Origin of the sequence: Sinimarinibacterium flocculans (assembly GCF_003201205.1) — a bacterium.
GTDB classification, from domain to species: domain Bacteria; phylum Pseudomonadota; class Gammaproteobacteria; order Nevskiales; family Nevskiaceae; genus Solimonas; species Solimonas flocculans.
Window position 1 is genome coordinate 229,431 of the sequence record NZ_QICN01000003.1, and the last position, 57,671, is coordinate 287,101.

The 57,671-nt window shown below is 68.4% G+C and carries 44 protein-coding genes and 1 tRNA gene (2 of these 45 cut by a window edge); 11 read left to right on the top strand and 34 right to left on the bottom strand.

Annotation, left to right across the window (positions count from 1 at the left end):
• From C8D93_RS07515 to C8D93_RS07540, 6 genes are all read right to left on the bottom strand, one after another.
• Positions 1–2,104: the 5' portion of a heme-binding protein gene (locus tag C8D93_RS07515; protein ID WP_110264551.1), read on the bottom strand. The gene continues 44 nt to the left of window position 1, outside the view; only the first 2,104 of its 2,148 coding nucleotides appear in the window; the start codon lies at positions 2,102–2,104; the stop codon falls past the left edge of the window.
• Positions 2,076–3,710, bottom strand: coding sequence for a cytochrome c3 family protein (locus C8D93_RS07520; RefSeq protein ID WP_110264552.1), 1,635 nt, complete (start codon positions 3,708–3,710; stop codon positions 2,076–2,078). Before C8D93_RS07520 ends, C8D93_RS07515 begins: the two co-directional genes overlap by 29 nt.
• A gap of 13 nt (positions 3,711–3,723) precedes the next feature.
• Positions 3,724–4,719 (bottom strand): hypothetical protein, encoded by a 996-nt coding sequence (locus tag C8D93_RS07525; RefSeq protein ID WP_110264553.1) that lies wholly within the window; start codon positions 4,717–4,719, stop codon positions 3,724–3,726.
• Positions 4,706–7,126: a cyclic nucleotide-binding domain-containing protein gene (locus C8D93_RS07530; RefSeq protein ID WP_110264554.1), complete on the bottom strand. Its 2,421-nt coding sequence runs from the start codon at positions 7,124–7,126 to the stop codon at positions 4,706–4,708. The genes C8D93_RS07525 and C8D93_RS07530 overlap by 14 nt, the downstream gene beginning before the upstream one ends.
• Before the next feature lie 116 nt (positions 7,127–7,242).
• Positions 7,243–7,719, bottom strand: coding sequence for a single-stranded DNA-binding protein (gene ssb, locus C8D93_RS07535; protein WP_110264555.1), 477 nt, complete (start codon positions 7,717–7,719; stop codon positions 7,243–7,245).
• A 19-nt stretch (positions 7,720–7,738) separates the two neighbouring features.
• Positions 7,739–8,935, bottom strand: a complete 1,197-nt coding sequence (locus C8D93_RS07540) for an MFS transporter (protein ID WP_110264556.1) — start codon at positions 8,933–8,935, stop codon at positions 7,739–7,741.
• A gap of 132 nt (positions 8,936–9,067) precedes the next feature.
• Here C8D93_RS07540 and uvrA point away from each other — a divergent pair, with 132 nt between their 5' ends.
• Positions 9,068–11,896: an excinuclease ABC subunit UvrA gene (uvrA, locus tag C8D93_RS07545; protein WP_110264557.1), complete on the top strand. Its 2,829-nt coding sequence runs from the start codon at positions 9,068–9,070 to the stop codon at positions 11,894–11,896.
• 48 nt (positions 11,897–11,944) lie between these two features.
• Here uvrA and C8D93_RS07550 read toward each other — a convergent pair whose 3' ends face one another.
• From C8D93_RS07550 to C8D93_RS07640, 19 genes are all read right to left on the bottom strand, one after another.
• On the bottom strand, positions 11,945–14,587 hold the full coding sequence (locus tag C8D93_RS07550) for a DUF1302 domain-containing protein (RefSeq protein WP_110264558.1): 2,643 nt from the start codon (positions 14,585–14,587) through the stop codon (positions 11,945–11,947).
• 143 nt (positions 14,588–14,730) lie between these two features.
• Positions 14,731–15,516 (bottom strand): ABC transporter ATP-binding protein, encoded by a 786-nt coding sequence (locus C8D93_RS07555; protein ID WP_110264559.1) that lies wholly within the window; start codon positions 15,514–15,516, stop codon positions 14,731–14,733.
• Positions 15,513–16,340 (bottom strand): ABC transporter permease, encoded by an 828-nt coding sequence (locus C8D93_RS07560; protein WP_110264560.1) that lies wholly within the window; start codon positions 16,338–16,340, stop codon positions 15,513–15,515. Before C8D93_RS07560 ends, C8D93_RS07555 begins: the two co-directional genes overlap by 4 nt.
• Positions 16,337–17,260 (bottom strand): ABC transporter permease subunit, encoded by a 924-nt coding sequence (locus C8D93_RS07565; RefSeq protein ID WP_110264561.1) that lies wholly within the window; start codon positions 17,258–17,260, stop codon positions 16,337–16,339. Before C8D93_RS07565 ends, C8D93_RS07560 begins: the two co-directional genes overlap by 4 nt.
• On the bottom strand, positions 17,260–18,849 hold the full coding sequence (locus tag C8D93_RS07570; protein ID WP_110264562.1) for a peptide ABC transporter substrate-binding protein: 1,590 nt from the start codon (positions 18,847–18,849) through the stop codon (positions 17,260–17,262). Before C8D93_RS07570 ends, C8D93_RS07565 begins: the two co-directional genes overlap by 1 nt.
• A 322-nt stretch (positions 18,850–19,171) precedes the next feature.
• Entirely contained in the window at positions 19,172–20,077 is a 906-nt protein-coding gene (locus tag C8D93_RS07575; protein WP_110264563.1) for an EamA family transporter, read from the bottom strand.
• A 13-nt stretch (positions 20,078–20,090) separates the two neighbouring features.
• Entirely contained in the window at positions 20,091–21,344 is a 1,254-nt protein-coding gene (locus C8D93_RS07580) for a tetratricopeptide repeat protein (RefSeq protein WP_170123946.1), read from the bottom strand.
• Positions 21,345–21,418: 74 nt separating this feature from the next.
• Positions 21,419–22,042, bottom strand: a complete 624-nt coding sequence (locus C8D93_RS07585; RefSeq protein ID WP_110264565.1) for an energy transducer TonB — start codon at positions 22,040–22,042, stop codon at positions 21,419–21,421.
• Positions 22,042–22,452, bottom strand: a complete 411-nt coding sequence (locus tag C8D93_RS07590) for an ExbD/TolR family protein (protein WP_110264566.1) — start codon at positions 22,450–22,452, stop codon at positions 22,042–22,044. The genes C8D93_RS07585 and C8D93_RS07590 overlap by 1 nt, the downstream gene beginning before the upstream one ends.
• A 10-nt stretch (positions 22,453–22,462) precedes the next feature.
• Positions 22,463–22,987, bottom strand: coding sequence for a MotA/TolQ/ExbB proton channel family protein (locus C8D93_RS07595; protein WP_110264567.1), 525 nt, complete (start codon positions 22,985–22,987; stop codon positions 22,463–22,465).
• The gene (locus C8D93_RS07600; protein WP_211307250.1) at positions 22,971–24,347 is read right to left on the bottom strand and encodes a MotA/TolQ/ExbB proton channel family protein; all 1,377 of its coding nucleotides are present in this window, start codon (positions 24,345–24,347) and stop codon (positions 22,971–22,973) included. The genes C8D93_RS07595 and C8D93_RS07600 overlap by 17 nt, the downstream gene beginning before the upstream one ends.
• A gap of 1 nt (position 24,348) precedes the next feature.
• Positions 24,349–25,140, bottom strand: coding sequence for a DUF3450 domain-containing protein (locus C8D93_RS07605; RefSeq protein WP_110264568.1), 792 nt, complete (start codon positions 25,138–25,140; stop codon positions 24,349–24,351).
• A 197-nt stretch (positions 25,141–25,337) separates the two neighbouring features.
• Complete coding sequence (locus tag C8D93_RS07610) at positions 25,338–25,607, bottom strand: ComEA family DNA-binding protein (protein WP_211307251.1); 270 nt, start codon at positions 25,605–25,607, stop codon at positions 25,338–25,340.
• A gap of 141 nt (positions 25,608–25,748) precedes the next feature.
• On the bottom strand, positions 25,749–27,710 hold the full coding sequence (locus C8D93_RS07615) for an alpha/beta hydrolase family protein (protein ID WP_110264569.1): 1,962 nt from the start codon (positions 27,708–27,710) through the stop codon (positions 25,749–25,751).
• A 116-nt stretch (positions 27,711–27,826) separates the two neighbouring features.
• Complete coding sequence (locus tag C8D93_RS07620) at positions 27,827–28,507, bottom strand: putative 2OG-Fe(II) oxygenase (RefSeq protein WP_110264570.1); 681 nt, start codon at positions 28,505–28,507, stop codon at positions 27,827–27,829.
• Positions 28,504–30,291, bottom strand: coding sequence for a tetratricopeptide repeat-containing sulfotransferase family protein (locus C8D93_RS07625; RefSeq protein ID WP_110264571.1), 1,788 nt, complete (start codon positions 30,289–30,291; stop codon positions 28,504–28,506). Before C8D93_RS07625 ends, C8D93_RS07620 begins: the two co-directional genes overlap by 4 nt.
• A gap of 24 nt (positions 30,292–30,315) precedes the next feature.
• Positions 30,316–31,311, bottom strand: a complete 996-nt coding sequence (locus C8D93_RS07630) for a class I SAM-dependent methyltransferase (RefSeq protein ID WP_170123947.1) — start codon at positions 31,309–31,311, stop codon at positions 30,316–30,318.
• 60 nt (positions 31,312–31,371) lie between these two features.
• Positions 31,372–34,029 carry a TonB-dependent receptor plug domain-containing protein gene (locus C8D93_RS07635; protein WP_170123948.1) on the bottom strand — a complete coding sequence of 886 codons (2,658 nt, stop codon included), beginning with the start codon at positions 34,027–34,029 and terminating at the stop codon, positions 31,372–31,374.
• Between the two features lie 284 nt (positions 34,030–34,313).
• A tRNA-Thr gene (locus tag C8D93_RS07640) sits at positions 34,314–34,389 on the bottom strand.
• Between the two features lie 99 nt (positions 34,390–34,488).
• Between C8D93_RS07640 and C8D93_RS07645 the strand changes: the two genes are divergently transcribed.
• Entirely contained in the window at positions 34,489–35,430 is a 942-nt protein-coding gene (locus C8D93_RS07645; RefSeq protein ID WP_110264574.1) for a methyltransferase domain-containing protein, read from the top strand.
• On the opposite strand, the gene C8D93_RS07650 is transcribed toward C8D93_RS07645, so the two are convergent.
• Positions 35,421–35,699 (bottom strand): YkgJ family cysteine cluster protein, encoded by a 279-nt coding sequence (locus tag C8D93_RS07650; RefSeq protein ID WP_110264793.1) that lies wholly within the window; start codon positions 35,697–35,699, stop codon positions 35,421–35,423. The genes C8D93_RS07645 and C8D93_RS07650 overlap by 10 nt on opposite strands.
• 87 nt (positions 35,700–35,786) lie before the next feature.
• On the opposite strand from C8D93_RS07650, the gene tesB reads away from it, so the two are divergent.
• Positions 35,787–36,674: an acyl-CoA thioesterase II gene (gene tesB, locus C8D93_RS07655; protein ID WP_110264575.1), complete on the top strand. Its 888-nt coding sequence runs from the start codon at positions 35,787–35,789 to the stop codon at positions 36,672–36,674.
• Here tesB and C8D93_RS07660 read toward each other — a convergent pair.
• A complete protein-coding gene (locus C8D93_RS07660; RefSeq protein WP_110264576.1) occupies positions 36,665–37,600 on the bottom strand; it encodes a sterol desaturase family protein in 936 nt (311 codons plus the stop codon). The two genes, tesB and C8D93_RS07660, sit on opposite strands and share 10 nt — an antisense overlap.
• 83 nt (positions 37,601–37,683) lie before the next feature.
• Between C8D93_RS07660 and C8D93_RS07665 the strand changes: the two genes are divergently transcribed.
• Entirely contained in the window at positions 37,684–38,700 is a 1,017-nt protein-coding gene (locus C8D93_RS07665; RefSeq protein ID WP_110264577.1) for an AraC family transcriptional regulator, read from the top strand.
• Between the two features lie 52 nt (positions 38,701–38,752).
• Here C8D93_RS07665 and C8D93_RS07670 read toward each other — a convergent pair whose 3' ends face one another.
• Both C8D93_RS07670 and qhpR read right to left on the bottom strand, forming a co-directional pair.
• On the bottom strand, positions 38,753–39,442 hold the full coding sequence (locus C8D93_RS07670; protein ID WP_110264578.1) for a hypothetical protein: 690 nt from the start codon (positions 39,440–39,442) through the stop codon (positions 38,753–38,755).
• Positions 39,443–39,527: 85 nt separating this feature from the next.
• A complete protein-coding gene (gene qhpR, locus C8D93_RS07675) occupies positions 39,528–40,550 on the bottom strand; it encodes an AraC-like transcriptional regulator QhpR (RefSeq protein WP_110264579.1) in 1,023 nt (340 codons plus the stop codon).
• Positions 40,551–40,697: 147 nt separating this feature from the next.
• Between qhpR and C8D93_RS07680 the strand changes: the two genes are divergently transcribed.
• The 7 genes from C8D93_RS07680 to C8D93_RS07710 all read left to right on the top strand — a co-directional run bounded on the left by C8D93_RS07680 (position 40,698) and on the right by C8D93_RS07710 (position 51,095).
• Positions 40,698–41,738, top strand: a complete 1,041-nt coding sequence (locus C8D93_RS07680; protein ID WP_110264580.1) for a fatty acid desaturase — start codon at positions 40,698–40,700, stop codon at positions 41,736–41,738.
• 89 nt (positions 41,739–41,827) lie between these two features.
• Positions 41,828–43,120: an esterase/lipase family protein gene (locus C8D93_RS07685; protein WP_110264581.1), complete on the top strand. Its 1,293-nt coding sequence runs from the start codon at positions 41,828–41,830 to the stop codon at positions 43,118–43,120.
• A gap of 102 nt (positions 43,121–43,222) precedes the next feature.
• Entirely contained in the window at positions 43,223–43,879 is a 657-nt protein-coding gene (locus C8D93_RS07690) for a TetR/AcrR family transcriptional regulator (RefSeq protein WP_110264582.1), read from the top strand.
• Complete coding sequence (locus C8D93_RS07695; protein WP_110264583.1) at positions 43,876–45,264, top strand: TolC family protein; 1,389 nt, start codon at positions 43,876–43,878, stop codon at positions 45,262–45,264. Before C8D93_RS07690 ends, C8D93_RS07695 begins: the two co-directional genes overlap by 4 nt.
• A 3-nt stretch (positions 45,265–45,267) precedes the next feature.
• Entirely contained in the window at positions 45,268–46,326 is a 1,059-nt protein-coding gene (locus tag C8D93_RS07700) for an efflux RND transporter periplasmic adaptor subunit (protein WP_110264584.1), read from the top strand.
• Between the two features lie 23 nt (positions 46,327–46,349).
• Complete coding sequence (locus C8D93_RS07705) at positions 46,350–49,433, top strand: efflux RND transporter permease subunit (protein ID WP_110264585.1); 3,084 nt, start codon at positions 46,350–46,352, stop codon at positions 49,431–49,433.
• 78 nt (positions 49,434–49,511) lie between these two features.
• Positions 49,512–51,095 carry an OpgD/OpgG family glucan biosynthesis protein gene (locus tag C8D93_RS07710; protein ID WP_110264586.1) on the top strand — a complete coding sequence of 528 codons (1,584 nt, stop codon included), beginning with the start codon at positions 49,512–49,514 and terminating at the stop codon, positions 51,093–51,095.
• 16 nt (positions 51,096–51,111) lie between these two features.
• On the opposite strand, the gene hutG is transcribed toward C8D93_RS07710, so the two are convergent.
• The 5 genes from hutG to hutU form a co-directional block, all read right to left on the bottom strand.
• Positions 51,112–51,876 carry an N-formylglutamate deformylase gene (gene hutG / locus C8D93_RS07715; RefSeq protein WP_110264794.1) on the bottom strand — a complete coding sequence of 255 codons (765 nt, stop codon included), beginning with the start codon at positions 51,874–51,876 and terminating at the stop codon, positions 51,112–51,114.
• A gap of 56 nt (positions 51,877–51,932) precedes the next feature.
• Entirely contained in the window at positions 51,933–53,153 is a 1,221-nt protein-coding gene (gene hutI / locus C8D93_RS07720; RefSeq protein WP_110264795.1) for an imidazolonepropionase, read from the bottom strand.
• A 93-nt stretch (positions 53,154–53,246) separates the two neighbouring features.
• Positions 53,247–54,605: a formimidoylglutamate deiminase gene (locus tag C8D93_RS07725; RefSeq protein WP_211307254.1), complete on the bottom strand. Its 1,359-nt coding sequence runs from the start codon at positions 54,603–54,605 to the stop codon at positions 53,247–53,249.
• A complete protein-coding gene (hutH, locus tag C8D93_RS07730; protein WP_245903850.1) occupies positions 54,602–56,140 on the bottom strand; it encodes a histidine ammonia-lyase in 1,539 nt (512 codons plus the stop codon). The genes C8D93_RS07725 and hutH overlap by 4 nt, the downstream gene beginning before the upstream one ends.
• A protein-coding gene (hutU, locus tag C8D93_RS07735) for a urocanate hydratase (RefSeq protein WP_110264588.1) crosses the window boundary here: on the bottom strand, positions 56,133–57,671 show its 3' portion. 183 nt of this gene lie beyond the right edge of the window; the window shows 1,539 of its 1,722 coding nt (coding positions 184–1,722); the start codon falls outside the window, past its right edge — the gene reads right to left on this strand; its stop codon occupies positions 56,133–56,135. Before hutU ends, hutH begins: the two co-directional genes overlap by 8 nt.

A 57,671-nucleotide genomic window follows, 5' to 3' on the forward strand; every position in this document is an offset into this window, starting at 1 on the left:
GGGTCTGCGGACAGATCACGTAGCGCAGGTTGACGCCGAAACCGGCGGGGGCGAGCTGGTCGGCCCGGACCGGGATCGGCGCATTGTTGATGCTGCCGGGCCCAAGCTCCTTGCCGACCTGGTCGATCGCGAGAAACGGCAGGAAGTCATCCTGTTCGAGACCGTCGCCCGACAGGCCGATGGCGCCGATCAGCTCACCACCGCGATAGATCGGGAAACCGCCGGCGAACAGCGTGATGCCGTTGCGCAGTTCCGGCACATCGTTCACCTGCTCCGGCGCACCGCCGAGGATGTCGCTGATCGGGTTGTACCCGGTGCAGCCGGTACCGACCGACGGATCGCCCGGATCGGCCGGCAGGTCGGTGGGCGCAGCGCCGAGCACGAAGGCGAGATGGCGGATGATCGCGTTGTAGACCAGATCCAGTTCGAGCCCGGTCGAGAAGATGCTCCATTCGCCCACCGGCTTGGACAGCGGCCCGGGCGGGTTGCCCTCGACGTCGTCCGGGTAGAACGGCCGGCCGATGTTGCCGATCGCGCGCGTCGAGAACGCGTTGTCGCCGAACTCGATGTCGAGGAAGTTGCGGAAGTTGTCCGCGTATTGACCGATGTCCTCGCGACGCAGCGTCGGCGGATCCGGCAGGACGCTGCCCGGCGCCGGCGGGCCGACGTTGACGTATTCGGCCGGCGGCAGCGCTGCGAGCTTCGCGGCACCGCCGGTCTTGGAGAAGAACAGGGCGCTGCGCGCCTTCTGCGCGTTGACGTCGATGGCGTCGACGAGCGCGTCGCGGGTGCGTGCGGCACCGACGATGTCGCCATTGACGTCGACGATGACCAGATGGATGCCCGCCGGCGAGCCCAGCGGCTTGCGGACTTGGCTGCGCGTGCGGTTGGCCAGCGCGACGGACTTCACCAGCAGCGCCTCGACCTCGGCCTGCGTGAGACCGTTGGCGCCGGCACCCGCCTGCGCCGGAAAGCGGTTCTGGTTGTTCTGATCGACGATCACGAAGCCGTCGACGGCGGCCAGCCCCGGCGCATCGGTGACGGTATCGGCGGCGCGGATGCCGGAGTCCGCCAGACCGAAGCGCGTGCCGGCAGCGACCTGTGCGTTGGCATACCCGCGAATGGCGATCAGGCCGTCGCCGTCGTCGAGCGGCGGCAGGGGGTCGAAGGCCGGCGTCTGCTGGCCCAGGAGCTGATCCAGCGTCAGCAGATCGTCGAAATCCACGTCGGCGAAGCGCAGCGTCTTGCCCTCGACGGTGATCACGTCGGCGCGCCGGTCGCGCGGCGCGGCATAACCGAAGGTGGCCGCGGTGGCGATGATCTCGTCGATGTTGCCGTTGGGGTCCGTGTCGAGATCGTTGTCGATGACGACCTTGTCGACGCCGTAGACGCCATCGGCGATCACGCCGACGGCACCGACGGTCACGCCGGCCTTGAACAGTGGCAGGCCGCCGGGATCGGCAGCGAAGCCGATCGCCGAACGATGCGGGCCCGGGTCGGGGCCGATGCCGTTGAAGCGACGCGAGATGTCCGAGCACGGCAGCTGGCTGATCTGCACACCGAACAGCGGGCCGCCGGGCGTGCTGCCCTCGCCCGGGTTGAAGTTCTCCTGGATGATCTGCCCGGCGGTACGCGAGGTGAACGCGTTGCCTTCGGAGGAGAAGTACATCGAGGTCAGCGCCTTGGCGAGCGCGCCGAGTTCCGACGGCACGATGCCGACGTTGTCGACACCGCCGCTGACGAGCGCACCGGTGCGACGATCGATGCCGGAAGTGATGTTGATCAGCGCCGGCGCACCGGGCATGCGGTAGGCGGCGAGGATGTTGCCGACGCGGTCGGTGACGACGAAGGTCGCCGGCCGGTTGCGCGCACCGGCCTCGGCGACGCCCTGCGCGATGATGCGCTGCACGTCCGCCACTTCGAGGCGTTGCGGATTGTCGGTCTGACAGAAACCGGTGCACGGCGCCTGCCCCGGCACCAGCCCGATGCCGGTGACGTTGTCAGGTCGATCTCCCCCGGAACAGCTCCCCAGTAACAACGCGGTGATGGCCCCCGCCAGCGCTGCCCCCGAAGACTTACTGCCCCATTTCCAGCGTCTGCCCATTTGCAAGTTCTCCCTTGAACTTGCTCATCGTCAGATCCACCGCCTGATGAAAGCGGTGGCAGTCGATGCAGGTGGATTGGATACTTGCGGACGAATCTACCCCGCCATGGCAGGCACGACAAGACTCGATCTGCGGTAACAACAGGTCATTTGAGTCCCCGCTCACACTTGCCGCGTGGCAACTGTCGCAGGCAACCCACTGATGCGGTTCGTGCGTGAAACGCGCTTTCGGCATCCACGTCTTGCGCAGCAGCGGCTCGCGCACGCGCGCGAACTGATTCTCTTTCGCCCTGTCGATCTCGTGGCACTTCGCGCAGACGCGCCGCTCGAATACTTCCTCGATCTGGTCCGGTGCACTGCCCGGTTCGCCGCGGTCGGCGCGCTCGCCTGGCCGGCGCCGGTCGGAGACCGGATCCGGCTCGGTTGCCGCCACCGGTGTCATGCCGACCGCGCTCTCGAGCAGCGTACGCACCGCATCGGTATCGCCATGCGGCAACCGGAACGGCAGCCCGCCGACGTCGACGTCGAGCTGGTGACAACGCTGGCAGTCGGTCTCGAAACGCATCGGCTCGAAGCCGACCGCACCCGGGCCGGGACGATGACAGTCGTCGCACTGCAGCACCTCCGGCCCGTCCGGACCACGCACGCCGCGGGCATCCAGGTGCAGGTCGTGCGGATAGATCAGGCCGGAGACGTCCTCGGTGCTCTCGTCGAGCAGGGCGCGCAGCGACTGCGGACCGGTTTCGGTCATCGTCGTCGCGGTGACGCGGAATGCCGGATGGCCGTCGGCGAAGTCGAAGACCGCAGGCGCGTCGCGCAGCGCGGCGAAATCCTGCGGCCGCTCGTGACAGTCCGCACACAGGGCCGGATGCTGCGGCAGCACGGCGTGGGTGTCGCCGTGCTCGAAGTGGCAGCTCGCGCAGGTCTGGCCGTCGAGACCCGAATCGTGCATCGACTGCGCGTCGTCGCCGTGATGGGTGACCGCGGCGTGGCACTGCAGGCAGGACTCGTCGCGCACACGCACGAACAGCCGATCGTGACAGGCGCCGCACTCGACACCGAACTGCAGATGCGCGTTGCTGATCTGCCCGGACGTCCACCAGCGGTCGCTCGGCATCCAGTCGCCGACCCAGGCGGGCGGCGACACCGCGCGCAGGATCAGCGGCACGACCAGGCACACGAGCAGCACCAGCACGGCGCCGATCACCGCCGGCCGCCGCTGACGCCAGCCCGCTTCGCCGAGCGTCGTCGTCGCATCGTCGCCGGCGCCGGCCTGGTCGGGATCGCGTTCGCGCACCTCGAGCATCAGGCCACCGCTTTCGGTGATCGAGACACGGACGCGGTGACCGCCGACCTGCAGTTCGTCCCCGGGCGCCAGCACCGCCGTGCGCTGCCCGACGAGACCGTTGACGATGACGTCGACGGTGCTCAGACAATCGAGCTGCAGCGTCAGGCTCGTCGCCGGCGTCAGGCGCAGGTGATGCAGCGCGACCAGCAGACCGGGAAGCTGGATCGTGTTGTCGGTCGCGCGGCCGATGGTGATGGCGCCGCTGACCGTCTGTTCCGTCTTCGCGCCGTCCGGCGCATGGCGTCTGACCAGAATCATGTCCGGTTCGCGCTCACCAGTAGAGGAAGACGGTCACGATGTGCACCAGCAGCGCCGCCAGCAGCGCGACGGTCAGCGGCACGTGCACGTACAGCCAGACGGCAAGGCGCGAACGCAACGTGATGTCGCGGTTGACCTTGTCGAGCAGCGCCTTGCGCTTGGCGATCGTCTGCAACAGTTTCTGCAGATTCTCGGAAGCCTTGTCGCCGCCCCGCGCCGCGCCGGCGGCGAAGATCTGATCGGCCACGAAGGCGATCGTCGCCTGGCGACCGCCGCGTTGCGGCATCGCGCCGGCGGCTGCCTGCGCCTGCAGCTGCGTGCGCTTGACCTTGAAGAACTGGTCCAGGCCACCGGCCTCTCCGGGGGACCGGTAGCGGCCGCTGAGCTGCTCCCATGCGCTGCCGCCGATGCGTACCTTGCCGACCGAGCGCGCGACCACCGCATGCGTCTCCGGATCGATGCGGTCGGCCAGCGACAGCGCGGACTCGTTGAGCTGGTGGATCTCCTGCAGCATCGCGCGGAATTCCATCTCGTTGCGGTTAGCGGTGACCTGCCGCGGCAGCACCGAGTACGCGAGAATGCCGTAGATGCCGCTGACGATGACCAGCATCATCAGCACCCAGGCCAGCGTATGGACGTTGAGCCCGAGCTGGAATCCGGTGTGCAGCGTGGCGACCACGATCAGCGACAGACCCAGGTACACGTGTGCCGACACCCAGGCCTGCACCGGCGCGCGGCCTTCGCGGAACTGGCGCTTGCGCACGCCGAACCAGGCCAGCCAGACGATCAGCGCCGCGCCCAGCGTGCCCAAGCCATAGCCGAGCCAGGTGCTGCCGCTGCTGCCTTCGATCGGGTCGTGCCAGGCATAGAGCACGAACGACAGCGCACACAACGCAACCGCCACCTTCAGGTAGAAGGCGTTGCGATAGACGAGAAAGGACTCGTGCCGTGCGGGACCGCTGCGCTCGCCGCCGCGCAGCCGGGCGAACCACGCGCTAACGCCCGCCACGCGACAGCACCTCGAAGAACTCCTCGGGGCCGACGCGGATCGCCGCACCGGTCGGGCAGGCCTGCACGCAGGCCGGGCCGGCCTCGCGCGGACCGCACATGTCGCACTTCACCGCCTTCTTGATCGCACCCTTGGGGTAGTCGTGGATGTCGCTGCCGGGCGCAGGACCCTTGCCGAACAGCAGCCAGCGCCACAGGCTCGGCGCCTCGGGCGACTGCACGCCCATCTGGATCACGCCGTAGGGACAGTTGCGCTCGCAGTTGCCGCAACCGATGCAGGTGTTCTGGATGAAGACCTCGCCGTTGGGCGAGCGGTGGATCGCATCGGGCGGGCAATCCTTCATGCAGTGCGGATGCTCGCAATGCCGGCACGAGGTCGGCACGTGCAGATTGTCGAAGGTCGCTCCGGCCTCGCGGTCGAGCCGCGAAACGTTGCCGTGCGTCGCCGCGCAGGCCTTCTCGCACTGGTCGCAGCGGATGCACAGCGCCTCGTCGATCAGCAGGGCATCCGTGGCTTCGCCGAGACCTTCGCCGAGCAGGAAGTGCATCCGCGCGCCGCGCTCGGGGTCGCGCTCCATCAGCAGGCGCTGCTCGATCTGGTCGCGGAAGCGCGCCTGCACCGTCGCCTTCATCTCCGGATTCTGCGCGAGCAGTTCGAGGAAGGGCTTGGCGTCGAGGCGGATCGTCTCGGTCTTGATCGCCGCGGTGGCGGTCTGGCTGCGCGACGAGCCGGCGATCACGTCGAGTTCGCCGAAGTACTGACCGGCAGCGTGGTACTGCAGCACCACGTCGCGCGTGCCCACGCGCGCCGACAGCGTCACCGATCCGCTACGGATCAGGTGGATGTGCTCGGACGCATCGCCCGGGTTGTAGATCGCTTCCTTGGCCTTGAACTGGCACAGCTGCGCCGTATCGACGATGGCCTTGAGCTGCGCGTCCTCGGCTCCGGGCACCAGATACCGCTCCAGCGCGCGCTGGGTGAACACGCGGTCGACGTACGCGCGGGCGCGGTCATTGGCGCTGATCAGCTTGAGCATCGCGCGACGCGGCACCTCGATCAGCACGCAGTCCTTGCCGGCGATGACCGCGGCCGAGCGCGGGCGCCCGGAGATCAGCGCCATCTCGCCGAAGATGCGGCCCGCCTTGATCGTGCGCAGCTTTGCCGGGTCGGCGGGATCGAGCTGCACGCCCACCTCGCCGGAGACGATGATGAACACCGAGTTGCCGTAGTCGCCCTCCTTGTACAGCGTCTCGCCGATCGGCGGCGAGAAGATGCGGCTCTCGAGCAGGAACTCGCGCAACTGCAGGCGGTTCATCGCCGCCAGCACCGGCGAGCGGCGGTTGAGCACGTCGAGGAAGGCCTCGACATCGGGGTTGGCGGAGAACGCCGAGAATTTCTCGCGCAGGATCGGCTCGTCCGCCGGGGCCACCGGGCGGCCGCAGATGAACTCGACGACCTCGTAGCCCTGGTTCATCGCCTGCTTGATCAGCGGGTAGCCCGCCAGCGCTCCGATGATGTAGAGCCCGGGCACGTTGGACTCGTAGGTCGGCGAGACCGCGGGCACCGCGGCCGGGTCCTGGTTCGGGAACTGGATGCCGCAGGACTCGACGAAGGCGCGCTGCGGCGTGGCGCCCAGGCGCGCGATGATGCGATCGCAGGGCACGTCGACCGCGCCCTCCTTGGAATTGAGCCGCAGCAGCATCGGCTTGCCGCTGGCGTGGTCCGCCTCGAGCTTCTCCACGACCTCCGGCGAGCTGTTGTAGTGACAGCGCACCTTGCCCTGCTCGATGGCGTTGAGAATCAGGCTGTTGTTGCCGTCCTTGGCGCGCGAGAACTCGTTCTTGCGGTTGACGATGTGCACCGTGTTGTTGCGCGCCAGCGCCACGGCATTCTCGATCGCGGCATCGCCGGCGCCGATGACGACGATGGTCTCGCCCTTGTATTCGTCCGGGTCGTCGAGCTGGTACTGGATGTTCGGCAGATCCTCGCCGGGCACACCCATCTTGCGCGGGTTGCCCTGCACGCCGATGCCGAGCACGACCTTCTCGGCGAGCACAGTGTCGCCGGACGCCATCGTCAGCGCGAAACCGGCGTCCTGCTTCTCGATCTTCACGACCTCCGCACGATGGCGGACGTTGACCTTCAGGCGGGCCGTGTCGGTGTTCCAGACGTCGAGAATCTTCTCGCGCGTACCGGCGTCGAAGCCGGTCGACGCGCGCAGCGGCAGCACGTTGGGCTCGGCCATGACGTGCTTGCCCTTCTGGTACCGGAAGATCGTGTTCGACAGGTGCGGCTGCGCCTCGAGCAGCACGTGCGAGTCGCCCATTTCCGCTGCACGGCATGCGGCCGAGAGTCCTCCCGGCCCGGAACCCACGATGGCGATACGGTAGCTTTCGGCTGTCGACATGCGCCCCCCGACGAAGGCCGACACCTTATCCGAAGGCGGTCATCCGATGCGAGCGTTGCGCACGTCGAACTGTTGACTGCGTCAAATTGCGCAACGCCGCCGCTGCACGGGGCCCGTCAGAACGGGATGTCGTCGTCCTCGAACGGCGCATCCATGCCCTGTGCCGGCGCGGCCGCCGGTGCGGCGCGCGATGCCGGCGCCGCCTGACGACGCGGCTCGTAGCCGCCGCCGTCGCCACCCATCGGCGCCGAACCGCCGCCACGCCCGTCGAGCATCTGCATGTCGTTGACCATGATCTCGGTGGTATAGCGGTCGATGCCGTCCTTCTCCCACTTGCGCGTGCGCAGGCTGCCCTCGACGTACACCTTCGCACCCTTCTTCAGGTACTGGCCGGCGATCTCGGCGAGCTTGCGGCGGAAGACGACGTTGTGCCACTCCGTCATCTCCTTCTTCTCGCCGGACTGCTTGTCGGTCCAGCTCTCGGTCGTCGCGAGCGTGACGTTGCAGACGGCATCGCCATTGGGGAAATAGCGCACCTCGGGATCCTTGCCGAGGTTGCCGATGAGAATGACCTTGTTGACTCCGCGCGCCATGGTGATCTCCGTGGTTCGTTCAGATGCGTATGCCGTTGTCGGCGCGCGCCGCGGGCGGCCGGGACGCATTCACCGGTCCCATGCCCGCCGCGACGGCAAGCCAGATTATCGGTAACAGGACTGCCGCTGCCAACGCGCCGCCGATCCCGCCGTACTGCAGGCCCAGACCGCCGAGCACGCCGCCGGCAAAGGCGCCGAGAAACTGGGCGCTGGAATAGACGCCCAGCGCCGCGCCCTTCTGCGCCACCGGCGCCAGACGCGAGATCATCGACGGCAGGGCGCCTTCGAGAAAGTTGAAGGCAATGAAATACAGCAGCAGGGCCGCCACCAGCACGGCGGCCACCCCGTGTCCGAGCGCGGCCAGCGCCAGCGCCCCGGCCAGCAGCGCGACCATGCCGACGAAGACCGCCTTGAGGCGGCTTGCACCCTCGGCATAGCGGATCAGCGGAAAGACCGGCACGAGGCTGAGCACCAGCACCGGCAGATACAGCTTCCAGTGCGCCGCGCTGGGCATGTCCATGGTCTGCACGATCGCCAGCGGCACGACCGTGAAAACCGCCGTCATGCAGGCGTGCAGCAGGAAGATGCCGACGTCGAGGCGCAGCAGCTGGCGGTCGGCGAGCACGGCCCGCAGGCTGCCACGCTGTGGCGGCTGCGGCGGCGGGGTCGGCACGCCCAGCAGCAGCACCGGCAGGCTCATCAGCGCCAGCACCGCGGTGAGCCGGAAGATGCCGTCCACGCCGATCCAGCCGGCCACCAGCGGGCCGAGCACCAGCGCGAGCACGAAGGCCAGGCCCATGCCGGCGCCGAGAATCGCCATCGCCATCGTGCGCACCGCATCGCGGGTGACGTCGGCGAGCAGCGCCGCGACCGCGGCCGACACGGCGCCGGCGCCCTGCAGCGCGCGTCCGGCGATGATCCAGCCGATCTCGTCGGTCGCGCCGGCCACCCAGCTGCCGGCGGCGAAGACCAGCATCCCGGCGACGATCACCGGCTTGCGCCCGAAACGGTCCGAAGCCATGCCCATCGGGATCTGCAGCAGGGCCTGGGTCAGGCCGTAGATGCCGATCGCCAGGCCAATCTGCCACGGCTGCGCGGGCACCGGCAGGTGTCCGGCGTACAGCGCGAACACCGGCAGGACCATGAACATGCCGAGCATGCGCAGTGCGTAAAGCGCACCCAGCGCGAAAACGGCGCGCCATTCCAGGGCATTCATGGAGGTGGATTCAGCAATGGTTCGGCTTGGGGGGACGGCCGCCCGCGGCGGCCCCGGTTGTGGCCAGTGCCGGTCACATCGTCGCCGGCGAGGACCGCTATATTAGCCGGTCCGCGATTTCCCCCTCAGATCATGGATTCCATCCGCATCCGCGGTGCGCGCACGCACAACCTCAAGAACGTCTCGCTCGAACTGCCGCGCGACCAGCTGATCGTCATCACCGGCCTGTCCGGCTCGGGCAAGTCTTCGCTCGCCTTCGACACGCTCTATGCGGAAGGCCAGCGGCGCTACGTCGAGTCGCTGTCGGCCTATGCGCGCCAGTTCCTGTCGATGATGCAGAAGCCGGACGTCGACGTGATCGAGGGCCTGTCGCCGGCCATCTCGATCGAGCAGAAATCGACCAGCCACAACCCGCGCTCGACCGTCGGCACCGTCACCGAGATCTACGACTACCTGCGCCTGCTGTTCGCGCGCGTCGGCACCGCACGCTGCCCGGACCACGGCGTCGCGCTGGAGGCGCAGAGCGTCTCGCAGATGGTCGACCATGTCCTGTCACTGCCGGCGGAGTCGGCGTGGCTGCTGCTGGCGCCGGTCGTGCGCGGACGCAAGGGCGAGCACGCCGAGTGGTTCGAGCAGGCGCGCGCCCAGGGGTTCGTGCGCGTGCGCGTCGACGGCAAGGTCTTCGAACTCGACGAAGTGCCGACGCTCAACCGCAAGCTCAAGCACGACATCGAGATCGTCGTCGACCGCTTCAAGGTGCGCCCGGACCTCAAGCAGCGGCTGGCGGAATCCTTCGAGACCGCACTGCGGCTCTCGGACGGCCTGGCCTACGTCGCGCCGCATGCCGGCGACGACGAGCCGCTGGCGTTCTCGGCGCGCATGTCCTGTCCGCATTGCGGCTACTCGCTGGAGGAGCTGGAGCCCCGGCTGTTCTCGTTCAACGCGCCGCACGGTGCCTGCCCGACCTGCGACGGCCTGGGCACGCTGCAGACCTTCGACGAGGCGCGTGTGGTGGTGCACCCGGAGCTGTCGCTCGCGGCCGGCGCGATCCGCTCCTGGGACAAGCGCAACCCGTACTACTGGCATTTCGTCACCTCGCTGGCGAAGCACTACGGCTTCGATCCCGAGAAGCCGTTCGCCCGGCTGGCCGAGAAGGTGCGCAAGGTGATGCTCTACGGCAGCGGCGACGAGCGCATCGAGTTCGAGTACCCGGACGAGCGTGGCCGTCTGCACAGGCGCGTTCACAAGTTCGAAGGGATCATCCCCAACCTGCAGCGCCGCTACCGCGAGACCGAGTCGGACGCGGTGCGCGAGGAGCTGGCCAAGTACCTGTCGAACAAGCCCTGCCCCGACTGCGGCGGCCAGCGGCTCAACCGCGCCGCGCGCAACGTCTTCGTCGCCGACCGCAACCTGTCGTCGCTGACCGCGCTGTCGGTGCAGGATGCCGATGCGTTCTTCACGGCGCTGAAGCTGCCCGGCCACAAGGGCGAGATCGCCGACAAGATCCTCAAGGAGATCCGCGCGCGCCTGGGCTTTCTCAACAATGTCGGGCTCGACTACCTGACCCTCGCACGCAGTGCCGAGACGCTCTCCGGTGGCGAGGCCCAGCGCATCCGCCTGGCCTCGCAGATCGGCGCCGGCCTGGTCGGCGTGATGTACGTGCTCGACGAGCCCAGCATCGGCCTGCACCAGCGCGACAACGAGCGTCTGCTGCAGACCCTGTTCCGGCTGCGCGACCTGGGCAACACCGTCATCGTCGTCGAGCACGACGAGGACGCCATCCGCCACGCCGACTACGTCGTCGACATCGGCCCCGGCGCCGGCGTGCATGGCGGCGAGATCGTCGCCCACGGCAAGCCGGCCGACATCGAACGCAGTCCCTCGTCCATCACCGGACGCTACCTCTCGGGCCGCGAGCGCATCGAGGTGCCGGCGCTGCGCGCCCCGCCGCAACCCGGCAAGACGATCACGATCCGCGGCGCCCGCGGCAACAACCTGAAGAACGTCACCGCCGAGATTCCCATCGGCCTGATGACCTGCGTGACCGGCGTCTCCGGCTCCGGCAAGTCGACGCTGATCAACGACACGCTCTACGGCTTCGCCGCGCGCATGCTCAACGGCGCGGCGACCCAGCACGCCGAGTGCGACGGCATCGACGGGCTCGACCAGCTCGACAAGGTCATCGACATCGACCAGTCGCCAATCGGCCGCACACCGCGCTCGAATCCGGCGACCTACACCCAGCTGTTCACGCCGATCCGCGAACTGTTCGCCGGCGTGCCGGAATCGCGCGCCCGCGGCTACACGCCCGGCCGCTTCTCGTTCAACGTCAAGGGCGGACGTTGCGAGACCTGCCAGGGCGACGGCGTGATCAAGGTCGAGATGCACTTCCTGCCGGATGTCTACGTCACCTGCGACACCTGCAAGGGCAAGCGCTACAACCGCGAGACGCTCGAGATCCAGTACAAGGGCAAGCGCATCAACGAGGTGCTCGACATGACCGTCGAGGACGCGCATGCGTTCTTCCGGCCGGTACCGGCACTGTTCCGCAAGCTCGAGACGCTGATGGACGTCGGCCTGTCGTACATCACGCTGGGACAGAACGCGACGACGCTGTCCGGCGGCGAAGCCCAGCGCGTGAAACTGGCCAAGGAACTGTCGCGCCGCGACACCGGGCAGACGCTCTACATCCTCGACGAACCGACCACCGGGCTGCACTTCCACGACGTGGCACAGTTGCTCAAGGTGCTCGAACGGCTGCGCGAGCACGGCAACACCGTGGTGATCATCGAGCACAACCTCGACGTCATCAAGCGCGCCGACTGGCTCATCGACCTCGGCCCCGAGGGCGGCGCCGGCGGCGGCGAGATCGTGGCCGCCGGCACGCCGGAACAGGTCGCGAAATCGAAGCGCTCGCACACCGGCCGTTTCCTCAAGCCGATGCTCAAGCGCCAGAAATGAAGAAGGCGGCCGTTGCGGCCGCCTTCTTCCCGCCGCCGATGACGCGGCTCAGAACTGCACGCGCACGAAGGCGCGCGCCATGTCCTTGTCGCGCTGCAGGTTGGCCTCGTTGCCGCCGGTGAACCAGGTGTAGCCGAGGTAGAACGCGAGGTTGGACTTGTAACGGGTCTCCACCTGCAGATCCATCGTCTTGCGGCCTTCGATGAAGTTCTCGCCCGGCCCGGGTGCCGTGCCCTTGACGTTGTGCTGCCAGATGAACTGCGGCGCGAACGAGATGCCGGGGAACACCGATTCGTAGCGCAGGATGCCGATCATGACGTAACCCCAGGAGAACGGGTCGGGATACAGATCCAGGTTCGCCTGCGAGGGATTGAAGCGCAGACCGTCGACCCCGAACGAACAGGACTCGCGCGGCAGCTTGGTCACCGGGTCATAGGAGCAGGCCTGCCGGGAGCGATCGGCACCGGTGCCGTCGGCGCCGGCGCTGGCGTGCGCGTAGGTGCCGGCCGCCTCGAACTGGAGTTCGTCGAGATCCGGCAGGTCCGGCACCCAGGTCGCGCCGACTTCGAACACGAACAGGATCTGGTCGGCACCGATCGGGTTGTCGCTGGCGCCGAGCACCTGCGTTCCGCCGAGGTTGAACTGGAAGGTGTCCATCCGCTCGTAGCCGCGGATGTAGCAGGGATTGCTGCGGTCGTAGGGGACGAAGTCCGGATTCGGCTTGAGGTCGGTGGTCTGGTCGCGGCTGTAGCGGTTCTGGCTGCCCAGATAGCGCGGTTCGCAGGCGGCGTTCTCGCCGGCCTCGATGCCGCGGTACGGCGTCACGAAGGCCGGGAAGGAGCGCGCCGAACCCGGTGCATGGCCGATTGCCAGATCGAAGGTGTCGGTGAACGCGCCGGGCGTGCCAGTCGCATCGACGACGTAATCACTCGGCGCGTAAACGCCAAGGCTTCCCAAGGATAGCGTTGGGCTGCTTCCTGGGCCAACTGCTCCAACGCCGACCGTTGTTCCGGCGCAACCAGCGCCGGCCGGGAGCACATTAGGCACGCCGATGACTCCACCGGTAAGCTGACTGGCAAGCCCGAAGATTGTATCGACGAGTCCGAGCGCGCCGTTCAAGGCGTCGCCGGTTGGCAGCAAACGCGGCAGATCGGGGTCGTGGCAGCGCGATAACGTCGGCCCGAATGCAGCAAAGATTAAATCCTCAGTGTCGACTTGCAGTGGCGCGTTCGGACGCCATGCAACTTCGCCCTGGAACGACCAGCCCAGCGCCGTCGTCGCAAAGCTCAGCCCGAACAGATGAATATCTTCCGGATACTCGACCAGCAACTTGACCGTATCCAGCGGCACCGCGTTACTCGTGGCGTTAGCCACATCGCCACCGGTCAGTGACCGAATCAGGGGCAGATCAGGACAAACCAACAAGAAGCTCACAGGATCGTAGGCATCGATGCCCAGCGCGTTGCCCTCGCGGCGGCCGCAACTCGCGACGGTCGAGAAAAAACTCGCGTAAGGCAGTCTCGAGTGGTAGCTCATCGCATAGACGCCAAACTCCGTGCCGTTATTCAGAGTCTCCGCGTAATACTTCAACGACAGGCCGTACTGTCCTGAGGTGCGCGGTTCGAGGTCCGCCAGACGCTCGATTGTCAATGACGTATTCGTGACGCCGGAAAGCGGCGTATAAAGTGGGTACATGAGTCCGGCTGGATCCTCCGCACTGCCTCCAAATTGGACGTAAGCATAGTCGACTGCATTGTCGACCCCGACCACGTCCGAAACCGCCATCATTGATCCCGGCGCGGGCGCCTCGAGTGGTTGCCATTCGAACTGGTAGAACGCCTCCAGCGACGCACTATCAAAAGGCTCGAAGCCAATCGAAATCATACTGATTGGCGTGAAAATCTCCTCGACAAGGTAACCCACACGGTAAAAGTTGTTCGCGTTGACGGGATTCGCCTGGTTTAGTGAGTTCAGCGCCTGCAGTAAGGATTCGCCCCAATTGATCAAGTGGCGCCCGATCTTGAAGCTTAATTCCTTGTCGTCCCACAGCGGCACCGAGCCAAAGAGGTAGGCATCCTGAAGCTGCAGCTCGCCGCCAATCTGGCTCAGCGTTTCACCGCTGCGCGGCAGCGAGACTGGGCCTCCGCGCCCGTACTGGACGATGCCGAGGGTCGGATCGCGCAGCGCGAACTCGTCGCGATTCTCGGCGGTGATCAGGTTCGGGTGGTATTCCTCGAAGTCCTCATTGACCCAGTCGTGGTAGTACAGGCCCTTGGCGAAGATGCCGTAGTTGCCCCAGGTCAGGGTGAGGTCCTGGGTGATCTTGAGCAGGCCTGAGGTCAGATCATGCTTGTCATAGTTCCAGTTGCCGTCGTCGTAGTTCGGGCTGAACTGCCCTGGCGCGGCGGCCAGCGCAAAGGCCGGATGTCCCTGATCGCGGAACAGACCCTGACAGGCCTGATTCGGCCCGCCACAGACATCGGGATTGATATTGGCCTTGCCGAGGTAGTCGGTGCTGCGGTCCTGCATGCGCATCGATGCGCCGATCACGACCGAGCTGTTGAGCACACCCTCGATCGACTCTTCCCCCCAGGGCAGGGTGAAGCTGATGGCCGAAGCGCTGCCGTACGGCAACACACAGGCAGCAGCAAGCACGGCACTCGCGATACGGCGATTCGCCAGCAATTTCATTGGTCTCTCCCCCGACAAACGGGCGCACGGCACAGCAACCGACCGAGCGTTCAGCGCCGCGTGTGCGAACGCATTCGGACCGCTCGAATCAAGCTCTTGCGGAGATTACGTAAGTTCGCGTCGAGCACGCAACCGGCATCGCATCAGGGCCTTGCGCCACCGAGCATCCGCCGCGCCTCGACCAGCGCCGCGGTGTACGGATGCTGCGGCGCGGACAGCAAGTCCGCGCTCATGCCGCGCTCGACGATCTGACCGGCACGCATCACCACGGCCTCGCGACACAACTCCGACACGACACCGAGATCGTGCGAGATCAGCAACAGTGCCAGCCCGCGCTCGCGGCACTGCTCGCCGATCAGCTCGAGCATCCGGGCCTGCGTGGTCACGTCCAGAGCGGTGGTCGGTTCGTCGGCGATCAGCAGCCGCGGCTCGCACGCGAGCGCCATCGCCAGTGCCACTCGCTGGCACATGCCGCCGGACAGTTCGTGCGGATACTGATGCAGACGTCGGCCGGCATCGGCGACGCGCACGGCATCCAGCAGGCGATGGGCTTCGGCCAGCGCTGCCGCGCGCGAACGGCCAAGGTGGTATTGCTGGCCCTCGGCCAGCTGCACGCCGATGCGCAGGTGCGGATTGAGGCTCGCGGCCGGATTCTGGAACACCGCCGCAAGCTGCGCGCCGCGGATGCGGTGAAGGTCTCGCTCGCGCAGGCCGATCAGCTCGCGTCCCGCGAATTGCACACTGCCGCTGAGGCGCGCCGACGCGTCGCACAGGCCCAGCACCGCGAGCGCCGTCTGTGACTTGCCGGACCCGGATTCGCCGACGATGCCGAGTGCCTCGCCCGCGTCGAGCGCGAAACCGATTCCGTCGACGACGGCACGCGCACCCAGATGCACCCGCAGATCCGCAACCGCGAGCAGCGCACTCATCGGTCGCCGTCCCGCTGACGCAGCCGCTCGCCGAGGACGTTCAGACACAGCAGCGTCGTCACCAGAAAGCCGGCCGGAAACGCCAGTGCCCACGGCGTGATCTCCATGTCGCGTGCGCCGTCATTGATCAGCATGCCCCAGCTCGCATGCGGCTCCTGGACGCCGAGGCCGAGAAAGCTCAGGAACGATTCGATCAGGATCGCCTGTGGCACGGTCAGCGTCGCCACCGCAATGACCGGCGCACTCAGGTTCGGCAGGATGTGGCGCAGGATGATGCGCACATCGGTGACGCCAGCCAGGCCGGCGGCGATGACAAATCCGCGCTGGCGCAAGGCCAGCGTCTGGCCACGCACGACGCGGGCCATGTCGAGCCAGGTGACCGCGCCAATCGCCGCAAAGACCAGCCACAGCTCGCGGCCGAAGGCGACCATCAGCAGGATCACGATGAACAGGAACGGCAGCGCATAGAGCACATCGACACCGCGCATCATCCACTGATCGATGCGCCCGCCGAAGTAGCCCGCCAGCGCACCCCAGGCGACGCCGATGATCACCGACACCATCGTCGCGACCAGTCCGACGAGCAGAGAGGTCCGGCCACCTTCGAGTGTGCGCACGAACAGGTCGCGGCCGAGACTGTCGGTCCCGAACCAGTGTCGCGCATCGAGCGTCGGCGCCGCACCCCAGTCGGCCGCGAAGTCGATGGCGTCGACAGCGTGCGGACTCAGCAGTGGGCCGATCGACACGGCGAGCACGATCAGGCCGAGAATCACGGCCGCGACGCCGCCGGCGAAATGCCGGGCCAATGGCTTGGCGATCGTCATGATGGGCGCAACCGCGGATCGAGCAGGCCGTAGAGCACGTCGACCAGCAGGTTGAACACGACGATCAGGGCGCCGTACAGCAGCACGACACCCAGCACCAGCGTGTAGTCGCGATTGAGTGCACCTTGCACGAAGTGGCGACCGATACCGGGAATGCCAAAGATCTGTTCGACGACGACCGAGCCGGTCATCAAACCCGCGGCCGCGGGGCCCAGATACGACAGCACCGGCAGCAGCGCCGGCCGCCATGCATGCCGCCACAGCAGCAACCGCGGCGGCAGGCCCTTGGCCCGCGCCGTGAGCATGAACGGTGCGGCCAATGCCTCGATCATGCCGGCGCGCGCGAGGCGCGCGACGTAGGCGAGTTGCGGCAGCGCCAGGGCGATTACCGGCAAAACCAGATCCTGCCCGCTGCCATCGCGCCAGCCACCTGCAGGGAGCCAGGCAAGGCTCACCGCGAAGACCAGCACCAGCAGCGGCGCGACCACGAAGTTCGGCACCGACACGCCAGCCACCGAGAACAAGGCGATGATGCGGTCGCGCCAGCCCCCGGGTCGCTGCGCAGCAGCAAAGCCGAGCACAACCCCCGGGGGCACGGCGACAAGCAGCGCCAGCGCGCCGAGCAGCAGTGACGCCGGCAACCCGGCAGCAATCAGATCGATCACCCGATAGCCGTCGTACTGGAACGACGGCCCGAGATCGCCGCGCAGCACATCTGCGGTGTAGCGCAGGTACTGACGCCACAGCGGCTCGTCGAGGTGGTACTGCGCGGCAATCGCGGCCTCGATCTGCGGCGGCAGGCTGCGCTCCCGATCGAGGGGCCCACCCGGCGCCGCGCGCAACAGGAAGAAACTCAGGGTCAGCAGCGCCAGCAGCGTCAACAGACCGGCGATCGTACGCCGCAGCAGGAACAGCGCCATCAGCGGTCACCCGGCGCGCGGTCCAGCGCGAGATCCTTGCTGTAGTGATAGTCGAGCGGGTTGTCGCGCCACCCGCGCACGCGCGGCGCCACCAGGTGCTTGGACACGTAGAAGTAGAGCGGGATCACCGGCACGTCGTCGAGTATCCGGCGCTCGGCTGCGGCAAGGAGGTTTGCTCGCACCGCAGGCTCGGCGGTGGCCGCCGCCCGCATCAGTGCAGCGTCGAACCCGGCGTCGACCCAGCCGCTGTCGTTCTTGCCGTGCTCGCTGTGGAGGATGCCGAGGAAGCTCATCGGGTCGTTGAAGTCGGCCATCCACGCGGCGCGGAACGCCTGGGTCTCGCGGCGCAGGCGGCGCTTGTGCAGGAACACCTTGAACTCCTCGTTGACCAGGCGCGTGCGCACGCCCAGCGCCTGCCTCCACATCGCCGCGACCACGGTCGCGACGCGGCGATGGCTCTCGTGCGTGTTGTAGCGGATCTCGACCTCGAGCGGTCGCTCGTCGCCGTAGCCGGCCTGCCGGTACAGGCGCAGCGCTTCGGCCTGCCTGCGCGTCGGCGTCCAGTCCTGCCAGTCCGGTCGCGGGGCCTCCAGCGCGTGCATGCCGGGTGGCACGAAGCTCCAGGCCGGCAAGGCGAGACCGTGCAGTACCTTGTCGGCCAGCACCTGCCGGTCGATGACCATCGACAGGGCCTGACGCAGTGCCGGCTTGCCGGCGAAGGGGGCACGGGTCAGGTTGAGGCCGTAGTAGTAGACCCCCAGATACGGCGCGATGCGCAGCGCGCCCGGATACTCGCGACGGATGCGCGCCGCCTGCAGCGGCGGGATCTCGTAGGTGATGTCGAGCTCGCCGGCGCGGAAGCGCTGCAGCTCCGCGTGGATGTCCTCGGTGACCAGATAGCGCACCCACGGGATCGCCGCCGCTGCGCGATAGTGCGGGTTGCGCTCCAGTTCGACGTGCGACTGCACGACCCATCCGGCGAGACGATAGGCGCCGTTGCTGACCAGACGGCCCGGACGGGCGAAACCGCTGCCGTGCGCGCTCAGACTGGCGCGGTGCACCGGGAACGCCGACGGATGCGCCAGCATGCCCGGCAGCGCCGGCGTCGGCGCATCGAGCGTCACCTGCAGCGTCCGCGCGTCGACGGCCTGCACGCCGAGCCGATGCGCCGGCAGCCGGCCGTCGATGATCGCGGCGGCGTTGCGCACCGGCTCGAACATGCGCGCAAAACTGGACCCGGTGTCGGGCGTGACGCTGCGCTGCAGGCCGAAGACGAAGTCCGCGGCGACCACCGTATCGCCGTTGGACCAGCGCAGGTCATCGCGCAGGTGGAAGCGGTAGACCCGTCCATCGTCGCTGACCTCCCAGGATCGGGCGGCCGCCGGGATCGCGCTGCCGTCGTCGCCAACGGCCGTCAGCCCCTCGAACAGGTCGCGGACGATGTTGCCGGCGCTGACACCCTCGACGCGATGCGGATCGAGCGTTTCCGGCTCGGGGCCGTTGCCGATGCGCAGCACGTCGGCGGCTGCGGACACGTCTGCACACAGCGTCGACAGCAACAGGGTCGTGAACCACAGGGCGGCGCGCATGCGCCCGAGCTTAGGGCCTGTTAACGCTATGGACATCACTGTGATGCCACCGGATTTGCGGCCAGGCAAGGCGCGACGAGGGAATTTGGTGGTTCCAAATGACCGAGGAGGACATGGCCATGCTGAGCGATGACCGACGTCATGGCGAAGTAAGCCATGTCCGCATGGCCGCAAATCCGGTGGCACCCCGGAGGGGCGGGGCCGTTTTGGCGCATCGCGGCGTCAGTCGTCGCTCGCGTACGTCGAGTACGCCACGCTCCTCCTTCCTTGCGCTGCGCCAAAACAGCCTCCGTCACAGCGACGGCCATAGCGTTAACAGGCCCTAGCCCGATCTGCCCCGCACCGGCCGGCGCGAGGCCAGCGTCACCAGCACGACGCCGGCGAGAATCACCAGCGTACCCGCGATCTGCGGCCCCTGCATCGCCTCGTCGAGCAGCCACCAGCCGAGCAGCACGGCGATCGCCGGGTTGACATAGGCGTAGGTGCCGAGCTGCGCTGGCGTCACCTCGTGGACCAGCCAGAAGTAGGCGCCATAGGCGATGCACGAACCGAAGACGACGAGATAGATCAGCGCCCCCAGCGCCTCGGGCGTCGGCGTCCAGCGTTGCGCATCGCCCAGTGCCAGGCCGAGCGTCGTCATGATCGCGCCGGTGATCAGCATCTGCAGCGCGGCTGCCATCAGCGGGGTGCAGCCGAGCGGGTAGCGCCGTGAGATCACCGAACCGGCGGCCCACAGCACCGGTGCCGCCAGCAGGGCTGCGTAGGCGAACCACGGTGCGCTGCGCAGATGCAGGCCGCTGCCGACCAGCAGCGCGACGCCGGCCAGCCCGAGCAGCAGGCCCGCGCCGGCGGCCCAGCTCAGGCGGTCGCCGCGCCCGCCGATCGCACCGAAGCAGGCCATCCAGATGGCCGACGTGGCGATGATCAGGGCGGCCTGGTTGGACTCCACCCAGTGTTCGGCCCAAGTCACCAGGCCATTGCCGCCGACGAGCATCAGGATGGCCGTCGCTGCGATGATCACCCAGTCGCGCCGGCTGGCCGGCAGGCGTGCGCCGCGCAGCCAGGCATATCCGAACAGCAGCGGCGCGGCGATGAGGAAACGCACGCCGGCAAACAGCACGGGCGGCAGGTCCTGGACACCGATGCGGATCGCAAGATAGGTCGACCCCCAGACGATGTAGACGACCGCAAATGCGGACGCGACCAGCAGGGGACGCGAGGCCGTCACGCGGACATGCCCGTCAGTTCTTCGCCTTTTCCTCTTCCGGCGCCGCGTCGCTGGATTCGGCGGCGGCAATCGCGGCCTGCGCTTCGGCCTCTTCGGTCTGCGCAATGTGATTCAGCCATTGCGTGGCGTTGCTGCGACTCTCGTCGTAACGCTGCGCCTTGCGCAGCGAGGCGATCGCGGCCTTGCGGTTACCCGACTGGAACGCGGCAACGCCTTCGAGATAGGCCGCATCGCCCATCTTCTTGATGCCCTTGGCCTGCGCCTGGGAGAGAACGTCGAGCGCTTCCTTCCAGCGCTCGTCCTCGACGTAGATCTGGCCGAGCCGATAGAAGATCTCGCCGTCGCTGGCCTTGGCAGCCGCGCGCTTGAGCACGACCTCCGCCTTGCCGTATTCGCGCGCCATGGTCCAGGCGTCGCCGGTCAGGCTCAGGGTCTTCTCATCGGGCTTGAGGATGCCGCGCTCGAGCCCATCCTCGAGTACCTGCGCCGCCTTGTACGGAATGTCGAGCAGCAGGTAGATGTTGGCCAGATTGCGGATCTCGCCCTCGGTGTCGAGGAAGTTCTGCCGCTCTGCCAGCGCGAGCACCGCGAGCGATTCCTTGTCGCGCTTGATCTCGAACAGGATGCTCGACAGCTGCTTCCAGTAGTCCTCCTTGGCCGGCACCAGCGCGATCAGCCGGACGAGCACCTCGGCGCACTGCGGGTACTGCTTGAGCTCGTAGTGCAGCGCCAGCTTGAGCTGCAGCCACGACTCCTTGGGTTCCTTGGACTTCTCGATCGCCTTGTCGACCTGCGGCAGCGCATCGCGAAAACGCTTGCGGTCGGAGTAGGCGCTCGCGAGCAGGATGTGCGCGTCGGCCGGCGGCTCGGTGGTCACCTCGCGGAAGTAGTACTCCATGCGCTCGATGGCCTTGTCGGTCTGGCCATCCTGGAAATAGAGCTGCGCGACGTTGTAGAGCATCTGCTCGTACGGCTGCTGCGGCAGCGCGTCGAGCGACAGGGCTTCCTCGAAGGCGGCGATGGCCGCCTTGTACTTGTTCTGCGAGATGTAGATGAAGGCCATCGTCTGCCGGATGACGGCCTTCTCGTAATCGTTGGTCACGCGTCCGAGCAGCGCCTCGGCCTTGCTCAGGGCCTCGGCGTTCTCGTTCTTGCCGATCAGGTCATGCACGCGCTCGAGCTGACGGTAGGTCACCTCGGACAGCGTGCCGGCGGCCTTGCGCTCCTTCTTCGGCGCACTCTGGGCCGAAACCTCGGACGCAGGCACGATCCACAGTGCGCACGCAGCAAGCACCGCGGCTGCCAACGATTGTCCCAGTGTCCGCAATCTGCGCTGCATCGCTACTCGCCCAGGTTGAACTTCACGGTGTACACGCCGGTGGTTTCCATCGGCGTACCGTCTACCACTTTCGGCCTGAACCGCCCCTTATAGGCGGCGGAAACGGCCGCGGACTCGAAGTAGCCGCGCGGCTTGGCGCTCTTGACGCGTGCCGACTTGACGGTGCCGTCGGGCCCCACCGTGATCTCCAGCGTCACCTCGCCGGCGACACCGTCGCGCAACGCCTGTCGCGGATACTGCGGTGCGATGCGCACCAGCGGAATCAGCTCGCCGTCGCCCTGGATGTCCCCCGCCGAGAACGTACCGAGGAACGGCCCGCCGGTGATGCTGGTCGGCAGGTTGAGCTTGGGCATGTTGAACGGCGTCGGTGCCATGTCCGGCTTGGCCTGCGCCTGCACGTTGAGCTGCGGCGGCGGCGGCTTCTTCGGCGGCGGCGGCTTCTCCGGCTTGCTGCGCGTGCGCGTCTCGAGCTGCGTGTCGCGCTTCAGGCGCACGAAGTCGATGACCGCCGTCGTGGAGTCCTTCTTCGGACCGATGTCGCGCCCCATGATCAGCAGGTGCATCAGCCAGAACAGGCCGACCGCAATCAGGGCCGCGATCACCACCGCGAGCGCGCTCCGCGCCATCAGCCGCCCCCGCTCTGGTCAGCCGCGATCGAGACGTTGAACACGCCGGCGAGGCGTACCTGGTCCATGACCTCGACCAGCGTACCGGTCTCGGAGGTCTTGTCGGCGATGATCACGACCGATCCTTCCGGATTCTCCGCGTGCAGGCGCTCGACGGTGGCGCGCACCGCGCGCTTGTCGACGACGCGCTTGTCGATCCAGATCTCGCCGTTGGAGCGGATCGCGATGAGGATGTTGCCGCGCTCCTTGCGCTCGGCGGTCGCCGCGCTGGGGCGGCTGACGTCGATGCCGGCTTCCTTGACGAACGAGGTCGTCACGATGAAGAAGATCAGCAGGATGAACGACATGTCCAGCATCGGCGTCAGGTCGATCTGGGCGTCGTCGTCCGTACCTCTGTTTCTGCGTGCCATGACGTAAACCTTAATGCGTGATCATGTGGTCGTTGAGCTTGCTGGTTTCGGTCGCCAGCTTCTTCTCGAGCCACAGGATCGGATAAAGACCGGAAATCGACACGACCATGCCCGCCATCGTCGGGATCGTCGCCGCCGAAACGCCGGAGGCCATCGCGCGTGCGTTGCCGGTGCCCAGTGTCGCCATCACGTCGAACACCTGGATCATGCCGGTCACGGTGCCGAGCAGGCCGAGCAGCGAGGCCAGCGCGACCAGCGCCTTGATCAGGCCGAGATAGCCACGGATCTCGCGTGTCGCCTCGGACACCAGCTTGCGCTTGACCTGACGGGCGTACCAGGAGGAGTGATCGCTGCGCGCATCCCACTCGGACTGGATGCGTCCCACCATGCGCGGCAGTTCACGCCGGCAGTACAGCCAGCGCTCCATGATCAGCACCCACAGGATGAACGCGGCACCGAGCAGGATGCGGACCACCGGCCCGCCCAGTTCGAGCAGATCGCGAACGTCCGCGAACAGATCAAGCGGTCCGACCATGCTGCTTCTCGGCATGCTCCGCGATCAGGCCGGCGGCCTCCTCGTCGAGGATCTGCACGATGTTCTTGCTGCGGCCGGCGAGATAGGCGTGGATCAGCACCATCGGGATCGCGACCACCAGGCCCATGACCGTGGTGACCAGCGCCTGCGAGATGCCGTCGGCCATGATCTTCGGATCGCCGGTGCCGAACAGCGTGATCTGCTGGAAGGTCAGGATCATGCCGGTGACCGTGCCGAGCAGACCCATCAGCGGACCGACGGCGGCGATCATCTTGATCGCCGGCAGCCAGCTTTCGAGCGCCGGAATCTCCTTGAGCACGGCCTCGTCGAGCCGCAGCTGCAGCGTTTCCTGATCGACGTTCGGGTCCTTGTAGTAGACCGCGAGCACACGACCGAGCGGATTGCCCTCGCTGGCGTTGGACGTGTCCTTGCGCTGCGAGTTGACCTTGGCACCGACGGCCGACAGGGCGATGAAGCGCACCGCGGCCATGATCAGGCCGATCGCGCCGACGGCGAGAATCAGATAGCCGACCAGGCCACCGAACTTGATCTGCTCGCCGAGCTTGGGCGTCTGCACCAGCACCGACAGCAGCGTACCGCGCGTCGGGTCCAGCGTCGCCCGGTGATACCCGCTGGTCTCGTCGAGCAGGTCGACGTTCGGCGACACGAAGCGCGACGCCGGCTGGCGGCTGAGCACGGCGAACTCGCGCTCGCCGGGCAGGTAGGTGAGGAAGCCGTCTTCACTGGACGCGGTGAAGCCGCCGAGGCGCACCACCGCCGTGTCCTGCTCCTGGCCTTCGAGATTGATGACCTTGGTCGAGAACTTGGTGACGCGGCCGCTCTCGGTCATCTCGCGCTGCATCTCGAACCACAGGCGCTCGAGATCCTCGATCGAGGCCAGCGCCTTGGATTCGGACAGCTTGCGCGCGAAGGTCTCGCGCTCCGGATACTGCGCCGACACCATCGAGTTGTAGGCCACCGACGCGAAGTCGCCGGCCACCTGACGCACGACGCCGAACATCTCGCCGAGGTTGCCGAGCTTGGCGTCGAGCGCCGCCTGCAGCTCGGTCAGCTTCTTCTCGTTGGCATCGAACTGCGCCGATAGGGCGTTGGCGCGGCTGTTCTCGCGCGTCAGCTCGGCCTGGGCCTCGCTGAGCATCTGTGCGCGACGGTTGCGCTCCTGCTGGAACTGATTGATCCGCGCCTGGTTCTGCTGCGCTTCGCGGGCACGCGCCGTGCGCGTCTGTTCGAGCAGTTCGTCGAGGGAGGCAGCGCCCTGCGCCTGCCCGATTCCGGGGGCGGCGGCGACCAGCAGGATCGCGAGCGGACGCAGCAGACTGAACAAAGGCTTGCGCAACATGTTACTTCGCCTCCTTCGGCGCGCTGACGGGTACCGACAGCAGATTCGGCGCCGCCTGCTTCTTCGCGATCTTCAGGCCGGCGGTCACGGCGTCCTGATAGCTGTTGTCCGCGACCCACTGGTCGGCGTCGGCGTCCCAGTAGCCGCTCTCGGAACCGTCGAGCGTCTGATACATCAGCGACACGCGGCCGGCACGCAGGAACTCCACGGTGCGCTCGCCGATCTTGCCCTGGTAGGCCTCGAGCGTCCGTCCGTACTCCATCTCGACCTGGTAGGCCTCGACGATGCGGCGGAACTTCTCCGCGATCGACACGTCGGCACGCGTCATCATGTCCTTGAGGTCGGCGATGCGCTCGGCACGCTCATCGGGCAGGAACGGCAGGTCGAGCCTGACGAACTCCTCGAGCGTCGTCAGCATCTTCTGCAAAAAGGGCACGATCTCGCGCGCAGTGGTCTCGATCTCGCCGAGCTGCTGCTGCATCGTCTCCATTTCCTCGACCTGCGAGCCGATCGTCGCCTGCAACTGTTCGTTGTAGCGCTTGAGGCTCGCCGTCTCCTGGACCACGGCCCGGTACTCGGCGACGGCGCGACGCGTCTCGTCGTCGAGCTTCTCGACGCGGCTCTGCGTCTGCTGCGCGGCCTGCTCGGCGGCGACCTGCTCGTTGACCGAACGCGTCACCGGGGCCGTCGATTGCGCCATCGCCAGCGACGACATCGCGAGACCGGCAACGGCCCATCCGCCGTGTTTGAGCATCGCTGCTCGCGCCACCGCTCGATTGGGGCTCTCGGACATGCGTGAACTTCCTTGGGATTGGGCTTGAGAAATATTGTCAGGCGGCGTCGAAACGCAAGAAATACGCCGCCTGCGCCATCAAGGGGCGGATGGTAGCACCAATGTTCTGCCGCTTAGTAACGGGGTTTTCCCCCATCATCGGGCATAAAAAAAGGCGAGCTTGCGCTCGCCTGAGGTCGCCCCTCCCTTAGGGACTATCAGTCTTTGACCTTGATGTTGGCCTTGTTCTGTTCGTAGATCGCCTCGCCGATTCCACCCACCCGGGTGATGTCCTCGGGCTTGACGAAAGCGCCGTTGGCTTCGCGATCCTCGACGATCGCCGCAGCCTTGGCCGGTCCTACGCCCTTGAGTTCCTCGGACAGCGTCTGCGCGTCCGCCGTGTTGATGTTGACCGGCCCGGCGTGTGCCGAAACGGCGAACAGCAACGCGGCGGCCGCCGCGAACTTCATCATGGTCTGCATCGTCATCCCCTCCCTATGCCTGGGCCTGAGTGCCGCTTGGTGGCGGCAGCCTCACTCTAGGAGCCCGGCGCGCAGAAAAACATTAGCCGGATGGCTGATAGCCATCCGGCTAATTGACAGAAGCCGCGGATCTGTGGCTGGCGACGCTCAGTCGGCAGCACCGATGTGCTTGTCGAAGAAGGCGAACAACTGTTCGTAGAGTCCGACACGGGCATCGAGCCGGTAGAAGCCGTGTCCTTCGTCGGCCTCGACCCGCCACTCGAAGGGATAATCCCGCGCCTTCAGCGCCTTGCGCAGCTGGGTGGCCTGGTTGTACGGCACGCGGATGTCGTGCTTGCCGTGAACGAGGAACACCGCCGCCTTGAGCCGGTCGAGATGGTGGATCGGCGACTGGCGCCTGAGTTCCTCCGGGTCGTTGCCGACGTACTGCCGCATGTAGTTGCGGCCCGACTCGCGGTCGCTCACGTCGGTATCCCGCATCCACAACGGGATGTCGTAGACGCCGACATAGCCGACCGTGCACTTGTAGAGGTCGGGCTCGCGCACGGCGCTCATCAGCGAGGCATAGCCTCCGTAGCTGCCGCCGTAGATGCAGATGCGCTCGGGGTCCGCGATCCGCTGTTCGATCGCCCAGCGCACGCCGTCGGTGATGTCGTCGATCATCATCCCGCCCCACTGCCCGCGCGCCGCTTCGTGGTGCTGATGGCCATAGCCCCCCGAACCGCGGAAGTTGACCTGCAGCACCGCATAGCCGCGACTGGCCATGGCCTGCGGATCCGCCGTCCAGCCCCAGGCGTCGCGAACCCCGAACGGTCCGCCGTGCGGGTGGACGATCAGCGGCAGCTGCTCCGCCGCGACGCCGCGCGGCAAGGTCAGATATCCGTGAATCGTGGCCCCGTCGCGGGTTTCGTAGCGGATGGGCCTGCGTTCGGCCATCTGCTCGGGATCGATCCAGCTGCGCACGGAGAACAGGTACTCCGCCTTCCCCTCCTTCGTATCGTAGAGGTAGAAATCCCCGGGATTGCGGTCGCTGTAGACCAGGATGGTCATCAGCGACCCGTCGCGGGTGCGTGACGTCGGCCGCGCGATCTGTCCGGGAAACGACGCGGCGAAACGACGCAGCGCCACCGCCTCCGGATGCTCGGGCGTGATCCAGCTCGCTTCGATCCTGCCCGGATGGTAGTAGGCGGCCAGCGGCGTGTTGCCGTCGGTGGAGAACACCACCAGTCCGACGTCGACCTCGTTATGGCAATTCACCATCCGGGTGGCGCCGGAGTCCGGATCGAGCGTCGCCAGGCACAGCCGCCCCTGGTCATTGCGGGCCCGCACGTAGATGCGCGATCCGTCCGCGGTGATCCGCAAGGGAACGATCTCGGCGCCCAGCTTGCCGCTGCCGACCTCCTTCCACTCGTCGGACCCGGGCAGGAAGCGGAACGTCCGCGTGGCCAGGGTCTGCTCGTCGGAGCCGATCGTGAAGTGCAGCTTGCCCTGGTCGTCGACGACGAAGCCGGACCAGCCGGTGATCGGCGCACGCGCGACGACGCGGGTCGCCGAGGTCTCGACGTTGACCTTGTAGAGCGTTGAACGCCCGGTCTGTGTCCACGCCTCGCGCGGATGCACCGAGGCGATCATCACGTGATCGGGATCGTCCTTCAGGTCGGACACGAAGGTGCCGAAGCCGACCGTCGCCTCCTGGGCCGCGAACTCGGCCATCGACCGGCGCGGTCTCCAGCCGAACAGATAGCTCATGTGGCGACCGTCCGCGTCCACGGCGTTGAACTCGCCGGTGAAGGACGGCTGGTCCAGCGGACCGGCGCTGTCGGCCATTGCGATGATCACCCGCTGGTCGTTGGCCCAGTAGATGTCGGCGACGTGTGTGTCCCGGCCGCTCTGGATCGCCGCGGTGACCTTCTTGTCCGCGAGACGGATCACCGCGAGGTTGGTCTGATTGCCGTCCGGCACGCTGACGGCCACGTGCCGCCCGTCCGGCGAGATGACGACATCGTTGAACTCGGGCTGACGCGCGAACGCCTCAAGGGGAATGTCCGCCGCCTGGGCGACGCCGGCTCCCAGCAGCAGCGCGGCGCCCAGCGCCGGTCCGGTTCTCACGGTTGCGTTCTCCAGTGTTGTGGATCAGATCGACCCTGTGTGCCACGCCCGTCCGCCCGCGGTCAAACGGGAACTTCCCCCAGCCACGTGTCGGGATTTTCCGTCCCCGGTGCGTCCTATGCCGCCGCCCGCTGCCGGAACCACGCGTTGAAGGCCACCGTGATGCGCTCGCCATCGCCCTGGTACGGCATGACCTGGTGCATCAGCCACGACGGGAAGATCACCAGTTCGCCGGGCTTGAGTGTCAGGCTCAAGGGGCGCACGCCCCAGGGATCGCGCAGGCGCGCATTGCCCAGGTCAGTGAATGCCGTCGCCATGCCGAAGGGGTGCGCGAACACCAGCGCACCACTCTCCGGATGACCGCTGCGATCGTCTCCGGCATCGACGCAGTACACGCCGGACCAGCTCGCCATCGGATGGTTGTGCTGCCCGAAGTAGCCGCCCCGCCGCGTGACATGAAACCAGGCGGTCGAACGCACTTCGAGGCGGTTCATGTCCTGCGGCGCGTAGCCGCTCAAGTCCGAGACGGTCTTGAACAAGGCCGACCAGCAGAACGCGCGCAACTCGGCGATCGGCGGGTCGGTCCAGTCGAACAGGTCGAAGCGGCTCTCGAACAGTCCCGGCCGGATGTTCATCGTCGGGTCGGGATTGCGGTAGCGGTCGCCCGCCTGCTCGCGCTCGAGAAACAGGCCGCGCAGATCCCGGTTGAGCGGCGCCGGCCCCGGGTGCTCGGCGCGCCCGATCGGGACGGCGAACGCCGTCTGCAGCTCGAACCTCGCGCTGCGCGGCTGGCTCATCGCACCTCGTCTCCAAGCGCCTCGACCAGCGGCGCGATCCAGCGTTCGTATCGACGCCAGCGGCTGACCGCCTTCGAGTAGATCGGCTGCCGCACCTGCCAGCGACTCGGCGTGAGAACCGCCCGTTCGCTCTCGTGGAAGTTCAGGCAGGCCTCATCCCAGGGCAGGCGCACGGCGTCGATCAGCGCCCTCGCCCCGGCTTCGGGGTCGGCGACCAGATCCTCGTACACGCACTCGTGGATGCGGGTGCCGAACAGGCCGCGCCAGTGGCGCATCAGGCGCATGTACTCGCGGTAGAAGAAGCCGAGATCGCCCAGATCGTTGGCGAAGCTCTGTTCCAGCGCAAAGTTCTCGCCGTAGATCGACACGCAGATGTCGCGTGGATCGCGCCGGCACCAGATGATCGTCGCCTGCGGAAACATCAGCGCGATCAGCCCCAGGTGGAAGAAGTTCAGCGGCGCCTTGTCGACGCAGCGCAGCGACGGCGTCGCCTCGCGCCGTTGCAGGACCGCCAGGTAGTCGTCGGCAGCCGCCTGCAGCGCCGTGGCATCCAGTGCGCCCAGGGCCTCGGGCCAGCGCTGGATCGAGCCGATGCGCCGCGGCAGCTCGCGCGCGATGCGCGACAGGTCCGGCAGTTCACCGTAGCCGTGCGCCTGCGGATGCGCGGCAATGATCTGCTCGACCAGCGACGTTCCGCTTCGCGGCATGCCGAGCACGAACACCGGCCTGGGATCGAGGCTGCCCCGGCCTTCCAGCCGGGCGAGATGGGATGGGGTGTAGGCTGCGATCGTGCGATCGACGCGGGACACGAGGCGATCGCGATCGTACGGACCGACCTGCGCACGACGCGCCCGGTTGGCCAGCTCCCACACCGCGAACGCGGCGTCCGGATCGTTGGCGTCGAGCGCCTTGCCGAGACCGAAGCCGACGTTGGCGCGATCCTGCGGCGGCCGCCGCGGGTCCTCGACGATGGCGCGCGCGCGGGCCAGCAGCTCCGGCTCGGCGCGACCGCGGATCAGCGTCAGCACGCCCTCCAGCGCCATCGGCCAGTCGGGCCGCAGCCGCAGGGCATCGCGAAACGAAGCCTCTGCACCGTCGCGGTCGCCGAGGTCTTCCTTGAGCTGTGCCAGTCCCATGTGCATTTCCGGCGCGTCCGGAACCTCGACGGCGCCGCGGGCGTAGGTGTCGCGCGCGCGCTGCAGGTGCCCGCGCGCGAACTGCACCTCGGCCAACCCCTGATAGCCGTCGAAGCGCTTCGGCTGCAGCGCGATGACACGCTCCCAGATCGCCTCCGCGGCATCGTCATCTCCGCAGTTCGACAGCGCGCGGGCATAGGTGGTCAAGGTGGGCACGCGATCCGGCGCCAGTGCCAGCGATCGTTCGAACGCCGCACGCGCCGGTTGCAGCTGGCGCAGGTCGCCCAGCAGTTTTCCGTAGTTGTGCCAGGCGTCGGGATCCGTCGGCCGCAGGCTCACTACCCGTTCCATGTGCGGCACCGCCGCGACGGGCTGCCGTGACGCCATCAGCACGAGCGCCATGTCGGCGTGCACCTCGGCGCGGTCCGGCGCGATCAGGACCGCCTGGCGCAGGTACTCCACCGCCGGCTTGAGCTGTCCCAGCCGCCAGCAGACCGCAGCGAGGCCGCGATAGGCATCGGCGCCGCAGTCGGGGTCGCTGCACAGCGCGATGAACTCGCGGCGCGCGGGCTCCAGGCGCCCGGCGTTCATCTCCGCGAAGGCGTGCTGCAGCCGATCCTGCGGTGCAGCCGACGAGGTTGCATTCATGTTCCGATCATTCCGATAGTGCCTTCATCCGCGACGCGCGACGAGGCTCCAGCCGAACAGATGGTTCTGCTCGCTGATCTCGCCGACCTCGATCTGTGTACAGCCGATCTGCTGCAACTGTCGCTGCCAGCGCTCAATGCCTTCGCGATCGAGCGCGCAGGCGACCAGCTCGGCCACACGCAGCCGATTGTCCTCCAGCTCGGCGCGCAGCACACGCAGCGCGTCGATCGACGGTGCCGCCCCCCTGCCCGCAGCCGCCTGCAGGATCCGCATGACGCCGTCCGCTGTTTCGCGCAGCAGGTCCGGAAACGCTGCAGCGGCGATTCGTGCATCCAGCTCGGCATATACCGCGTTGAATGCCTGCCGCGCTGCGGCGGCGCGCGGGTCCGCGGCGCGCTGCGCCCTGGCAGCGGGGTCGGCGGACATCGCCAGCCACGGCAGCAGGGCCTCGGCACGATCGAGCGGACCGCCGGGTGCAAGCAGCCACTGTGCATCCACGGACTCCGACTCCGCCAGATGCGCCAGATGCGACTCGCGGCGGTGCGCGATCAGTGCCAGCGTCGCGCGAGGCGACATCACCCGCGCCAGCTCGCGCCAGCAGGATTCGCCGGCGAAGTACTCCAGTGCGTACTGGCTGAAGACCTGCGTGACCGAGGCGTCCGCGAGCGGCAGCGTGGCCGCCGGCGTCCGTGGATGCAGGCGCACGCGGTCGCGCAGCGCCGGTGCGATCTGCCCGAGCCACTGTGAATCCAGTTCGGCCAGGTCCACGGCGTCGATTGATGCGGGCCACACCGGGCCCGCACGATCCAAATAGCGGATCAGCGAGCCGTTGCCGCAGCCGAGTTCCAGCGCGCGATCTTCGGCATTGAGCTGCGCGAAGCGCTCGCGCCAGAAGGCCTGCGTCGCAGCGCCATAGTGATCGTGAAAGGAGCCCGGGCAGGAATGCCGCACGCCGCGACCCCAGTAGCGGCTCCAGGCGCGCGCGCGCGCGTCACCGTCCTGCGAATCAGCTGCGTTCACGCCCGGCCCCACGAAAAAAGAGGGCCCCCGCAGGGGCCCTCGTCAACCATCACCGCCCGATCAGAACCGCTGCGTGTAGCGGACGTACGGCTGCGTGCCGTACTGATCGTAGAGGTAGAAGTTGTAGTCGCGACCATCATAGGCCGACCGCGCATCCGGCTCCTTGCCGAAGGCGTTGATCGCGCCGACGGTGATCTGGCCGTTCCACGGGGCGAAGTAGGTCAGCTGGAAGTCATGCGTGACATAGGTCGGAATGTGACCGCTGCGCACCGCATTGCCCGATGCCGCATCGACACTGACCGTTTCCGCCTGGTCGCCGATGATGTTGAAGTTCCAACCGAAGGCAAAGTCGGAGATCTTCCACTCGGTCATGCCCTGGATGCGGGTATCCGGTGCTGCCGGATCGCCGATCAGGTCACGCCCGTTGTCGATCTTGTACTCGAGGATGTGCACGTAGCGCACCATCGAGGCCAGGTTGCCGAGGCTGCCCAGGTTGTAGCGGAAGTTGGCTTCGAAATCGAGGCCGCTCGTATCCAGCGTACCGTTGTTCGACTGACCGAAGGTCAGGCCGGTGATACGCGCGTTCGGATCGTACAGCGGATCGTCCGGCGTACGCTGGCCGCGCTCGACGACGAAGGCCGCCGGCACCGGATCGCCGACACGGATCGCATCGAGAATCTCCTCGGGGAAGAAGGTATCGATACGGTTGTCGATCTCGATGCGGTAGTAGTCGAGCGAGAAGTCGAACCACGAGGCCACATCCCACGCGAAGCCCAGCGAGTACTGGTCGGAGGTTTCCGCGCCCAGGTCCGGATTGGCGATCTGCGTCGCGTTGATCTGGATCTGCTGCACGTTGCCGGCCGCGTTGCGGCAGGTGTTGGTCGAGGCATCCCAGGTGAAGCCGCCGAACTCGCAGGTCGGCTGGTCGTTCGAGATCGGCTCGGCCGAGAACGCCGGCTTCTGGCTCAGCACGTCCAGCGTCGGTGCGCGGAAGCCCTCACCGTAGGACGCACGCAGCGTGACCGTGTCGATCGGCTGGTAACGCAGGCTGACCTTCGGGGCGGTTTCCGCACCGAAGTCGGAATAGTCGTCCCGACGCACCGCGACCGTCGCTTCGAGGTTGTTCAGGATCGGGAACAGGGCCTCGGCGAAGTAGGCGCGGACGTCACGGCCCAGACCGGCCGAGTTGCCTGCGGAGCCACCGATCTGTCCGGCCTCGGAGGCGGCGTCGTACAGATCGGTGAAGTCCTCTTCGCGATACTCGAAGCCGACCGCGATCTGGGCCGAACCGCCGCCCATCTCGAACAGCGGCATCGACACATCCGCGAAGGCCTCGCGGTTGATCCAGGTGGACTCGCGCGCCGTCGTGGCCTTGAAGGCTGCCGCCGCATCCGGCGTCGCATTCGGGTCGCGGAAGTCGTAGCTGCCGTCGTTCAGGGCGTTCTGCGCCACCGGCCGCGCCAGGAAGAAGCGGCCGAAGTCGTAGTACTTGTACTCGTTGTAGCGGGCGCCGACATTGATGTTGACGATGCCCACCGAGCCCGAGAACACACCGCTGATGTCATAGACGTTGGCATCGGTGGTGGTGTCGCGGGTGCCCAGCGACGCGAAGCGGTGGTACAGGTACAGCGGCGTCGTGGAGGTCGCCGGATCGTAGCTCGGGCCGCCGAACAGGTCGTCCGGGAATTCCTCGAGGAACGGATTGTCGTCCGGCACGACCAGCGCGAAGTCGTTGAGCGCCGGCGCGTAACGGCCGAAGGACTTGGCGCGGTTGACGCTCGCGTTGACGGTGACGTCCCAGGTATCCGAGATCTGGTAGGTGCCCTTGGCGAACAGGCCCTGGTTCTCGGTCTTGGCCTCGTCGGCCGACACCAGCGTGAAGTCGTAGCCGCAGAGGCCCGACGGCGTGATGTAGTACGCCGGGTCCGTGTTCGGGCAGCCGCCGGGCACGGCGGCGTAGCCGTAGCCGTCGGTCACACCGTCGCCGTCCTCGTCGTAGCCCCAGACCAGGTTGTTCGAGAAGAAGCTGGCGCCCGGCTGGTTGAACAGCGAGTCGCGCGCGAAGATGATGTCGCGGTTGAAGTAGGACGCGCCCATCACAATGTTGCCGCGCGAGCCGTTGACGCCGATCGTCACCGAGCCCTGCTCGATGTCGCCGCCGACACGGTCCGTGCCCTGCAGCTGATGGGTGATCTCGACGCCTTCGAAGTCCTTGCGCGTGATGATGTTGATGACGCCGGCCACGGCGTCGGCGCCGTAGATGGCCGATGCGCCGTCCTTGAGGATTTCGACGCGTTCCACGGCCGCCAGCGGCACCGCGTTGAGATCCTGCGCGGTCGGCGCGAACGGCGCCTTCGGCGCACGGCGACCGTCGATCAGGACCAGCGTGCGCTCGGAGCCGAGGCCGCGCAGGTCGACCGCGACCAGCGACTGCGCCGAGCTGCCGGACTGTGCACGGAAGGCACCCGTCGAGTTGAAAACGGTGTTGCGCAGCAGTTCACCGACCGAGGTGAAGCCGCTGGTCTCGATCGCCTCGCGGTCGATCACCGAGACCGGCAACGCACCTTCCACCGCCGCACGCGTCAGGCGCGAACCGGTGACCTCGATAGCATCAAGCTTGGTGGTCCCCTCTGCGGCGGCTTCTTCTTCCTGCGCAAGCGCAGCACCCGAAGAGAAGCTGCTCGCAACGACAGCGGCAATGGCGGTCCGGAGGAACAAGTCCCCGTTCCGCTTCCGCTTCGAAGTAATTTCCATCAGTTCACTCCCATGAGAACGAGACGGTCCAGCTGTGCTGGCGTGGTCGCATCTGACGACAGCTGGCGGCTATGAGAACAACAACGGGCCGAGCCTATTCCCGGGGTGTGAACTGCGTCAATAATCTGCAACCAAATTGGGTGAAAGCCCCTACCGGATTTGCTGCGCTGCAGCGACGCGCCGAACGTGGTGCGAAGTCAACGATGATGCGATTCGTTCGCAGCTGTGGCGAACGTCGGGGGCGAAGCTGGTGCCGGCTGCAGGGTTCGAACCCGCGACCCCCTGATTACAAATCAGGTGCTCTACCAACTGAGCTAAGCCGGCGCGCGGCGAATTCTAGCCGACTGTCGCGACGCCTCCCATCGGCAGCCCTTAAGCTGGCGCGCCTGCCCGCCCCGGCCCCGACCGTCGCACTGCCCTTCGATGAGTGAGATCGAGCTGCACCGCAAACTGCTCGGCGATGCCCCGCGCAATCGCGCGTTCTTCGATGCCCTGAGCCGGGTGATCCGTCCGGGCGAGTCGACCGTGCTCGACATCGGCGCCGGCACCGGCTTTCTCAGCTTTCTCGCGCGCAGGCTCGGCGCGAAGCAGTGCACCCTGATCGAATATGCCGACACGATCGAGCTCGCGGAGGCCCTGGCGCGCGCGAACCGCATCGACGGCCTGCAGTTCCTGCGGGCACACTCGGCCGAGGTCCGGCGCAAGCTCGCGGCCGACATCGTGGTGACCGAGACGCTCGGCAATTTCGCGCTGGAGGAGGGTTTTCTCGAAACCGCGATCGACGCGCGGCGGTTCCTCAAGCCCGGCGGCGTCATCCTGCCCTCGCGGCTGCGCCAGTTCGCTGCGCCCGTCGTCAGTGACCGGCTGCAGCGCGACATCGACATCTGGCCCCGTGTCGGTTACGACCTCGACCTCTCGGCGGCGCGCGAGATCAGTCTCAACAACATGTATGTGCGCAGCATCGGCGCGGACGACGTTGGCGGGGAGCCCTTTATCCAGTGCTGGGACGATCTCGATCTGCGCCCGCAATGCCCGGCGCCGCCGAGCAAACGCACGCGTGTGCTGCGCTGGAGCGCGGACGAGACCGGCCTGCAGCTGCACGGCTTCGCGCTGTGGTGGGAGGCCGAGCTGATCCCGGGCATCGTGCTGAAGACGTCGCCCCACGCGCCGCCGACACACTGGGAGCAGATCTATCTGCCGCTGCTCCGCGACGTGACGCTCGAGCCCGCAGACGACGTCGAACTGGAGCTGACCTGCGACACCCGGCCCGATGTCGGCGTACGCCTGGTCTGGAAGACGATCCACCGGCGCGGACGTCGCGTCATCGCCGAGCAGCGCCAGGACAGCCTGCGCGGTCAGCTTTGAGGAGCCGTCGCCTGCTCGAGCCGGCTCAGGTGCTGCAGCGCCTGCTCGCGCGTCTCGCCGCACATCTCGACGCTGGCACGCAGGCTCGCGCAGACCGCAGGCCGCCGCGGATCGCCGAACAGGCGGCAGCGCAGCGCGTCATCGAGCTGCGCGCAGCGCACGCCCGCCGGCTTGGGCGCCGGAGCCTTTCCCGGTCCGGCCATGCCCGGAATCGGCGACGAGATCGACGGCGCGATGCAGCAGGCGCCGCAGCCGGCGCGGCAGTTCATCGGCGCCCTCGCACCGCGCGGCGCCGAGTGGTCCAATCCACCGGGCAATCCAGTAGTCTTGAGCGCTGATTTCGCTGCCGCCGCATCATGAATCGCATTCTGCAGGATCTGGTCAATCTGCTCGACCTCGAGAATCTGGAAGTCAATCTGTTCCGCGGTCAGTCGCGCGATCTGGGCGGCAAGAGCGTGTTCGGCGGGCAGGTCATCGGCCAGGCCCTGGTCGGTGCGAGCCGGACGATCGCCGCCGGCGTACCGCATTCGCTGCACGCCTACTTCCTGCGCCCGGGCGACATGAGCCTGCCGATCGTCTACGAGGTCGACCGCGTGCGCGACGGCCGCACGTTCACGACGCGTCGTGTGCAGGCGATCCAGAACGGCCAGCCGATCCTGTCGATGATCGTCTCGTTCCAGCGCGAGGAGCAGGGGCTCGAACACCAGCAGGCGATGCCCGACGTGCCGCCGCCGGACAAGCTGCGCAACTCGCGCGACCTGCACGACGACTGGCTGCAATCGATCCCCGACGTTTCCGACCGCGTGTTCCACGCGATGACGCGCGAACTGGCCATCGAGTTCAAGCCGGTCGAACCGTGGAATCCGCTGCGCCCGGAAGTGCGGCCGGCGCAGCAGCACATCTGGTTCCGCGCCGCCGGCAAGCTGCCGGACAACCCGATGCTGCACCGCTGCGTGCTGGCCTATGCGTCGGACTTCAACCTGCTGTCGACGGCGGTGCGCCCGCACGGCCGCACTTGGTTCGCGGAAGACATGGTGATCGCCAGCATCGACCATGCGCTGTGGTTCCACCGCGACGTGCGCGTCGACGACTGGCTGCTGTACAGCATGGACTCGCCGACCTCGCAGGGCGCGCGCGGCCTGTCCCGCGGACTGGTCTACGACCGCCAGGGCCGGCTCGTCGCCAGCGTCGTGCAGGAGAACCTGATGCGCGAGATCAGCGAGGACGCTCCGGATCAGGACTGAGGCAGGCTCAGTCCGCTTGCCGACACATCGTCCGGCCGTTGCCATTCGGGCGGCGCCCACAGGTGCCGCAGGCGTTGCAGCAGCGGTCCCGGCCGAGCGACGTCACGCCACATGTCGGCGAACTCGTGGACGTTGAGCGTCCAGATGTTGTTCGAGCGGACCTGGCGTGGAATGCCGTAGTCGACCGGCTCGTCCTCCTCCACGTAGGTCCCGAACCAGCGGTCGAAGATGATCAGCACGCCGCCGTAGTTGCGGTCGATGTACTGCGGATTGCGCCCGTGATGCGCGCGATGGTTGCTCGGTGTGTCGAACACGTACTCGTACCAGCGCGGCAGCCTGCCGATGACCTCGGTGTGCACGAAGTACTGGTAGGCCAGATCGCAGGCGTAGAGGAAGAACACCACGCCCGGCGGCACGCCGAGCCACACCAGCGGCATGAAGAACAGCCACCAGCCGGTGATCGAGTACAGCATGCTCTGGCGCAGCGCGGTCGTGAAGTTCATCTGCTCTTCCGAGTGATGCACCACATGCGCGCTCCAGAACCAGCGGATGCGATGGCTGGCGCGGTGGAACCAGTAGTAGCAGAACTCGACGGCGACGAAGATCGGCACGATCGTCCACGCGTTGACCGGCACGTCGAACAGTCGATGCTCGTAGATCCACAGGATGACCGCACCGCTGACCAGCGCATGCACCGCGAACTCGGCGACCTGATAGCTCGCCCCCAGACCCAGGTTGGTCGCCACGTCGCGCCAGCGCGGCAGCGGCCTGGCAGCGGCGCCGCCGGCGGCGCGCTGCCGCAGGAGCTGCCATTCGACCGCGAACACGATGAGAAACACCGGCGCCATGCCGGTCAGCACGACCTGCTTCCAGTCGACGTTCGGACCGAGCGCGGCATGCACGGCCTGGATGAATTCCTGCAGCATCGCAACCCTCGCAGAGGAGATCGGGATCGTGCCATCTTCGCCCGGGTGACCCGCACACGTCCTGACATCGCACGCCAAGGGCCATGACCGCTCGCGCCAACACCGTCGCCGTCGGCTATCTGCATGCGCTGCTGGATTACGCGCGCGGCCATGGCCTTGCGGTCGACACCCTGCTCGCGGAGCTGCCCTTCGACGCCGCCGACCGCGACGCCCGCGTCACCGAGGCGACGGGTGCCGCCCTGTTCGACCGTGCCGCGACGCTGCTCGGCGACGATGCGCTCGGGCTGCACGTCGGCGAGCAGGTACGCCCGGGGCATTACGGCGCGCTGGGCTTCGTCGCGATGAACTGTGCACACCTCGGCGAGGCGCTCGAGGCCCTGCGCCGCTACCAGGCCCTGGTCATCGATCTCGGCGGGGTCGAGCTGCAGCGCGGCGCCACCGCGCTGACGCTGAGCTGGAACCCGGGCACCGACGGCCCGTACCGCCAGCTCGCCGAGTTCAACCTCGCCGGCCTCGTCAGTTTCTCGCGCTGGATGGCGGGCGCGCAGGCCCGCCCGCTGCGCATCGACGTCATGTACGCCCAGCCGGCGGACACGCGCGAACACGCCCGCGTGCTCGGTTGCCCGGTACGCTTCTCGCAAGCCTGCTATCGCGTGACGCTGCCGGCTGCCGCGCTGGATGCGCCGCTGATCCAGCCCGACCCGGCGATGCGCGAACTGATGCAGCGCCTGGCCGATCAGCAGCTGCGCGCGCTGCCGCGGGGAGAGGATTGGCTGGCACAGGCACGTGCGCAGATCGCTCGCCGGCTGCGTCAGCCGCCGGTCGAACTCGACGCGGTGGCGGGCGCCCTCGCCCTGTCGTCACGCAGCCTGCAGCGCCGGCTGCAGGCCGAGGGCCTGCGCTTCAGCCAGCTGGTCGACGAGGTCCGACGCGAACTCGCCGAACGTCACCTCGCGGATGCGGCGCTCGACCTCACCGACATCGCCTTCCTGCTCGGTTACTCCGAGCAGACCGCCTTCCAGCGCGCCTTCAAGCGCTGGACCGGCACCACGCCGGCACAGTGGCGCACGCAGCACTGCAGGCGCGTCTCCCGGGCATGATTCCCGGCATGACCGCCGGCCGCACCCGGGAGACGTCCCTGCCTCGAGGCGATCAATGCCGCACGAAGTCGGCCTGCATGCGCTCCAGACCGTCGCGGTAGTAGTGAAAGCGCTGGGCGAGGTCGCGGAAGACGTCGCGCACGCCCAGCGTCTCGGCCATGCGGTGGCGCGAGGCCGTGAAATAGTACGAACTGCCCATCTTGCAGTAGTACTCGAGATCGACCGGCCGGCGCTTGTAGCGATGGCGTGCGTCGATCCAGTCGCGGCAGATGCCGGCGAGGAACAGCGCGTAGTTGCCGATGTGCGAGTGCACCACGAAACCGCGTTCCGGCCCGGCCTGCGCCGCCTCGGCGACGAGGTCGACCAGATACTGGAAGCGTTGCGCCTCATCCGGCTGCACCGAGTACAGGCGCTCGGCGCGCGTGAACAGGCCGAGCAAGTGAGCGAGGTAGTGGATGGTGCGCCGCTCCTGCGCGTGACGCCGCCCGGGCAGGGCGCGTCGCAGCAGGATGTCGAAGAACAGTCGCGGCGAAACCTCCAGCCACATCGTCTGCTGGTCGCGGATCGCCTCGACCACGTAGTCGCTCTCGAGCAGGGATTCGAGCGTCGTCGGGCGCTCGTGCACCATCTGCACGGCCTGCGCCGGATCGATGCCCGGCACGGGAAAGTGCTCGAACAGAAAGCGCAGGTCCTTCTCGTCGAAGGGCGGCGCACCCACCTGCGCAAAATCCGGCATCTGCATGCGATGGCTCCGTCGCAAACCGAATCGGCTCGTGACGGAAATCTTGCAAAACCCGGACCAGACTTGTGAAGCCCCCGGGATGCATTCAGCTGCGGGACACCGCGCGGTCCCGATAGGCGCTGGGCGAACAGTTCTCCCAGCGGCGGAACGCGCGCGTGAAACTCGACTGGTCGCCGAAGCCGAGCAGCCAGGCGATCTCGCCGATGCTCGCTCGCGGATCGCGCAGGTAGCTGCACGCGAGCTGGTGCCGCGTATCGCGCAGCAGCGTGCTGTAGCGTGTCCCCGATTCGGCCAGGCGCCGCTGCAGGCTGCGTTCCGACAGGTGCAGGGCCGCAGCGACCGCGGCAGCGCCAGGCTCGCCGCGAGACAGCAGGCCGGTGATCGCAGCGCGCACCCGCGCCACGATATCGTCGCGCTGCAGCCGCTCGAGGTAGCGCTGCACGATCTCGTCGTTGTGCCGTGCCAGCTCCGGGTGGGCGCCGTCGAGCGGTTCGTGCAGTACGGCGGCGTCCAGATACAGCGCGTTCTCGTCCGCGCTGAACTGCAGCGGCGCGCGGAACAGGCGCTCGAAGGCCGTGCGATGTCGCGGCGCCGCGCGGCGCAGGCGCACCAGTCGTGGCGCAAACTCGCGACGACCGAGCAGCCCGCGGCACAGGCGCACGATCAGCGCGAGAAAGGCGTCGATCGCCTCGTCCGCCGGCGGCGTCGCCGCGCCGTCGGTGCGGATCGAGAAGCGCCAGCCGTCCAGTGTCTCGTCGAAGCCGAGCTCGGCGACATCGCTGACCACGGCGAAGTAGCGCAGCATGCGCTCGAAAGCCTCGTGCAGGGTCGCACTGGCCCCCAACGCATACCCCAGCGCGTGGAAGGTGGTCTGCCCGACATGCCGCGCCACCGTGAGGCCGAAGGCATCGTCGCCTGTGGCGGCGACGGCGTGCCGCCACAGGCGGGCGGTCGCCGCCACCGGGTAGCGCGCCGAGGGGTCGTCGAGTAGCGCCGGATCGAGGCCGGCCTCGGCGAACAGGCGCGCGCTGTCCTGGCCCGCCGCGTCGAGCGCCTTGCGGATGGCTTTGGCCCAGCTCGTCAGCGCGGTGGCCGTCGTTGGCGGCATCGGTCAAGTGCTTGGCGGCTTCGGTCGGGTACGGCGCCGCGATCGTGCGTACGCTGCGGCACATTCCCTTGTACTTGTTTCGAGGAGCATGCGGTGAGCCCGACCCCTCTGGCAAATTCCACGACGGCCCATGCCGCCGCCGGCGCGATGAGCGACGCGCAGAAGACCGAGCACATCAAGGCCGTCGTCCTCAAGGCCGGCGCCGACCTGCGGCAGCGCCACCCGTGGCTGCGACATCAGAACGCGATCGGCATGGGCATCCTGCTGGCATCGCTGGCCGGCATGACCGGCACCGCCTGGCTCTATCTCGCCGGGCATCTCGCGTGGTGGCTGTGCCTTCCGGTCGTCGCGATCTTCGCCTCGTTCACGCACGAGCTCGAGCACGACCTGATCCACTGGATGTACTTCCGCAAGCGGCCGCTGCTGCACCACCTGATGATGGCGCTGGTGTGGCTCGCGCGGCCGAGCACGATCAATCCGTGGATCCGGCGCACGCTGCATTTCCGTCACCACAAGTACTCGGGCACCGAGAAGGATGCCGAGGAGCGCGGCATCACCAACGGCCGGCCCTGGGGTCTCGCACGCCTGCTGATGCTGGCCGACGCGACGCTCGCCCTGCTGCTGCGCGTGCCGCAGGCGAAGGACCGCAGGCATCGCCTGCTGCTGCTGATCGGCGGACCGATCGCCTACTTCCCGCTCGGCTGGGCGTTCTGGGGCCTGTGGTATGTCTTCCTCGGCTACCACGGCGCCAACGCCGTCGCCGCGCTGGCCGGCAGCGAGATCGCCTGGTCGGCGGCGACGCTGGCGCGCATGCAGTGGCTGAACCCGCTGGTCGTCGTCTGGATCGGGCCGAATGTGCTGCGCAGCTTCTGCCTGCACTTCGTCAGCAGCAACATGCACTACTACGGCGACGTCGAGGACGACAACGTCGTCCAGCAGACGCAGGTGCTCAATCCGTGGTGGCTGGTGCCGTTCCAGCTGTTCTGCTTCAACTTCGGCGCCACCCACGCCATCCACCATTTCGTCGTCAAGGAGCCGTTCTACGTGCGCCAGTGGACGGCCCGCGAGGCGCACGCGGTGATGCGCGAGATGGGGGTGCGCTTCAACGATTTCGGCTCGTTCACCCGCGCCAACCGCTGGACGCGGGCCGGCGAGACGGCCGCGGACGGCCTGCCTGCCGCCGGTTGACCGCAGCGCCCGGCCGCGGACGCGCCGCGGCCGGGCGCCAGTCAGTAAACAGTCGTACACTCATCGCCGTCCTTCCCCCGGATCGGCGAATGTCCTCTCTGCCCGCGACACCCCGCACACCGTCTGAGTTCGCCCAGTGGCGCGGCGCCGCCGATCTCGGCGGCCGCCTGTTCGGCCAGATCGCTCTGCGCGTTCACGAGTGGCACCGGGCGATCTCGGATCTGCCGTTCGATGCACTCGCGCGCGCGCCGGGCCTGCGCGAAGGCAGCGCGCCGGTGCGCGCACTGCATGACGGCATCACCGACGGCGTCTACACCGCCGTGCAGCTGACAGGCACGACCGTGATCGATGCGGCGGCCATGATGCTGCGCGCCATCGAGCGCAGCGCGCTCGCCGAAAACCGTCCGCAACGCGACCTCGGCGCCCACGGAACTCAACTCGTCGGCGCGCTCGGCGGCCTGGTCGGAGACGACATGGCGGCGCGGCGCAATCCCCTGGCACCACGGCTCGGTTTCTACGCGGCGCCGGATGGCGAAGGCAACCGCAGCAGCCGGCGCCTCGAGCTGCGACGCGATGCGCTCGCGGTCGCCTGCCCGGATGCGCGCCCGCGCCTGGCGATCTTCGTGCACGGCCTGTGCTGCACCGAGCATGCATGGTCGCTGTACCGCGACGAACAGCCCGCCGATGCCGCCGACTACGGAACGCGCATCGCCGCACTCGGCTACTCGCCGCTGTATCTGCGTTACAACAGCGGCCTGCACATCTCACAGAACGGCCGGTTGTTCGCGCGGGCGCTGGACCGGTTGTTCGCCGAATGGCCGGTGCCGGTCGAAAACGTCGTGCTCATCGGCCACAGCATGGGCGGACTGGTCGCACGGGCCGCCGCGCACAGCGGTGCGCAGCGCCGGGCCCCGTGGACCGACAAGGTTTCGCACGTGTTCTGCATCGGCTCGCCACATCTCGGGGCGCCGCTCGAGCAGGCGGTGAATCTCGGTGTCGCGCACATGCGGCGCTATGCCCTGAGCCGTCCGCTCGCGCAGTTGCTCGGCAGCCGCTCCGCAGGCATCAAGGACCTGCGCCAGGGCGCGACCCACGACAGTGACTGGCGCGGCCGCGATCCCGACGCCCTGGGGCCGACGCCGCGTGCGGCGATCGCGCGGATCGCAGGGGCGCGCTACCACTTCCTCGGCAGCACGCTCGGCAATGCCGCGAACGATCGTCTCGCCCGCACGCTCGGCGACGGTCTCGTCGACCTGCCCAGTGCGACCGCGCGCGAACTCGCCGATGCCGACAGCGCGACCCTGACGCGCGTGCACCACATCCGCCTGCTCAATCACCCGCTGGTCTGGCACTGGCTCGACGCGCGGCTGCGCGGACACTGACCGACCGACCCGGCGCCGGCCATGGCGGCCCGCGGGCCGGCGATTCGCGGGCTTTTACTAGACACTTGTCTAACTTGTGACACTGTGTCAGAGTCCGGCGTCATGAGCGACCTGAGACAGCGCCGGGAAGAGGAGAAGGAGCAGCGACGCGAAGCCATCGTCGATGCCGCGGAACTCGTCTTCACCGAATCGGGCTTCGACGCCGCGAAGATGGAGGACGTGGCCCGCCAGGCGCGGGTTTCACGCGCCCTGGTCTACCTCTACTTCCGCAACAAGGCCGAACTGCACCTGGCCATCTGCGCGCGGGCGCTGACGCTGCTGCGCGAGCGCTTCGTGGCCGCCGCGGCCACCCATGCGCGCGGGCACGACCAGGTGCTGGCACTCGGGCGCAGCTACTTCGCCTTCGCCGACGAGTTTCCGTGCTACTTCCAGGCGCTGACCCGGCTCGAGGCACATCCGCCGGAGCAGATCGCACCGGATTCGATCGAGCAGACGGTCATGGACTGCGGCCTGGCGGTGCACATGGTCACCGTCAAATGCATCGAGCGCGGCATGCGCGACGGCTCGATCCGCGCCGATCTGGAGCACCCGCTGCTGAGCGCGCTGTCGCTGTGGGCCTTCACCCACGGACTGATCCAGCTCGCCCGCACCAAGCGGCACTTCTTCTCGCGCGTCGGCATCGGCACCGAACGCTTTGTCGAGTACGCGATCGAGCTGGCCGCGCGCGGCCTGCGCCCCGTTCCGGAGAAGTCCGCATGAAGCGCCTGCTGATCCACGCCATCCTCGGCCTCGCCGCGCCGCTGCTGTCACAGCCGGCTGCCGCGAACGAGCTGCTCGACCGCTACGTGGCCGAAGCCCTGGACGCCAATCCGGCGCTGCAGGCACGCAGCGCCGCCGCCACGGCCAGCGCCGAGACCGCCGCCGCGGCCCGCGCGCAGCGGCTGCCCGGCCTCGCGCTCAACGCCCGCTACACGCGGGCCGACGGCGGGCGCACGATCGACTTCCCCGCTGGCGACCTGCTCAACGGCGTCTACGCGACGCTCAACCAGTTCCTTGTCGAGCGCGGCGAAGAACCGGTCTTCCCGCAGATCGAGAACCAGTCGATCCGCTTGCTGCGCGAAGAAGAGCAGGAAACCAGGCTGAGCCTCACCGCCCCGCTGTATGCACCGGCCCTGTGGGCGAACGCCGATGCGCAGACCGCCCTGCACGGCGCGCGACTGGCCGAACGCGAGGCCTACGCGCGCGTGCTGGTGCGCGAGGTCAAGCGCGCCTACTACGGCGCGATCCAGGCCGAGGCCGCCGAACGCATTCTCGACGCCAGCATCGACCTGCTCGCCGAGGACGTGCGCGTCTCGCAGGCCCTGATCCAGGCCGGCAAGGCCACGCGCGACCGCGAGCTGCGCGCCGAGGCCGAGCGCCTCGAGGTGCAGCAGCGGCGAGACGAGGCAGCCGTGCTCGCACGGCAGGCGCGGCGTCGCCTCAACATCCTGCGCGATCGCGACGCCGACGCGCCGCTCGCGCTGCCCGAACCGTCGGCGCTGGCGCGGCCGGACGCCGCGATCGCCGCTGCGGCCATCCGCCCCGAGCTGCGCCAGCTCGACCGCGCCATCGACGCCGCGGACGCCGGCCGGCGTGCTGCCGGTGCCGCCAGCCGGCCGACGCTGGCGCTGGCCGCCGACTACGGCATCCAGGGCGAGCGCTACCGCACCGGTGCCGAGGACGACTTCGGCACCGTCTCGCTGGTGCTGAACTGGTCGCTGTTCGACTTCGGCCAGCGTCGCGCGACCACGCGCGCCGCCGCGGCCGAGGCCGCGCAGCTGCGGGCCGAACGACGCGAACTGGACCACCAGCTCGAACTCGCGCGCTGGACCGCCGCGGCTCAGCTCGACACGGCCCGGCGCGCCGTCGACGCCGCCGACGCACGCCTGGCGGCGGCCGAGGAAGTGTTCCGCATCGCCGAGCGCAAGCGCGCCGCGGCGAGCCTCGCGCAGATCGAGTTCCTCGACGCCCAACGGGCCCTCACCGAAGCCCGGCTTAATGTCGCGATCGCGCGCTGTACCGCGCTCGATCGCGCTGCAGAACTGGAGCTGGCCAATGCCGGCTATCCCCTGCCCGCGACGCTGGTCGCCGGCACTCCGGAGTAAGTCATGACCACGCGGCTTTCACGTTCCCGTCGCCGGTTCCCGGCCGTGCTGCTGACAGCGACCGCGGTACTGTCGGCCTGTTCGCCGGCGGCGACCGAGACTCCCGATGCCGCGCCGCTGCGCGCCGTGCGTATCGCCGTCGTCGAATCCGGGCCGGCACAGCCGCCGGTCGTCGCCACCGGCGTGCTCGCGCCGGCCGACGAGTCGCGGCTCGCGTTCAAGACCGGCGGCATGATCCGCGAGATCGCCGTGCAGGCCGGCGACACGGTGCACGCCGGTCAACGCCTGGCACGGCTCGAGACCACCGAGATCGACGCCGCCGTGGCGCAGGCGCGCGAGGCCCACGGCAAGGCGCGCCGCGACCTGGAGCGCGGCCGCGGCCTGTTCGAGGACGACGTGCTGACCCAGGAGCAGCTCGACGACCTCGAAACCGCCGCCGCGGTTGCGCGTGCCCAGCTCGACGCCGCCGAGTACAACCGCCGCTACGCCGAGATCGTCGCGCCGGCAGACGGCCGCGTGCTGCGCCGGCTGGCCGAGCCGCGCGAGCTGGTCACGCCCGGTCAGCCGATTCTCGATGTCAGCCGCGGCGGCGATGGCTGGACGCTCAGGCTCGGTGTGCCCGACCGCGACTTCGTGCGCCTGCATGACGGCGATGCCGCGAGCCTGCGCTTCGACGCCCATCCCGGCCGCAGCTTCGCCGGACGGGTCAGCCTGCTCGGCGGCGCGGCCGATCCGCGCAGCGGCGTGTTCCCGGTGGAGATCGCCTTCGATGCCGGCGACGCTCGCTTCGCCGCCGGCATGATCGGCCGTGCCGAGATCGCCGCCGGCAACGGCGGCGATCAGCGCAGCTACGTGCCGCTGTCGGCACTGGTGGAAGGCAACGGCGACGCGATGCTGCTGTTCGTCCACGAAGGCGGCAGCGTCGCCGCGCGGCGTGTCCCGGTGGCCTTCGTTTCCGGTACGCACGCGGTGCTCGCCGAATCGCTGCCGGAAGGCACGCAGGTGGTCACCGACGGCGCGCCGTACCTGCGTGACGGCGAAGCCGTGCGCGTCGTCAACTGACCGCCGAACGGAAGGCCCCCGCCATGCGCATCTCCGACTTCGCGGTCCGCAACGTTCCGTTCATGCTGGTGGTGTTCCTGCTGCTCGTCGCCGTCGGCATCTCGTCGTGGAACAACATCCCGCGTACCGAGGATCCGTACTTCCCGATCTCCGCGTTCCAGGTCATCGCCGTCTACCCCGGCGCCGATCCGGTCGAAGTCGAGCGCCAGGTGGTCGAGCCGATCGAGGATGCGATCAACACGCTCGACGACCTCAAGGAGATGGTCTCCACCTCCGACGACTCGCTCGGCATCGTGCGCATCGAGTTCGAGGCGCATGTCGACGTCGACAAGAAGTACGACGAGGTCACGCGCGAGATCGCCGCACTCGGGCCGGAGCTGCCGGACGGCCTGGCGAGCCTCGAGGTCAAGAAGATCAACCCGGGCTACGTCAACATCGTGCAGATCGCGCTGGCGTCGGACACGGTGTCCTGGCGGACGCTCGAGGACGCCGCCGAGGCGCTCAAGGACCGGCTCGAACGCGTGCCCGGCGTGCGCGAGTCCGAGACCTGGGCCTTCCCCGATCGCGAGCTGCGCGTAGAGCTGGACCTCGCGCGCCTGGCCGAGCTGAAGCTGCGGGCGACGCAGGTGCTGCAGGCGGTCTCGGCGCAGAACACCAATGTCCCGGGCGGCGGCGTCGAGATCGGCAGCCGCCGCTTCAACCTCAAGACCAGCGGCAGCTACGACTCGCCCGAGGAAGTGCTCGACACCGTCGTCGCCGGTCATGGCGACAGCGTGATCCGCGTGCGCGACGTCGCCGAGGTGCGTTGGGATCACGGCCCGCTCGACCACACCGCACGGCTCGACGGTCGCCGCGCCGTCTGGGTCACGGCGAACCAGAAACCCGGGCAGAACATCTTCGTCACGCAGCAGGCGATCGCGACCGTCGTCGAGTCCTTCGCCGCCGAGCTGCCCGCGGGCGTCGAGCTGATCAGCGCCTTCGACCAGTCGAAGAACGTGCGCAACCGCCTCAACCGCCTGAGTGCGGACTTCCTCATCGCCATCGTGCTGGTGTCGGTGACGCTGCTGCCGCTGGGCCTGCGCGCGGCCGGCATCGTCATGGTGTCGATACCACTGTCGTTGCTGACCGGTGTCGCCGCCCTGTACTTCACCGGTTTCTCGCTCAACCAGCTGTCGATCGCCGGCTTCGTCGTCGCACTCGGCCTGCTGGTCGACGACTCCATCGTCGTCGTCGAGAACATTGCGCGCTTCCTGCGCATGGGCCACTCGCGCCAGCAGGCGGCGATCCTGGCAACGCGACAGATCTCGCTGGCCGTAGTCGGCTGTACCGCGGTGCTGCTGTTCGCCTTCCTGCCGCTGCTGTCGCTGCCCGGCAACGCCGGCAAGTTCATCCGCTCGCTGCCGGCCGCGGTGACGTTCACGGTCGCCGCCTCGCTGTTCATCGCACTGACGATCATTCCGTTCCTGGCCTCGCGCGTATTGCCACGCGAGGAACCGGCCGAAGGCAACCGCGCGCTGCAGGCGCTGCTGCGCGTGATCCATGGCGTCTACGCGCCGTGGTTGCGACGCGCACTCGCGTTTCCGCGCACGACGGTGCTGCTGTCGCTGGCTGCGGTCGCCGCGAGCTTCGCGCTGGTGCCGATGATCGGCATGAGCATGTTCCCCAAGGCCGACACGCCGCAGTTCCTGGTCCAGATCACGCTGCCGAACGGCAGCAGCATCGCGCGCACCGACGAGGTGCTGCGGCAGGCGGAGGACATCCTGCGTGCGCAGCCCGAGGTCGAGCACACGATGGCCAACCTCGGTCGCGGCAACCCGCAGATCTACTACAACGTCTTCCAGCGCGAGTACGCCGCGCACACCGCGGAAATCTTCGTGCAGCTGCGCGAGTTCCGCGGCGAGGCGACGCGGCGCCTGCTCGACGAGCTGCGCACACAGCTCGACGCCATTCCCGGCGCCGAGATCGTCCTCAAGGAATTCGAGAACGGCCCGCCGATGGAGGCGCCGATCGCGATCCGGGTGATCGGGCCGGACCTCGCCACCCTGCGCAGCATCGCCGCCGAGGTGGAGACACTGATGCGTGCGACACCGGGCACGCGCAACGTCGTCAACAACCAGCGCCGCCCGCGCGTGGACCTGGACCTGGGCATCGACACCACCAAGGCCGGCCTGCTCGGCGTCGCCCCGCTGGAACTGGACCAGATCGTGCGCATGGCGGTGGCCGGCATCGAGGCCGGCGAGTTCCGCGAGGCCGATGGCGACAGCTACCCGATCGTGCTGCGCGCGCCGCTGTCCGACCGCCCGACGCTGGGCGCGCTCGACGGCCTGCACGTGGGCAGTGCCAGCGGCGCGCAGATTCCGCTCGCACAGCTCACCGCACCGCGGCTGGTCGAATCGCCGCCGCTGATCTACCGGCGCGACCGCGAGCGCGCGATCCTGATCTCGGCGTACACCGAGACCGGCTACAACACCGAGCGCGTCACCTACGACGTCCTCGACCAGATCACCGCGCGCGACTGGCCGCAGGGCTACCGCTTCGTCGCCGCCGGCGAGATCGAGAGCCGCGAGGACAGCTTCGCCGGTTTCGGCACGGCGATCCTGGTCGCAGTCTTCGGCATCCTCGCCGTGCTGGTGCTGGAGTTCGGCAGCTTCAAGTCGACGCTGATCGTCGCCACCGTGGTGCCGCTGGGCATCATGGGCGGCATTCTCATGCTGTGGTTGACCGGCAATTCGCTGAGCTTCACGGCGATGATCGGCTTCATCGCACTGACCGGCATCGAGATCAAGAACTCGATCCTGCTGGTCGACTTCACCAACCAGTTGCGCCAGCAGGGACGTCCGTTGATGGATGCCATCGTCGAGGCCGGCGAGATCCGCTTCCTGCCGATCCTGCTGACCTCGGTCACGGCAATCGGCGGCCTGACGCCACTGGCGGTGCAGGGCGCGGCGCTGTACGCGCCGATGGCCTGGGTCATCATCGGCGGGCTGATCACCTCGACGCTGATCGGCCGCCTGGTCACGCCGGTGATGTACCGGCTGCTGCCGCCGGAACTCAACCCGGAAGCGGCCACCGGCGTCGCCGTGCCGGAGCTGCACCCGGCGCGTTAAAGCGGCGTTCATTGCCCGGCGGGTCAACTGCCGCCCTGCGATGATGCGCCGCTCTCCCGGCGGCGGCCGGACACGACCATGAATCGACGCGAACTGCTGCGCGCCGCGACGGCGCTTTCCCTCTACGGCCTGCCCGCGGCGGCCCTGCTCGGCGGCCGCGCAGCGGCGGCACCGGCCGCGCCCTTCGACTACGCCTGGCTCAAGGGGCGCGCGCGCACGCTCGCGGCGGCCGCGTACGTCGAGCCGAAAAACGAACTGCCGGAAGTGCTCGACAGCATCTCCTGGGACGACTATCAGAAGCTGAGCTTCGTCAAGAAGCACGCGCTCTGGCACGGTGACGATCTGGCCTTCCGCGTCGAGATGTTCCACCCGGGCCTGTTCTTCAAGCACCCGGTGCAGATCTTCGAACTCGTCGATGGTCAGGCGCGGCATGTCGACTACGACCCGGATCAGTTCGAGACCGGTCATCTGAAGCTGGGGCGCCTCTCGAAGAATCTGGGCTACGCCGGATTCCGCCTGCTGCACCACTCCGACTGGACCCGCGACATCGCCGCGTTTCTCGGCGCTTCGTACTTCCGCGCCGTCGGCGCCGAGCGCCAGTACGGCCTGTCGGCGCGCGGCCTGGCGATCGACACCGGCCTGCCGAGGCCCGAGGAGTTTCCGCGCTTCACCACGTTCTGGATCGAACGGCCGGCTGCCGGCAGCAACGAACTCGTCGTCTACGCCCTGCTCGATTCACCGAGCGTCGCCGGCGCGTATCGCTTCGGCATCGTGCCCGGCGAGAACCTGACCATGGACGTCGACGCCGCGCTGTATCCGCGCAAGCCGATCGAGCGTCTCGGCATCGCACCGCTGACGAGCATGTACCAGACCGGCGAGAACGACCGCCGCTTCGCCTACGACTTCCGCCCCGAGATCCACGACTCGGACGGCCTGGCGCTCGCGACCGGCGCCGGCGAATGGATCTGGCGGCCGCTGGTCAATCCGCGCGACGTCCGCGTCAACTCGTTCTTCGACGACAACCCGCGCGGCTTCGGCCTGCTGCAGCGCGACCGCGACTTCGACCATTACCAGGACGACGGCGTCTGGTACGACCGCCGGCCGAGCCTGTGGGTCGAGCCGCGCAACGGGCCCGCAGGGACCGGCTGGGGCAAGGGCGCGGTGCAGCTGGTCGAGATTCCGACCGTCGACGAAACCTTCGACAACATCGTCGCCTTCTGGAATCCGCAGACGCCCGTGCAAGCCGGCGAGGAGTATCTGTTCGGCTACCGCCTGCACTGGGGTGCCAGACCGCCCGTGCAGCCCGCACTGGCGACCGTGCAGGCCACGCGCACCGGTCTCGGCGGCGTGATCGGCCAGAAGCGCGAGTACTTCTCGTGGCGCTTCGCGGTCGACTTCGCCGGCGGTGCGCTCGCGCTGCTCGGCGACGAGGCCGACATCGAGGCCGAGGTCAGCGCTTCGCGCGGCCGCATCGAGCTGGTGTCGGCGCGCCCGCTGACGCCGATCAGGGGCCGTCGCGCCCTGTTCGACATCGTGCCGCCGGACGAATCGACCGAGCCCATCGACCTGCGCCTGGTGCTGCGCAATGGCAGGCAGCCGGTATCGGAGACCTGGGTCTACCAGTGGCAGCCGCCGCCGGCAGGCGAGCGCAAGCTGTACTGAGACGTCCGCCCGCTCGTCACGGCGTCCAGCGCAGCAGCACGTCGACGAGCCGCCGCAGCACCTGCTGCAGCGGCTGCGCCCTGCGCGCATCCCACGGCCACGGCGGCTGCTCGTCCATGTAGCACGCCTGTGCGATCTCGAGCTGCAGTGCGTGCACGCCGTCCTGCGGCCGACCGTAGTGGCGCGTGATGTAGCCGCCCTTGAAACGGCCGTCGCGCACGGCGCCGAAATCCGATCGCTGCAGCACCGCGAACGCGGCGTCGCCCAGCCCGGCCGGGCAACTCGCGCCGTCCGCCGTGCCGAGGTTCAGGTCGGGCAGCCGCCCGTCGAAGAAACGCGGCACGGCCGAACGGATCGAGTGGGCGTCGAGCAGGATCGCATGGCCGTGACGCGCGCGAATCGCGTCGAGCCGCTGCCGCAGGCGCCGGTGATACGGCGTCCAGTACCGCGCCATCCGCCGTTCGACCTCGGCGGCGTCGGGCGCGGCGCCTGCGTACAGCGGTTCACGGTCGAAGCTCAGCAGCGGCACACGCTCGCTGTTGTCGGCGCCCGGATACAGCGCAGCGCCCTGCGGATCGCGGTTCAGGTCGACGACATAGCGGGCATGGGTGGCCGCCATCAGGCTCGCCCCGACTTCACCCGCGAAGCCGTAGAGCAGATGCACGTGCCAGTCGGCGTCCGGCACGTTCTGCGCGATCGGCGTCATCTGCGCCCGCAGCGCCGGCGGCATGTACGTCCCGGCGTGCGGTACGTCGATCAGCAGCGGCGAGTCGCCGTCGATCCAGACGTCGAGCCTGTCGTCTGCCGATACGTCACCTACGGGTGCATCGTCTGCGGTCACGTCGCCTCCACCGGTACGCCGTCGACCACGCGGCCGACACAGGAGCGACCGCCGATCCAGTACGCGAGTTCGCGCGGATGCGCGACGTCCCAGAGGGCGAAGTCCGCGCGCAGGCCGATCGCGAGCCGGCCGCGATCGGCGTGCAGGCCGAGCGCCCGCGCGGCATGGCGGGTCATGCCGGCCAGGGCCTCGTCCGGCGCGAGCCCGAACAGCGTGCAGGCCATGTTGAGCATCAACAGCGGCGACGCGCACGGCGAGGTGCCCGGATTGCAGTCGGTCGCCACCGCCATCGGCACGCCGAGCCGCCGCATCGCGGCAACCGGCGGCGCCCGTGTCTCGCGCAGCGCGTAGTAGGCGCCGGGCAGCAGCACCGCGACGGTGCCGGCGCCCGCCATCGCCGCGAGTCCGGCGTCGCTGACGTACTCAAGATGGTCCGCGGACAACGCGGCCACGGACGCGGCAAGTTGTGCGCCACCGCCGTCCGACAACTGTTCGGCATGCAGCTTCACCGGCAGGCCGAGCATGCGCGCCGCGTCGAATAGGCGGCGCAGCTGCGCCGGCGTGAACGCGATCGGCTCGCAGTAGCCATCGACGGCGTCGACCAGATGCTCGGCGTGCAGCGCCGGCAGCAGCGTCGTTGCCAGCGCATCGATGTAATCGTCGGCGCGACCGGCGTACTCCGGCGGCAGCGTGTGCGCGCCGAGAAAGGTCGTCGTCACATGCACGCGCTGCTCACTGCCGAGCCGGCGCGCCACCCGCAGGCAGCGGCGCTCCGCGTGCAGTTCCAGGCCATAACCGGACTTGATCTCGACCGAGGTCACGCCCTGTGCCGACAGCGCATGCAGCCGCCGGAGGCTCTGCTCGTACAGTGCCTGCTCGTCGGCGGCGCGCGTCGCGCGCACCGTCGACAGGATGCCGCCGCCGGCCGCGGCGATCTCGGCATAGCTCGCCCCCTGAAGACGGCGTTCGAACTCGTCCGCGCGGCTGCCGGCCCAGACAAGATGCGTGTGGCAGTCGATCAGACCGGGCGTCAACCAGCCGCCGCCGCCGTCATGGCTGACGGCCGACTGCAGGTTCTGCGGCAGCCGCGCGCGCGGTCCGAGCCAGGTGATGCGCCCGTCGCGCACAGCGATCGCGGCGTCCTCGATCTCGCCGTAGCCGCTCGGCGTGTCGAGCGTCGCGAGATGCAGGTTGGTCCAGACCGCATCGACCTGCATCGCGCTATTCCCCTGCAGGAGCGCCTTCAGGCGCGACCCGACGCGACGCGAACCGGCCCGCGGTCGCGCCTGAAGGCGCTCCTGCATATCCGCTCATGCCACCAGACGCCGAAGCGTCGCGCGATAGCGCGCGAACGTCGCTTCGGCCTGCGGATGACGGCCGCCGCGCACCCGCCACCGCCCGCCGACCATGACGTCGCGCACCGGACGGCGCGCAGGGCCGAAGATCGCGGCGTCGAGCCAGCGGTCGCCGCGGTGCCCGGCCAGCGCCGGGTCGTCGGGGTCGAGCACGACCAGGTCGGCCCGCAGTCCCGGCGCGATGGCACCGGCAGCGAAGCCGAGCGCCTGCGCGCCGCCCGACGCGGCGGCGCGGTACAGCGCGGCGCCGACGCTGCGCCCTTCGCGGCGTTCGAACAGGTTGCGGCGCCGGCGCACGAGGCGCTGTCCGTATTCGAACAGGCGCAGCTCGGCGAACGGGTCGGTGCCGACATGACTGTCTCCCCCGATGCCGATATGCCCACCGGCGAGCAGGAAAGGCTCGGCATTGAAGAGACCGTCGCCCAGATCCGCCTCGGTGCTCGGACACAGGCCGGCGACGGCGCCGTGACTGGCCAGTGCTGCGGCCTCGAGTTCGCGCATGTGCGTGGCGTGCACCAGACACCAGTGGCGGTCCAGCGGCGCGTTCCACAGCAGCCACTCGACCGGGCGCTGGCCGCTCCATTCGAGACAGTCGTCGACCTCGCGCGTCTGCTCGGCCGCGTGGATGTGCACCGGCGCCTGGGCCGACATGGAGGCACGCAGCGCCAGGATCGCCTGCAGTTCGTCCGGCGTGACCGCGCGCAGCGAATGCGGCGCAAAGCCGATGGCGGTCACCTGCGCACAGCGCTCCGCGAGGCGTGCATAGCCATCGAGATCGCAGACGAAACGCCGTTGTCCGTCCGCCGGCGGTTCGCCGCCGAATCCCGCATGCGCGTAGAACACCGGCAGCAGACGCAGACCGATGCCCGTCTCCCCGGCGGCCGCGACCACGCGCAGCGCGGTCTCCGCCGGATCGGTATACGGCCTGCCGTCGGCATCGTGATGCAGGTAGTGGAACTCGCCGACAGTGGTATAGCCGCGCTCGAGCATCTCGACGTAGAGCTGCGCGGCGATGGCCTCGAGATCGTCCGGTGTGAGCCGTTCGAGAAACCGGTACATGCAGGCACGCCAGGCCCAGAAATTGTCGCCCTGCGGACCGCCCGCACCGGTCAGGCCGGCCATCGCACGCTGGAAGGCGTGCGAGTGCAGGTTCGGCATGCCGGGAATCAGCGGGCCGGCGAGGCGCTCGGCGCCGTCGGCCGACGCGTTCGCGGCTACACCGGACACGAGGCCGTCGTCGCCGATGTCGACGCGTACGTCCTGCGCCCAGCCGTCCGGCAGCCACGCCTGTGCGGCGAACAGCGCCTGGCTCACTCCGGCCTCCACGAGGGCAGCAGGTCGGCGACCATCGGCGTCAGGATCTCGCTCGCCAGCAGGGCGTCGGCGGCGGCGATATCGGTCGCCAGCACCCGGTCCTCGTCGAGCGCGGCGACCTGTTCGCGCAGCGCCAGGTGCACCGCCTGCAGGGGCTCGGAGGTCTGCAGCGGCGCGTGGAAATCGATGCCCTGTGCGGCCGCGAGCAGCTCGATGGCGACAATGCGCCGCGTGTTCGCGCACATCGGCAGCAACCGGCGCGCCGCGAACGTGGCCATGCTGACGTGATCTTCCTGGTTGGCCGAGGTCGGCAGGCTGTCGACGCTCGCCGGGTGTGCCAGCGACTTGTTCTCCGAGGCCAGTGCGGCCGCAGTCACGTGCGCCATCATGAAGCCGGAGTTCAGGCCCGGCTCGCGCACCAGGAACGGCGGCAGTCCCGACAGCGTCGCGTCGATCAGCAGTGCGATGCGCCGCTCCGACAGCGCGCCGGTTTCCGCGATCGCCAGTGCCAGCGTGTCGGCAGCGAGCGCGACCGGCTCGGCGTGGAAGTTGCCGCCGGAGATCACCTCGCCGCTGTCCTCGAACACGAGCGGATTGTCGGTGACCGCATTGGCCTCGATCAGCAGCGTGCGGCCGGCATTGCGGATCAGGTCGAGGCAGGCGCCCATCACCTGCGGCTGGCAACGCAGGCTGTACGGGTCCTGCACGCGTTCGTCGTTGACGCGATGCGAGGCGCGGATGCCGCTGCCGTCGAGCAGGCGCCGGTAGACCGCGGCGACGTCGCTCTGTCCCGGTTGCCCGCGCAGCGCCTGGACGCGCGGATCGAAGGGCGCATCGGAGCCGCGCGCGGCATCGACCGACAGCGCGCCGGTCACCACCGCTGCGGCGAAGACGTCCTCGGCCTCGAACAGCGCGCGGATCGCCAGCGCCGTCGACACCTGCGTGCCGTTGAGCAGTGCCAGCCCCTCCTTGGCCGCGAGCGCCATCGGCTCGAGGCCCGCATGTCGCAAGCCTTCGGCAGCGGGCACGACGCGGCCGTCGATGCGCACTTCACCTTCGCCGAGCAGCGCCAGCGTCAGGTGCGCAAGCGGCGCCAGATCGCCCGAGGCACCGACCGACCCCTGCGACGGCACGCACGGCAGCACACCGGCGTTGTACAGCGCGAGCAGCGCCTCGATCAGCTCCCGGCGCACTCCGGAGGCGCCGCGCGCGAGACTCGCGGCCTTGAGCGCCAGCACCAGGCGCACGGTGGCGTCGTCGAGCCATTCGCCGACGCCGACCGCGTGCGAGCGCACCAGGTTGAGCTGCAAGCGCTCGAGCTGGTCGTTGGCGATGTGCACCTTGGCGAGCTTGCCGAAGCCGGTGTTGATGCCGTAGGCCGGCTCGCCGCGTTCGACGGCGGCGGCCACGGCCGCCGCGGAGGCCTCGACGGCCGGCCAGAACGCCGGCTCGATCGACAGGCGCGCGCGACCGGCCAGCAGGTGACGCAGCTCGCTGAGCGTCAGATGCCCGGGACGCAGATGCCATTCAGCCACGGGATGCTCCCGCTGCCGCATCCAGCATCGGCAGCCGCAGGCCATGCTCGCGCGCGCAGGCGATCGCGTCCTCGTAGCCGGCGTCGGCATGGCGCATGACGCCGCTGCCCGGATCGTTGGTCAGCACGCGCTCGATGCGCCGCGCCGCCTCCGGCGTGCCGTCGCAGACGACGACCATGCCGGCATGCTGCGAAAAGCCCATGCCGACACCGCCGCCGTGGTGGATCGACACCCAGGTCGCGCCGCTCGCGCAGTTCAGCAGCGCATTGAGCAGCGGCCAGTCCGATACCGCGTCCGAGCCGTCGCGCATCGCCTCGGTCTCTCGGTTGGGACTGGCCACCGATCCCGAATCCAGATGATCGCGCCCGATGACGATGGGCGCCGACAGCTCGCCGCGCGCGACCATCTCGTTGAACGCCAGACCCACCCGCGCGCGCTCACCCAGGCCGATCCAGCAGATGCGCGCCGGCAGCCCCTGGAAGGCGATGCGCTCGCGCGCCATGTCCAGCCAGCGGTGCAGCGAGGCGTGGTCCGGCAGCAGGGCGCGCACCTTGTCATCGGTCTTGCGGATGTCTTCCGGATCGCCCGACAGCGCCGCCCAGCGGAACGGGCCGATGCCGCGGCAGAACAGCGGGCGGATATAGGCCGGCACGAAGCCGGGAAACGCGAAGGCATCGGCAACGCCTTCGTCCTGCGCCATCTGGCGGATGTTGTTGCCGTAGTCGAAGGTGGGGATGCCCAGCTCGTGGAAGCCGAGCATCGCGCGCACCTGCTGCGCCATCGAATCCTTCGCCGCGGCAATCACGCCTTCCGGGTCTGCGACGCGCTCACGCGCTGCGCGGTCGAGGGTCCAGCCGGCGGGCAGGTAGCCGTTGAGCGGATCGTGTGCGCTGGTCTGGTCGGTGACCATGTCGGGCCGCGCACGCGCATCGCCGTCCTGCGTGCGGCGCAGCACCTCGGGGAAGATTTCCGCGGCGTTGCCGAGCAGGCCGACCGAGACCGCGCGCCGCTGCGCGTGGGCGTCGTGGATGCACGCGAGGGCCTCGTCGAGGGCGTCGCAGCGCACGTCGAGATAGCGTGTGCGCAGACGCATGTCGATGCGCGAAGCGTCGCATTCCACCGCCAGCATCGAGGCACCGGCCATCGTCGCCGCCAGCGGCTGCGCGCCGCCCATGCCGCCGAGCCCGCCGGTGAGTATCCACTTGCCGGCCAGGTCGCCGCCGCAGTGCTGACGCCCGGCCTCGGCGAAGGTTTCGTAGGTGCCCTGCACGATGCCCTGGCTGCCGATGTAGATCCACGAACCGGCGGTCATCTGCCCGAACATCATCAGGCCCTTGCGATCGAGCGCGTGGAAATGCTCCCAGGTGGCCCAGTGCGGCACGAGATTGGAGTTCGCGATCAGCACGCGCGGCGCGTCGGCATGCGTGCGGAACACGCCCACCGGCTTGCCGGACTGGATCAGCAGGGTCTCGTCGTCGGCCAGCGTCTTCAGCGTCTCGACGATCGCATCGAAACAGGCCCAGTCGCGGGC

Bases quoted from the DNA above. Each gene is read 5' to 3' on its own strand.
- C8D93_RS07520 (WP_110264552.1), bottom strand. From the start codon at position 3,710: ATGATTCTGGTCAGACGCCATGCGCCGGACGGCGCGAAGACGGAACAG.
- C8D93_RS07560 (WP_110264560.1), bottom strand. From the start codon at position 16,340: ATGACGATCGCCAAGCCATTGGCCCGGCATTTCGCCGGCGGCGTCGCG.
- C8D93_RS07685 (WP_110264581.1), top strand. From the start codon at position 41,828: ATGTCCTCTCTGCCCGCGACACCCCGCACACCGTCTGAGTTCGCCCAG.
- hutI (WP_110264795.1), bottom strand. From the start codon at position 53,153: ATGCAGGTCGATGCGGTCTGGACCAACCTGCATCTCGCGACGCTCGAC.
- C8D93_RS07595 (WP_110264567.1), bottom strand. From the start codon at position 22,987: ATGGTCGGACCGCTTGATCTGTTCGCGGACGTTCGCGATCTGCTCGAA.
- C8D93_RS07700 (WP_110264584.1), top strand. From the start codon at position 45,268: ATGACCACGCGGCTTTCACGTTCCCGTCGCCGGTTCCCGGCCGTGCTG.
- C8D93_RS07585 (WP_110264565.1), bottom strand. From the start codon at position 22,042: ATGGCGCGGAGCGCGCTCGCGGTGGTGATCGCGGCCCTGATTGCGGTC.
- C8D93_RS07565 (WP_110264561.1), bottom strand. From the start codon at position 17,260: ATGGCGCTGTTCCTGCTGCGGCGTACGATCGCCGGTCTGTTGACGCTG.
- C8D93_RS07530 (WP_110264554.1), bottom strand. From the start codon at position 7,126: ATGTCGACAGCCGAAAGCTACCGTATCGCCATCGTGGGTTCCGGGCCG.
- C8D93_RS07555 (WP_110264559.1), bottom strand. From the start codon at position 15,516: ATGAGTGCGCTGCTCGCGGTTGCGGATCTGCGGGTGCATCTGGGTGCG.
- C8D93_RS07690 (WP_110264582.1), top strand. From the start codon at position 43,223: ATGAGCGACCTGAGACAGCGCCGGGAAGAGGAGAAGGAGCAGCGACGC.
- C8D93_RS07695 (WP_110264583.1), top strand. From the start codon at position 43,876: ATGAAGCGCCTGCTGATCCACGCCATCCTCGGCCTCGCCGCGCCGCTG.
- C8D93_RS07650 (WP_110264793.1), bottom strand. From the start codon at position 35,699: ATGAACTGCCGCGCCGGCTGCGGCGCCTGCTGCATCGCGCCGTCGATC.
- qhpR (WP_110264579.1), bottom strand. From the start codon at position 40,550: ATGCCGCCAACGACGGCCACCGCGCTGACGAGCTGGGCCAAAGCCATC.
- C8D93_RS07605 (WP_110264568.1), bottom strand. From the start codon at position 25,140: ATGTCCGAGAGCCCCAATCGAGCGGTGGCGCGAGCAGCGATGCTCAAA.
- C8D93_RS07680 (WP_110264580.1), top strand. From the start codon at position 40,698: ATGAGCGACGCGCAGAAGACCGAGCACATCAAGGCCGTCGTCCTCAAG.
- C8D93_RS07670 (WP_110264578.1), bottom strand. From the start codon at position 39,442: ATGCAGATGCCGGATTTTGCGCAGGTGGGTGCGCCGCCCTTCGACGAG.
- C8D93_RS07540 (WP_110264556.1), bottom strand. From the start codon at position 8,935: ATGAATGCCCTGGAATGGCGCGCCGTTTTCGCGCTGGGTGCGCTTTAC.
- C8D93_RS07660 (WP_110264576.1), bottom strand. From the start codon at position 37,600: ATGCTGCAGGAATTCATCCAGGCCGTGCATGCCGCGCTCGGTCCGAAC.
- C8D93_RS07665 (WP_110264577.1), top strand. From the start codon at position 37,684: ATGACCGCTCGCGCCAACACCGTCGCCGTCGGCTATCTGCATGCGCTG.
- C8D93_RS07625 (WP_110264571.1), bottom strand. From the start codon at position 30,291: ATGAATGCAACCTCGTCGGCTGCACCGCAGGATCGGCTGCAGCACGCC.
- C8D93_RS07705 (WP_110264585.1), top strand. From the start codon at position 46,350: ATGCGCATCTCCGACTTCGCGGTCCGCAACGTTCCGTTCATGCTGGTG.
- C8D93_RS07600 (WP_211307250.1), bottom strand. From the start codon at position 24,347: ATGTTGCGCAAGCCTTTGTTCAGTCTGCTGCGTCCGCTCGCGATCCTG.
- C8D93_RS07620 (WP_110264570.1), bottom strand. From the start codon at position 28,507: ATGAGCCAGCCGCGCAGCGCGAGGTTCGAGCTGCAGACGGCGTTCGCC.
- C8D93_RS07710 (WP_110264586.1), top strand. From the start codon at position 49,512: ATGAATCGACGCGAACTGCTGCGCGCCGCGACGGCGCTTTCCCTCTAC.
- ssb (WP_110264555.1), bottom strand. From the start codon at position 7,719: ATGGCGCGCGGAGTCAACAAGGTCATTCTCATCGGCAACCTCGGCAAG.
- C8D93_RS07590 (WP_110264566.1), bottom strand. From the start codon at position 22,452: ATGGCACGCAGAAACAGAGGTACGGACGACGACGCCCAGATCGACCTG.
- C8D93_RS07610 (WP_211307251.1), bottom strand. From the start codon at position 25,607: ATGACGATGCAGACCATGATGAAGTTCGCGGCGGCCGCCGCGTTGCTG.
- uvrA (WP_110264557.1), top strand. From the start codon at position 9,068: ATGGATTCCATCCGCATCCGCGGTGCGCGCACGCACAACCTCAAGAAC.
- C8D93_RS07570 (WP_110264562.1), bottom strand. From the start codon at position 18,849: ATGCGCGCCGCCCTGTGGTTCACGACCCTGTTGCTGTCGACGCTGTGT.
- tesB (WP_110264575.1), top strand. From the start codon at position 35,787: ATGAATCGCATTCTGCAGGATCTGGTCAATCTGCTCGACCTCGAGAAT.
- C8D93_RS07645 (WP_110264574.1), top strand. From the start codon at position 34,489: ATGAGTGAGATCGAGCTGCACCGCAAACTGCTCGGCGATGCCCCGCGC.
- C8D93_RS07550 (WP_110264558.1), bottom strand. From the start codon at position 14,587: ATGAAATTGCTGGCGAATCGCCGTATCGCGAGTGCCGTGCTTGCTGCT.